Annotated in this window: 42 protein-coding genes (2 of these 42 running past the window's edge); 14 read left to right on the forward strand and 28 right to left on the reverse strand. The window is 42.4% G+C overall.

The features are described 5' to 3' along the window. From lptE to CLIN57ABFB40_RS11305, 11 genes are all read right to left on the reverse strand, one after another. Nucleotides 1-80: the start of an LptE family protein gene (gene lptE / locus CLIN57ABFB40_RS11255; protein ID WP_175630127.1), read on the reverse strand. The gene continues 448 nt to the left of window position 1, outside the view; the window shows 80 of its 528 coding nt (coding positions 1-80); its start codon is at nt 78-80; its stop codon lies beyond the left edge, outside the window. After that, on the reverse strand, nt 67-1,311 hold the full coding sequence (locus CLIN57ABFB40_RS11260) for a sigma-54 interaction domain-containing protein (RefSeq protein ID WP_175630128.1): 1,245 nt from the start codon (nt 1,309-1,311) through the stop codon (nt 67-69). The genes lptE and CLIN57ABFB40_RS11260 overlap by 14 nt, the downstream gene beginning before the upstream one ends. Before the next feature lie 9 nt (nt 1,312-1,320). Further along, on the reverse strand, nt 1,321-2,415 hold the full coding sequence (gene pdxA, locus CLIN57ABFB40_RS11265; RefSeq protein WP_175630129.1) for a 4-hydroxythreonine-4-phosphate dehydrogenase PdxA: 1,095 nt from the start codon (nt 2,413-2,415) through the stop codon (nt 1,321-1,323). 4 nt (nt 2,416-2,419) lie between these two features. Further along, nucleotides 2,420-3,460, reverse strand: coding sequence for a DUF4837 family protein (locus CLIN57ABFB40_RS11270; protein WP_175630130.1), 1,041 nt, complete (start codon nt 3,458-3,460; stop codon nt 2,420-2,422). An 18-nt stretch (nt 3,461-3,478) separates the two neighbouring features. After that, nucleotides 3,479-4,513, reverse strand: a complete 1,035-nt coding sequence (rlmN, locus tag CLIN57ABFB40_RS11275; protein WP_175630131.1) for a 23S rRNA (adenine(2503)-C(2))-methyltransferase RlmN — start codon at nt 4,511-4,513, stop codon at nt 3,479-3,481. Nucleotides 4,514-4,655: 142 nt separating this feature from the next. Next, nucleotides 4,656-6,797: a peptidylprolyl isomerase gene (locus tag CLIN57ABFB40_RS11280; protein WP_175630132.1), complete on the reverse strand. Its 2,142-nt coding sequence runs from the start codon at nt 6,795-6,797 to the stop codon at nt 4,656-4,658. Nucleotides 6,798-6,916: 119 nt separating this feature from the next. Beyond that, nucleotides 6,917-8,173: a hemolysin family protein gene (locus CLIN57ABFB40_RS11285; RefSeq protein WP_175630133.1), complete on the reverse strand. Its 1,257-nt coding sequence runs from the start codon at nt 8,171-8,173 to the stop codon at nt 6,917-6,919. A gap of 53 nt (nt 8,174-8,226) precedes the next feature. Then, nucleotides 8,227-8,841 carry an LPS export ABC transporter periplasmic protein LptC gene (lptC, locus tag CLIN57ABFB40_RS11290; RefSeq protein WP_175630134.1) on the reverse strand — a complete coding sequence of 205 codons (615 nt, stop codon included), beginning with the start codon at nt 8,839-8,841 and terminating at the stop codon, nt 8,227-8,229. A 43-nt stretch (nt 8,842-8,884) separates the two neighbouring features. After that, nucleotides 8,885-10,210 carry a hypothetical protein gene (locus CLIN57ABFB40_RS11295; RefSeq protein ID WP_175630135.1) on the reverse strand — a complete coding sequence of 442 codons (1,326 nt, stop codon included), beginning with the start codon at nt 10,208-10,210 and terminating at the stop codon, nt 8,885-8,887. Nucleotides 10,211-10,273: 63 nt separating this feature from the next. Then, nucleotides 10,274-11,575, reverse strand: a complete 1,302-nt coding sequence (locus tag CLIN57ABFB40_RS11300; protein WP_175630136.1) for an outer membrane protein transport protein — start codon at nt 11,573-11,575, stop codon at nt 10,274-10,276. Then, entirely contained in the window at nt 11,562-12,296 is a 735-nt protein-coding gene (locus CLIN57ABFB40_RS11305) for a type III pantothenate kinase (protein ID WP_175630137.1), read from the reverse strand. The genes CLIN57ABFB40_RS11300 and CLIN57ABFB40_RS11305 overlap by 14 nt, the downstream gene beginning before the upstream one ends. 163 nt (nt 12,297-12,459) lie before the next feature. On the opposite strand from CLIN57ABFB40_RS11305, the gene CLIN57ABFB40_RS11310 reads away from it, so the two are divergent. The 5 genes from CLIN57ABFB40_RS11310 (at nt 12,460) to CLIN57ABFB40_RS11330 (ending at nt 20,420) form a co-directional block, all read left to right on the forward strand. Next, nucleotides 12,460-13,647: a DUF4105 domain-containing protein gene (locus CLIN57ABFB40_RS11310; RefSeq protein ID WP_175630138.1), complete on the forward strand. Its 1,188-nt coding sequence runs from the start codon at nt 12,460-12,462 to the stop codon at nt 13,645-13,647. Then, on the forward strand, nt 13,647-15,221 hold the full coding sequence (locus CLIN57ABFB40_RS11315; RefSeq protein ID WP_175630139.1) for an alkaline phosphatase family protein: 1,575 nt from the start codon (nt 13,647-13,649) through the stop codon (nt 15,219-15,221). Before CLIN57ABFB40_RS11310 ends, CLIN57ABFB40_RS11315 begins: the two co-directional genes overlap by 1 nt. Nucleotides 15,222-15,326: 105 nt before the next feature. Continuing rightward, entirely contained in the window at nt 15,327-18,644 is a 3,318-nt protein-coding gene (gene secA, locus CLIN57ABFB40_RS11320) for a preprotein translocase subunit SecA (RefSeq protein WP_175630140.1), read from the forward strand. A gap of 161 nt (nt 18,645-18,805) precedes the next feature. After that, complete coding sequence (locus tag CLIN57ABFB40_RS11325) at nt 18,806-19,912, forward strand: DUF6340 family protein (RefSeq protein ID WP_175630141.1); 1,107 nt, start codon at nt 18,806-18,808, stop codon at nt 19,910-19,912. Between the two features lie 61 nt (nt 19,913-19,973). After that, nucleotides 19,974-20,420, forward strand: coding sequence for a hypothetical protein (locus tag CLIN57ABFB40_RS11330; protein ID WP_175630142.1), 447 nt, complete (start codon nt 19,974-19,976; stop codon nt 20,418-20,420). Between the two features lie 198 nt (nt 20,421-20,618). Here the strand turns inward: CLIN57ABFB40_RS11330 and CLIN57ABFB40_RS11335 are convergent, their stop codons facing one another. The 7 genes from CLIN57ABFB40_RS11335 to CLIN57ABFB40_RS11365 form a co-directional block, all read right to left on the reverse strand. Beyond that, nucleotides 20,619-22,739, reverse strand: coding sequence for an alpha-N-acetylglucosaminidase (locus CLIN57ABFB40_RS11335; RefSeq protein WP_175630143.1), 2,121 nt, complete (start codon nt 22,737-22,739; stop codon nt 20,619-20,621). Between the two features lie 71 nt (nt 22,740-22,810). Continuing rightward, the gene (locus tag CLIN57ABFB40_RS11340) at nt 22,811-25,132 is read right to left on the reverse strand and encodes a beta-galactosidase (RefSeq protein ID WP_175630144.1); all 2,322 of its coding nucleotides are present in this window, start codon (nt 25,130-25,132) and stop codon (nt 22,811-22,813) included. A 98-nt stretch (nt 25,133-25,230) separates the two neighbouring features. Next, a complete protein-coding gene (locus CLIN57ABFB40_RS11345) occupies nt 25,231-26,787 on the reverse strand; it encodes a DUF4874 domain-containing protein (RefSeq protein WP_175630145.1) in 1,557 nt (518 codons plus the stop codon). Between the two features lie 48 nt (nt 26,788-26,835). After that, nucleotides 26,836-28,185 (reverse strand): FISUMP domain-containing protein, encoded by a 1,350-nt coding sequence (locus tag CLIN57ABFB40_RS11350; protein WP_175630146.1) that lies wholly within the window; start codon nt 28,183-28,185, stop codon nt 26,836-26,838. Nucleotides 28,186-28,205: 20 nt separating this feature from the next. Further along, entirely contained in the window at nt 28,206-29,726 is a 1,521-nt protein-coding gene (locus CLIN57ABFB40_RS11355) for a RagB/SusD family nutrient uptake outer membrane protein (RefSeq protein WP_254871743.1), read from the reverse strand. A 27-nt stretch (nt 29,727-29,753) separates the two neighbouring features. Further along, nucleotides 29,754-33,068 carry a TonB-dependent receptor gene (locus CLIN57ABFB40_RS11360; protein WP_254871744.1) on the reverse strand — a complete coding sequence of 1,105 codons (3,315 nt, stop codon included), beginning with the start codon at nt 33,066-33,068 and terminating at the stop codon, nt 29,754-29,756. 246 nt (nt 33,069-33,314) lie between these two features. Continuing rightward, nucleotides 33,315-34,331, reverse strand: a complete 1,017-nt coding sequence (locus CLIN57ABFB40_RS11365; protein WP_175630148.1) for a FecR domain-containing protein — start codon at nt 34,329-34,331, stop codon at nt 33,315-33,317. A gap of 134 nt (nt 34,332-34,465) precedes the next feature. Between CLIN57ABFB40_RS11365 and CLIN57ABFB40_RS11370 the strand changes: the two genes are divergently transcribed. Continuing rightward, nucleotides 34,466-35,059, forward strand: a complete 594-nt coding sequence (locus tag CLIN57ABFB40_RS11370) for an RNA polymerase sigma-70 factor (RefSeq protein WP_175630149.1) — start codon at nt 34,466-34,468, stop codon at nt 35,057-35,059. Nucleotides 35,060-35,124: 65 nt separating this feature from the next. Here CLIN57ABFB40_RS11370 and CLIN57ABFB40_RS11375 read toward each other — a convergent pair whose 3' ends face one another. The 3 genes from CLIN57ABFB40_RS11375 to CLIN57ABFB40_RS11385 all read right to left on the reverse strand — a co-directional run bounded on the left by CLIN57ABFB40_RS11375 (nt 35,125) and on the right by CLIN57ABFB40_RS11385 (nt 39,517). Beyond that, on the reverse strand, nt 35,125-35,640 hold the full coding sequence (locus CLIN57ABFB40_RS11375) for a hypothetical protein (protein WP_175630150.1): 516 nt from the start codon (nt 35,638-35,640) through the stop codon (nt 35,125-35,127). 3 nt (nt 35,641-35,643) lie between these two features. Next, nucleotides 35,644-36,318, reverse strand: a complete 675-nt coding sequence (locus CLIN57ABFB40_RS11380; protein ID WP_175630151.1) for a hypothetical protein — start codon at nt 36,316-36,318, stop codon at nt 35,644-35,646. A gap of 559 nt (nt 36,319-36,877) precedes the next feature. Then, on the reverse strand, nt 36,878-39,517 hold the full coding sequence (locus CLIN57ABFB40_RS11385; RefSeq protein ID WP_175630152.1) for a valine--tRNA ligase: 2,640 nt from the start codon (nt 39,515-39,517) through the stop codon (nt 36,878-36,880). Nucleotides 39,518-39,771: 254 nt separating this feature from the next. Here CLIN57ABFB40_RS11385 and CLIN57ABFB40_RS11390 point away from each other — a divergent pair, with 254 nt between their 5' ends. The 6 genes from CLIN57ABFB40_RS11390 to CLIN57ABFB40_RS11415 all read left to right on the forward strand — a co-directional run bounded on the left by CLIN57ABFB40_RS11390 (nt 39,772) and on the right by CLIN57ABFB40_RS11415 (nt 45,846). After that, nucleotides 39,772-40,824: a DUF3810 domain-containing protein gene (locus CLIN57ABFB40_RS11390; RefSeq protein WP_175630153.1), complete on the forward strand. Its 1,053-nt coding sequence runs from the start codon at nt 39,772-39,774 to the stop codon at nt 40,822-40,824. A 78-nt stretch (nt 40,825-40,902) separates the two neighbouring features. Beyond that, the gene (locus CLIN57ABFB40_RS11395; RefSeq protein WP_175630154.1) at nt 40,903-41,805 is read left to right on the forward strand and encodes a helix-turn-helix transcriptional regulator; all 903 of its coding nucleotides are present in this window, start codon (nt 40,903-40,905) and stop codon (nt 41,803-41,805) included. Between the two features lie 392 nt (nt 41,806-42,197). Continuing rightward, nucleotides 42,198-42,755, forward strand: coding sequence for a PD-(D/E)XK nuclease family protein (locus CLIN57ABFB40_RS11400; protein WP_175630155.1), 558 nt, complete (start codon nt 42,198-42,200; stop codon nt 42,753-42,755). Between the two features lie 2 nt (nt 42,756-42,757). After that, nucleotides 42,758-43,876, forward strand: coding sequence for a hypothetical protein (locus tag CLIN57ABFB40_RS11405; RefSeq protein WP_175630156.1), 1,119 nt, complete (start codon nt 42,758-42,760; stop codon nt 43,874-43,876). 6 nt (nt 43,877-43,882) lie between these two features. After that, complete coding sequence (locus CLIN57ABFB40_RS11410) at nt 43,883-45,247, forward strand: DUF805 domain-containing protein (protein WP_175630157.1); 1,365 nt, start codon at nt 43,883-43,885, stop codon at nt 45,245-45,247. An 11-nt stretch (nt 45,248-45,258) separates the two neighbouring features. Continuing rightward, nucleotides 45,259-45,846 (forward strand): hypothetical protein, encoded by a 588-nt coding sequence (locus CLIN57ABFB40_RS11415; RefSeq protein ID WP_175630158.1) that lies wholly within the window; start codon nt 45,259-45,261, stop codon nt 45,844-45,846. 124 nt (nt 45,847-45,970) lie between these two features. On the opposite strand, the gene CLIN57ABFB40_RS11420 is transcribed toward CLIN57ABFB40_RS11415, so the two are convergent. After that, nucleotides 45,971-46,849, reverse strand: a complete 879-nt coding sequence (locus tag CLIN57ABFB40_RS11420) for an Rpn family recombination-promoting nuclease/putative transposase (protein ID WP_175630376.1) — start codon at nt 46,847-46,849, stop codon at nt 45,971-45,973. A 430-nt stretch (nt 46,850-47,279) separates the two neighbouring features. Between CLIN57ABFB40_RS11420 and mazG the strand changes: the two genes are divergently transcribed. Next, a complete protein-coding gene (gene mazG, locus CLIN57ABFB40_RS11425; RefSeq protein WP_175630159.1) occupies nt 47,280-48,068 on the forward strand; it encodes a nucleoside triphosphate pyrophosphohydrolase in 789 nt (262 codons plus the stop codon). Between the two features lie 64 nt (nt 48,069-48,132). Here the strand turns inward: mazG and CLIN57ABFB40_RS11430 are convergent, their stop codons facing one another. The 6 genes from CLIN57ABFB40_RS11430 to rpsA all read right to left on the reverse strand — a co-directional run bounded on the left by CLIN57ABFB40_RS11430 (nt 48,133) and on the right by rpsA (nt 54,073). Then, on the reverse strand, nt 48,133-48,600 hold the full coding sequence (locus CLIN57ABFB40_RS11430) for a hypothetical protein (RefSeq protein ID WP_175630160.1): 468 nt from the start codon (nt 48,598-48,600) through the stop codon (nt 48,133-48,135). A gap of 27 nt (nt 48,601-48,627) precedes the next feature. Next, entirely contained in the window at nt 48,628-49,005 is a 378-nt protein-coding gene (locus tag CLIN57ABFB40_RS11435; protein ID WP_175630161.1) for a hypothetical protein, read from the reverse strand. Between the two features lie 47 nt (nt 49,006-49,052). Continuing rightward, entirely contained in the window at nt 49,053-49,604 is a 552-nt protein-coding gene (locus CLIN57ABFB40_RS11440; protein ID WP_175630162.1) for an RNA polymerase sigma factor, read from the reverse strand. A 25-nt stretch (nt 49,605-49,629) separates the two neighbouring features. Continuing rightward, nucleotides 49,630-51,177 carry a L,D-transpeptidase family protein gene (locus CLIN57ABFB40_RS11445; protein ID WP_175630163.1) on the reverse strand — a complete coding sequence of 516 codons (1,548 nt, stop codon included), beginning with the start codon at nt 51,175-51,177 and terminating at the stop codon, nt 49,630-49,632. Continuing rightward, nucleotides 51,167-52,105 carry a ribonuclease Z gene (locus CLIN57ABFB40_RS11450; protein ID WP_175630164.1) on the reverse strand — a complete coding sequence of 313 codons (939 nt, stop codon included), beginning with the start codon at nt 52,103-52,105 and terminating at the stop codon, nt 51,167-51,169. Before CLIN57ABFB40_RS11450 ends, CLIN57ABFB40_RS11445 begins: the two co-directional genes overlap by 11 nt. A 165-nt stretch (nt 52,106-52,270) precedes the next feature. Next, a complete protein-coding gene (rpsA, locus tag CLIN57ABFB40_RS11455) occupies nt 52,271-54,073 on the reverse strand; it encodes a 30S ribosomal protein S1 (RefSeq protein ID WP_175630165.1) in 1,803 nt (600 codons plus the stop codon). Nucleotides 54,074-54,241: 168 nt separating this feature from the next. Here rpsA and CLIN57ABFB40_RS11460 point away from each other — a divergent pair, with 168 nt between their 5' ends. Then, on the forward strand, nt 54,242-57,671 hold the 5' portion of the coding sequence (locus CLIN57ABFB40_RS11460) for a DUF3320 domain-containing protein (RefSeq protein WP_254871746.1). It continues 2,474 nt past the right edge of the window; 3,430 of the gene's 5,904 nt are visible here — the first part of the coding sequence; it begins with the start codon at nt 54,242-54,244; the stop codon falls past the right edge of the window.

The raw sequence follows: 57,671 nt of genomic DNA on the forward strand, positions 1-57,671 counted from the left end.
TATGAAACAGTACATGCGATAACCACTACCGGCAAAACAACCAGCAACAAAGGGCGTATTATCTTCTTAATCCAAATCATATTCTTTTATTTTTCTATAAAGTGTACGCTCAGAAATATTCAAATCTTTAGCCGCACTCTTCCGTTTTCCGTGATGTCTCTCAAGCGCTTTGCGTATCATTTCTTTTTCTACTTCATCAAGTGACATCGGTGTTTCTTCGACATACTCCTCCGTATCCTGTATGTCATCGTCATCCCTGCAAACAGTGGGTTGAGGTGGCTGCACAGCATGAATAATGGCAGGCACGGAAGGTTGATGGGCTGCCGTCACCACCGGAGTGGTAACCATCGCTCCTACTTGGCTTACTTGTCCGGCACGTTCAGCCATCAGGTTGTGCACCATTTTCTTCAGTTCCGCCACCTCCTGACGCATATCGAACAGAACAGAATAAAGAATCTCCCGTTCACTCTCAAAGCCTTTGCTTTCACGCGTTCCCATCAATGCCGGAAGGCGTTGCATATTTTGCGTAGGAAGATAGGTCTGCAAGATAGCAGCGTTAATCTCCCTGTTCGTTTCGATAATAGAAATCTGTTCCGTGATATTCTTCAACTGGCGCACGTTGCCCGGCCACGAATAAGCCAGCAGTTCCTTTTTCGCGTCCTCCGTCAACTGAATAGCCGGCATCCGGTATTTCTCCGCAAAGTCCGCCGCAAATTTACGGAACAACAGGAGCACGTCTTCTCCACGCTCACGCAAAGGCGGTATCTGAATGGGCACGGTGTTCAACCGATAATACAAGTCTTCACGGAAACGTCCCTCTGAAATAGCCTGTACAAGATTGACATTGGTAGCCGCCACAATACGCACATCCGTCTTTTGTACCCTGGATGAACCTACTTTCAGAAACTCACCGCTCTCCAGGACACGAAGCAAACGCGCCTGGGTAGGCATCGGCAACTCCCCTACTTCATCGAGGAAAATAGTACCGCCGTCCGCTTCACCGAAATACCCTTTCCGTTCACCGATAGCACCGGTAAAAGCGCCTTTTTCATGGCCGAACAGTTCGGAATCAATCGTACCTTCGGGGATGGCCCCGCAGTTGACGGCAATATACTGCCCGTGCTTTCTCCGGCTGTATTGATGAATAATCTGTGGAAAACTCTCCTTTCCGACACCGCTTTCTCCTGTAATCAGCACAGACAAATCGGTAGGAGCTACCTGAATGGCAACATCGATGGCACGTGACAATGCTTCGGTATTACCAATAATACCGAAACGCTGTTTCACTTGTTGTATCTCCGCTCTTGTCATTACTTCTTTTTAATCTTCGTCTACTGTATCCAGTTTTAGTTTATCGCTATCATCCCGCTTCTCGTAATACTGCTTCCGCAACGGATTCGCACGGGCCACTTTCTCCCGCTGACGATTGCGGAACACGTCAATGGCAACATAGATTGCCTGACGGAAAGAATCTTCACTTGCCAGTCCCTGACCTGCAATATCATAAGCAGTGCCATGAGCCGGAGAAGTGCGTACTACCGGCAGACCTGCCGTATAGTTCACTCCATCGTCCATAGCCAATGCCTTGAACGGAGCCAGCCCCTGATCGTGGTACATAGCCAAGATACCGTCGAAATGCGTATAATTGCCCGAACCCATAAAGCCGTCGGCTGCATAAGGACCGTAGCAAAGAATTCCTTTTTCTTCCATTTCTTTCATTGCAGGAATAATCACTTCCTGTTCTTCCATCCCCAACAGCCCACCGTCGCCGGCATGAGGATTGAGAGACAGCACTGCAATGCGCGGTGCACCGATTCCGAAATCCTGTTTCAAGCAATGATGGAATATCATCAGCTTCTCCTGAATCAGTTCTTTGGTTATCGTAGTCGCAATCTCCCTGACAGGGATATGCGTCGTCACCAAAGCTACACGGAAATCATTCTTCATCAAGATCATCAATGACTTGTCGCCATTCCCCAGACGTTCTTCAATATACTCCGTATGTCCGGGGAATGAGAACTCTTCCGAATGAATCGTATGTTTATTGATAGGAGCCGTTACGATGACGTCAATCAAGCCTTCACGATAGTCTTCAATGGCACGTTCCAAAGCTCCCAATGCAGCTTTACCTGCTTCTGGGTCGGGTTTGGAAAATTCCACTTTCACTTCATCATCCGTACAGTTCAATACACTCAAACGATTGTATCCTGCTTCGGAAGCCGTATTGATGATACTGAAATTAGTCTGTATATCCAATGCTTTCCGATGATAAGCGGCCACTTTCGGTGAGCCGTAAATAATCGGAGTGCAAAGTTCCAACATGGTAGGGTCTGAAAATGTCTTTAAAATCACTTCATAGCCTACCCCGTTTATATCTCCCTGAGTAATGCCAATTCTTATTTTGCTATCTTCCATGTTTTTATTTATTAGTTTGTTCCGCCTCTTTGGTTACTCCGCCCAATGGAATCTGATTCTGCTGAACTTCATTAGGAAGTTTCAGTGTATAAAGAGATGCTTCCATTTGACGAACCAGGTTGCGTTTCATTTTATCCGGTGAATAAACAAATATTTCTGCTGTAATAATCCGTTGGTTCTTCTCGTCCAAGCGAGTGTGCGATACGTACGGACCACCCATGAAGTCGCCTTTCATGCGCCATAGTCCGCGCGCTTCGAGTGTGTAGCTGTTCTGTACGTTGATGGGACGGACATCTGTCAGCAAGCTGTCGGTCGCCATATAAACACCTTCCTTGAATCCGGGAATATTGGCCTGCATCACAGAATCGCGCTTGTGAACGAAATATTCTTTGGTAAATGTATCCTTGTCGGTATAAGGATAAGAGTACATTACGAAATTGCGGTCGGCAGTACCCGTATTGGTAGAAGCCCAGAAGAAGTCTTCACCGGTCTTGGAGTTGGTCAACTCAGCAGGCAACCAAATGTTACATCCAAACAAGCTATCTACTTTCTGTGAGATGAAATTGCTATGCTTTTCTTCAAGCAAAGTGATTTGACGATTCATTTCCGCACGGGTAAAAAAGTCTACAATCGTCTTTCTGTTCTCTTTCACAAACTTCTCGAACTCTTCTTCGTTCGGAGCCTGGATAGTCAGAATCATCTGCGGATTGGCATACACATCTTTCGCATATTTGAAAGAGGCTTTCGTATATATGTCCTGTATATCTACAATAATAATGTTACGTATCAGCTTCAACGTAGAATCATAATCTTTCGGCGAAGTGTACATAATACGGAAAGAAGGTTCCGATTGCGGCAAGCCGGGCATATCAGAATCCAGTGCATCATGCAAAGCCCTTCCGGCCGCACGATCCCAAACACCGTGATCTACTACTACCAAAAGCTCGTATGCACGTCCACTAGAAGTGTGGTTTCCTTTCAGACCACAAGAAGTAACTACAAAAGTCACTAAAGCGATGCTTAAATAAAAAAAGTACTTTTTCATGATGTTCGGTTTTATATGTTAACTTTTATTTTCCTCTTCCTGCTTCGCTGTCGACAACATGCCGCAGGCTGCAAAAATATCTTCTCCTCTTGAAGAACGGATAGTGGTGAAAAGCCCGTGTGATGTCAGATAATCACGGAAACGGGTCATCGTATCCATATCCGCGCCTTCGAGATTTACCCCCGGTATGGCATGGAAACGAATTAAGTTCACCCTGCAATCCAGTCCACGAAGAAGCTTCAACAGCTCTTTTGCATAGACTTGCGAATCATTAAGCCCCTTAAAAACAATATATTCAAATGAAAGTCGGCGCTGTTTGCTAAAATCATAGTTTTTTAACAGTTCCACCATTTCTGTGATAGAGAACGCCTTTTCCGCCGGCATCAGTTCAGAACGCTGAGTGGTCAGCGGAGAGTGCAGGCTGATGGCCAAGTGGCAATCGCTCTCTTCAATAAAACGTTGCAATCCTTTCCGTAGGCCGACCGTGGAAAGAGTGATGCGCTTCGGACTCCATGCATATCCGTAGGAAGCAGTCATTATCTCCAATGCTTTCAATACTTCATCGAGATTATCGAGCGGCTCTCCCATTCCCATCATCACTACGTTGGTCAGCTTGTCGCGTTCCGGCAATGAATGGATTTGATTGATAATTTGGTTGGCGGTCAGGTTAGCGGTATATCCCTGTTTTCCGGTCATACAGAATTTACAGTTCATCTTACAGCCTACCTGCGAAGAAACACACAGCGTTGCCCGGTCGTCATCGGGAATATAAACCGATTCGACAAAATGATTTTCGCCGACCCTGTACAAGTACTTCACCGTGCCGTCTACAGAACGCATTTCATCTACCGGAGCGGCTGCCCCTACCTCATAGTTCTGCTTGAGCAACTCCCGATGTTTCAATGACAAATTAGTCATTTCGTCAATCGAAGCCACCTTCTTTTCGTAAAGCCAGGATGCAATCTGCTTGGCGGCGAAACCGGGCATACCGAGTCTTTTCACCAGCGATTGAAGCTCCACAAGGTTCATTCCTAAAAGAGGATATTTAGACATTATTCTTTCCGTTCATGGTTTATATTTGCAAATGTAAGGAAATAAAGTCGATTTCCGTATAGCGATAATGTAAAAGTTAACAAAAAAGGTCGTTCCCGAAAGAGGAACGACCTTTTGCAGTTATCGTTTATACGATTTAATCTTAGAAGAACAAGAAGCGTGTATCTTTCACATTCGCTTTCAGATACAAGTCGTTCATCAGACGGCTGGCGAAACGAGCGTGCATATTAGCCAATGTAGCTTCTTCTGTTTTTGCATCGAAAGTTTCGTTCAGTTTGTCTTTGCCATATACTTGCAGAACAAATACTCCGGCGTTACCCTTAATAGGTGCGCTCAATTTGTTCACTTCAGATACGGAAGCATAAGCGCCTACCAGCGGTTCGCTGCTGCGCAATGCAGATACGTAAGCAGGAGCTGCGAATGTAACCATCTTCAAAGAGTCGCTTACAGCGTCGGTCATAGACTTATACTGGTCGAATGAAGTTGCGTTGGCAGCTTTCATGTCAGCCATAATCTTTTCCGCTTTCTTATCTTTAACGATTTCAGCTCTCAACAGTTCCTGTACGGCTTTCAGCGGACGGTATCCTTCCGGTTTGATGTTCACCAGACCTACTACGATCATGTGGTCGCTTTCGCCACATTCGTACAGACCGGAAACTTCACCCGGTTTAGCTTTATCAAAGACCCATCTCAATGCTTCTTTTGTGCCTCTCACACCACCAATACCGTGTTCTGAGCTGTTCAAGTCTACTCTGTCAAGCAGTCTGTATCCGGCTTCTTCAGCGCTGGCTACCATCTTCTCCACAGTAGGATTAGCAGCGATAAACTGGCTGAAATCGTTGTAAGCACGATTGTAAGTTTCCTTGCTGAACTCTACTTCACGCTTGATGACAGCTACTTTATATTTGTCTTTTACAGATTTCTTGTTAGTCACCTGAAGAATTACGTTTGCTTGTCCCATCGGTAAGTTCACCAGTTCATTCACACCTGTATTATTGATAGCAGAGATGAATTTCAGGTTGTCACCGTCGATTTGTGCACCTTCATACTGTGCGGCAGTCAACCAGTTAGTGTCACCTGTCTGACCGTATTTCTTAGCCAGGTCTGCGAAGTTAGCACCACCTTTGATAGCGTTGTAGATACTATCAGCCAATGTCTTTGTCTTCACTGCGTCTTCTGCATATACCTGAATCTGACGGAATTCGACAGAATCGGCAGCAGCAGCCTTGGCAACTATCTTGAAAGAGTTGATAGTATTGTCAGTGCCATTATAGTAAGGACCGTAAACAGTACCTACGGAAGCAGAATCCAAACGTGCCACTACATCTGACGGGAATGCTGTCTTGTTATAGAACAAGTCTACATAAGGAGCTTCGGAACCCACTGAACGAACGAAAGATGTATAATCGTCTGTCGTAGTAGCCAACTGTGCAGTTGCTTCGTCCACTTCCTTCTGGATAGCAGCTCTGTCTTCTGCACTGGCAGTCACCTGCACATCAATGTATTTGATGTCACGAGTTTCCTGATATTGCTTGAATTGCTCTTTCTTCTTGTTGTACAGTTCTTTCAGTTCCGATTCTTTCACTACGATAGTAGAGTCTACTACTGAAGAATAAGGAACGCCTGCCAACAGTACATTGTATTGATTTACTCTTGCGTCAAAAGCATCCTGTGCTTCTACCGGATTAGAAAGAAGAGCCTTAGACACCAATGCCTGATATTTTTCTGCCAGACGGCTTTGAATCAATGTCTTTTGGATGAACGACCAGTATTTATACATGTTGTTGTACTGTTCTGCATACTGTGCCGGCATCTGGGATTCACTCATTTTCGCATATTCAACGAGGAACTTGTTCAGCATATCTTTGTCGAAGTTTCCTGTTTGCGGATTCTGGAAAGGAGTCTGTCTCAGCAAAGGATGAACACCAGCTTTTAGGATATCCTGAATTTCAGCAGTAGAGATAGTCAGTCCCAACGCTTTAGCTTCTTTTTCAATCAGTTTATTGTTTACGTAGGAACGCCATACTTCATCGCGCACCTGGTTGGTTTGGTCGTCGTTCAAGGCGGTCACTCCACGCATGAGTTTCACCACTTCGGTATATTCTTCTACCAAATTCTGATACTCCTGAGCGGAAAGAGCGTCTCCGTTCACCTCACCTACGTCATGCACCTGATGCGGCTGCATTACCTTCCATGCGTCACCCGCAATGAAAGCAAACAGCGCCAAGCCGATAACAATCACCAATAGAGGTCCTTTCGACCTAATGTTTTGTAACGTTGCCATTTTGATTAATACGATTTATGTTTATTATTATTTCTTTCTTTTGTCGTTTTAGCGCACGAAGATACAAAAAATGCTAATATGCATCTATTTATTAGCCAAAAATTTCTTGAATATCGCTATTATTCCAAGACTTTCAAGCGCACAAGTTCTATTTTTGTCGCCGTAACCTTAATTATCTTGAACTGATAGCGTCCTACTTGTATGACTTCATGCAATTTCGGGAAACTCTGATATTGGTTCAGAATCAATCCCCCCACCGTCAGATATTCGTCCGACTCGGGCAAATCAAGCCCGAAAGTTTCATTGACCTTTTCTATTTCCAAACGGGCAGCCAACACATACTCGCGTTCCTCAATCTGCTTGCAGATATAAGAAGTATTGTCGTGTTCGTCTTCTATATCACCGAAAATTTCTTCTACCAAATCTTCCAGCGACACAATACCGGACGTCCCGCCGAATTCATCCACCACTACGGCAATCGTTTTCTTCTGTTGCATGAACAGCTTCATCAATTTATGAGCGGACATCGTCTCAGGAACAATCGGCACCTGCTTCACATTGTCGTGCCAGTCTTTCGGAGCACGGAACATTTCCGACGAATGGATATATCCGACCACATTGTCGATATTTCCATCATATACGACAATTTTGGATATGCCGGACTCAATAAAACGGCTCTTCAATTCGTCCAACGAAGTAGTCAGGTCAACAGCCACTACTTCCGTGCGCGGAACGATACAGTCACGGATTTTTATATTTGAGAAATCAAGCGCATTCTGAAAGATTTTCACTTCCGTGTCCAATTCCTCTTCATTCTCGGCATTGTCGATGCTACTCTGCACAAAGTAATCCAAGTCGACCTTTCCAAAAGCTATATCGGACGCATCCTTGTTCATTTTCATACCAAAAAGCCGAAGAAACAAACAGGACACACCGGATGCAAATTTAGAAACAGGATACAGAACGACATAACAAACAATCAGCGGAACTGCAAAAACATTCAATACCAGATTGGGATTGATCTTGAAGAGCGTTTTCGGCAGGAACTCTCCGGTCACCAATATAATCAAGGTAGAAATGACGGTCTGCGCCAACACCATCAGAAAGTGATTCTCTATGAATCCCGACAACAGGTTATCGCCGATTATCTGCGCCATCAGGATACCGTAGATAACCAGCGCGATATTGTTCCCCACCAACATGGTAGAGATAAATTCATTCGGATTCTTGAAAAAGATAGAAAGGATACGGGACGTTATTCCGCCCTTGCGTTCCATTTCAAAACGCAGTTTATCTACTGAGACAAAAGCGATCTCCATTCCCGAGAAGAAAGCGGAGAAGACCATAGTGATTATAAGAGAGATATAAATATTCATAAGTTTTGATTTACGATTAGACGATTCACGAGGTACAATTGATATTACTTCGCCTATTTCGCAGCATCTTTATTCACAGAATCCGGCAGTGCTTTTGTTTCCGGTTGGGGCGGACCAGCCGCTTCATCGTCCACATAGAAAATGCCTTCTATATTATGAATGGTATAAACAGTCATTTGCTGATTGGAGTCGAAGCCATGTCCGGTAATAATTCTATCCGGTTGTTGGATACGTATGAACTTGTCGGAATATACTTTTTGGGTGGCTTCGTTCCAGTAAAGCAGTTCCGTATTAAAACGTTCGCCTTTCCGATTTTGTATATCTACATTCCCTATCAGCTTCCAAAGCCTTTCTTTGTTATAATAATAGGCAGTATCCGCTTTGATACTGGCTTCTACATGAAAGATAGAATCGAATTGTTCCAGATATACTCCTTTTTCAAATGCCCAATAAGAAGGTTTCTTGCGGTCATAGACCTCCCATTCTTCCGTATTCACCCTATAACGTGTCACTCCGGAATCGGATATAAGAGTTGTAACCCCCAATGTTTTCATCATCGGAAGAGAATCGCGCTCGGTGATAGCCTCACCCACCGCTTTCGTCTTACCGCCGTATGAAGGAAATAAAAGAAGCATAACAATTGTCCCAAGGACAATTGTTATGCTCATGCTTTTATGCAACAAACGTTTACTTCGTTTTCGCAACATACATTTATCTAATCGTTGTAGTCTCTCCGATCCAACCGCCGATAGTGATGCGGTCGCCTTGCTTGTAACCTAACATGAAAAGGTCTTTAGCTTGTGGAGTATGACTTGAATATCTGCCAATTAATTTGTTTGCTTCTTCAGCCACACTTGGGTCTACTTGTTTTGCACGTTGCAATTTGTCGATTACTGCAAAATAGGTACACTTGTTCAAAGCGTTTTCGTCGCTCCAGTTAGGACTCATTGCATAAAGATTGGCAATCAGGATGTAAGGAGCACCATAGTTTTCGTTGAAACCGATAGCTTTTTGGCAGTAAGCTCTAGCTTGAGACAATTTCTTGGCAGTAGCCAAAACAGCAGCAGCAGCATATGCTTTTTCAGCCTTCGCTACATTGTCTGTTTCCAGATTCACAGCTTCGTCAAAGAACTTCACAGCACCGTCGATATCACCCTTCTTGAATGCCTGGTAAGCACATCCGGTTGCAGCTTCTGCAGTCGGTTCTATCTTATATGAATAATAAGCTGCCTGTTGGTAAGCTTCGCTTTCAGTACATTTCATCATTTTCATGATGTCGATTACTTTCTTCAAGTATTCCAAATCTTTCTGGTTTGCTTCCACTTTCGGGCCATAGATACCTTGCAATGATTCGCAATCAGCAGTACCACTGTTTACAAACAAAGCAACCAGGTTGTCTTTGATTCCTTGCAAGTTTTTCTTCTTTGCTTCGCTGGTTTCAGTAGCAATAGCACTATCGGCATATTCGGAAGCAGCCAGATAATCCTGGATGAATTGTTCCTTATGAGTAGGATCTGCTTTCAGTTTATCCAATGACATTTGCAGGAAATAGAACAAAGTAGCAGCAGCCGATTCGGCTTTCGCTGCATTAACAGACTGGCTCAACCATTGATAAGCCTGATTTACGTCAATTTTCGGAGCAAAAGCAATATAATCTACAGCTTTGATACCCAATGCTTCGTCAGCAGAAGATACTTTGGTACCTTTAGCCAAAAAGTCAGGTGTGTATTTAATACGCAAATCATGCGTATTCATCAATTCATTAAAATATTTCTGGTATTCCGGATTATTCTTGTCCTTGATTTGTCCCATCAAGCCTTTCAGAATTTTATATCCGTCAGTAAAGGTATAGAAACGAAGCGTCGGACAGTTTTCCAACACAGCTTTCCAAGGAGTATACGCATCTTTAAAATTACCTGCACGCACAGCTTCATGCGAAATACTACTGTTTGAATTACAGTTAGACGCATCCTGTGCTATTGCAGTGGTTGCCCCTGCTGAAAGGACCAACATAGCCACAAGCGTTTTAATCTTCATTGTATTTAAATTTTAGTTGTTATTATAAAGTCGTCTATTCTCTCTCACGTTGTTTCAACTTAATTATTCTACCCTGCGTTTGAAGAACCAACGTTCGTTGAACGTCAATCCGATACTCACACGGAAGATATTCTCGTTCACAAAAGTTGCTTCCTGCCCACTGACACGGACAAACTGTCCGCTAATACTAAGGATAGAACGTGAACGAGGTACAGGCAAACCGAAACCGGCAGTTACGCCATATTCGCGGGAAGCCTTTTTGCCATCGATCTTATAATACGGAGTCGTATAATAAGCTCCCAAACGGTATTTGATATGGGACAGGTAAGAACGTCCTATCAAATTAGGAATGTATTCCGCTCCCACTGATATTTTATGACGGTCGCAATAGGCATAAGTTTCGTCAAAATCATCACGCATAGCATCATCTGTAGTAGCTACACCAAATTTAGCCTTAGACCATTGCTGCAAACTATAATCCATACCAACAGTGAGACGCTTATCGTAGTTGTATGTAAATCCTACTCCGAAAATATTCGGAAGTTCCAACGTAGCATCCAAATTGTCACTGCTGGTCGCACTAGCCTGTCTAGTAACCGTATAATCGTTATTTAGTTTATGCTTAAGAGAATATACCGCTCCAATAGTTACTGAATGTTTCTTACTCAAATCTTGTGTATATTGCGCCCCAAAGTCCAGTTTATAGTCTGAAATCGACACAGCAGTCTGTCTTATAAACGAATTAGCCGAAGCCGTGTTCGGATAAAGCATCGTTAAAGAACGGGTTATGTCTCCCCAAAAATAAGATACATTAACCCCAAGAGAGAGATTCTTTAACACCTTCACGCCCGCACCCACATACAATTGATGCAATCCACCATCTCCGGTAAAAGCACTTGTATAATCAGGTGTGGCATCATTCGCACCAGGTTGTGTTTCCGGTGTGGCTGGATGATCTTTTGAAACACTATACCCTACATTAGAGAACGGCAATAATCCGATACTCATAGCTACTCTAGGATGTAAACGGAATTGCATCGCTAAATAGTCAAAACTAGAGTTCTTAGCGTTTAGTTTATCGACACCATCACTAATATTCATATTTTGTAGACTGACACCCCCTTCAAAAATGAAAGTCAACGAGTCAATGGCTGTGTACGAAGCAGGATTCAATGGATTGATCTGTGCTCCATCCCGGAGTCCAAAAGCAATTCCGCCCATCGCCTTGCTATTCCCGAAACTTTGATCGGACAAGTCGCCATAACCATATCGTGTATAAGGAGAGTTTGTATTATTTTGAGCAATTGCCACTCCTGTAACCATCGTGAGCAAAAGCGCACATAATGTGTGTTTAAATCCTACCATTATTATAGTTTAAAATTCTATTTAATCCTTTCAACACTAAAAATCTATCTGCAAAGATGACACTTTTTGCGCTGCTATCAAAAGAAAAATCATCTCCGCCCGTTAAAAAAACCAAAAGTTCAGGATATTTATGCTTCATAGACTCAATATAACCTGAAATTTCGTATTCCATACCTTTCAAGACTCCGGCGCGTATAGCGGTTTCGGTATTCCGTCCCATCGGAAGTTTACTCCCATTGGTATCTACCATAGGCAAACGTCCGGTAAACTGATGAAGCGCCTTGAAGCGCATCTGCATGCCGGGAGAAATATTACCACCATGATACTGCCCCTTCGAGTCAATAAATTCGTAAGTAATGCAAGTCCCTGCGTCGATGACTAATATATCGTTGTGGGGAAATTGCTCATTAGCACCTATCACGGCAGCCATACGGTCGTATCCCAATGTTTCGGGAGTTTCGTACAAGTTGACCACCGGCAAAGGTGTTTTATGATTAAGCCACAGCAAAGGAAACGGCAAAGCAGCCAAATCAACAAGTATCCGTTCATTCAAATCAATAACAGTGGCCACAATCCCCTGCTCTATCGGGTATTTAGAGCAAAGAGTTCGCAAACAATCCAATGATTGATTGGATTCAGTCAACACTTCCACCATCTCCCCATTATTATTGAAGAGAGCGACTTTCGCCATTGTATTCCCTATGTCGATAATTAAGTTCAATGCATTCATCTTTAAGCGGGCGCAAAGGTAAAGTAAAAAAAGAGAAATTGAAGCATATAGAAGGAATTATCTTATTTTTTTCATTTCAGATAAAACAGACGTTCTGTTTCCCGAATCCAACAAATCTTCGTATATTCGCTGCCAAAATAAAACGAACCTACTGATGAAACGGTCTTTTTTACATATAGTTTTTTCTTTTTGCCTGTTGCTCCTGCCCTTCGAACAAACAACTGCCAACAGCAATGACTCCATCCGCCTCAGCCTGCTGACCTGTGCCCCCGGAGAAGAGATATATTCCCTATTCGGACACACAGCTATCCGCTACGAAAATCCTTCACAAGGCATCGATGTTGTGTTCAATTACGGATTATTCAGTTTCAACACCCCCAATTTCATTCTCCGTTTTTCACTTGGAGAGACAGACTACCAGCTGGGGGCGACTGATTATTCCCATTTTGCAGGAGAATACGCCTTTTTCGGACGCAGCGTATGGCAACAGACTTTAAACCTGACTAATAAAGAGAAAGTCGAATTAATCCGCTTACTGCAAGAAAACTACCGCCCCGAAAACCGAGTGTACCGTTATAATTTCTTTTACGATAATTGTGCAACCCGCCCCCGCGACAAGATAGAGGAAAGCATCGCAGGGAAAGTGATTTATCCGGGAGAGCCACAGGACGGTTCTCATTCTTTCCGTGACATTGTACATCAATATTGCAAAGGACATCCGTGGGCACGCTTCGGCATTGATTTATGTATCGGAAGTGAAGCAGACCAGCCTATCACACAACGACAGATGATGTTTGCACCTTTTTATCTGATGGACGCTTTCGCCGGCGCACAGATTAAGAACGATTCCATCCAACGTCCGCTTGCCGAAGCCACCGAACTGGTGGTAGACGCAGCTCCCGAACCGGATGAAAGTGCTTGGATACCCACCCCGCTACAATGCGCGTTACTATTATTCATACTAACAGCCGGCGCTACCATCTACGGTATCCGGCGGAGAACTGGATTATGGGGAATCGACCTGTTTCTCTTTGGTGCAGCAGGTATCGTGGGATGCGTCCTTGCTTTTCTTGCCCTCTTCTCCGAACATCCGGCTGTCAGCTCCAATTTCTTGTTACTGGTGTTCCATCCAGGGCAACTTCTTTTCCTTCCATACATCATTTATTGTGACCGAAAAAAGAAGAGATGTTGGTATCTGACCCTAAATCTGGTCGTTTTAACACTTTTTATAGTGCTTTTTCCACTAATTCCGCAAAGATTTGACTTTGCTGTTGTACCTTTGGCACTCTGTTTGCTGATACGTTCAGCGAGCAACTTAATAGTGACATCTAAAAAGAAATAATGAAAGGACTACTAACTTCCCTTATCACCGTACTTACCTTCACAGGGCTACAAGCTCAGTCGCTTCCTACTGCCCCTAAACTCGTAGTAGGACTGACGATTGACCAACTACGTACGGACTACCTGGAAGCATTTTCGTCACTCTACGGCGAAAAAGGCTTCAAGCGTTTATGGAAAGAGGGAAGAGTATTCTATAATGCCCAATATACTTTCAGCGGTGTAGACCGTTCTTCGGCCATAGCCGCCATTTACAGCGGCACGACTCCTTCCATAAACGGAATCATTTCCAAACGATGGATGGATGCGTCTACCCTGCGCCCTGTCAACAGCACGGACGATACGGCATTCATGGGCTATTATACAGACCAAACGTGCTCACCTGCCAAATTACTGACTTCCACCATTGCCGACGAGCTCAAAATTGCGACTCAAGGCAAAGGACTTGTATATGCCATTGCCCCCAAATGTGACGCAGCGATTTTTGCTGCCGGACATGCCGGGAACGGTGCTTTTTGGATTAATCCAAATACGGGAAAATGGAGCGGAACCACTTATTATGGAGAATTTCCCTGGTGGGCAAGCCAGTACAATGACCGCCAAGCTGTCGATTTCCGTATTGCAAACATGACTTGGGAACCTGTTTTTCCACGTGGAATGTACACTTTCCTGCCAGATTGGCGGGATATGGTTTTCAAATATAAATTTGACGATGACCGTAACAATAAGTACCGACGTTTCATCACAAGCCCTTTTGTGAACGATGAAGTAAACGCTCTTGCCGAAGAAGCACTGAACAAAAGTTCAATCGGCATGGATGACATTACTGACTTATTGGCACTAACCTACTATGCTGGCAACTATGCACATAAATCCGTACAGGAATGTGCCATGGAAATGCAGGATACGTATGTACGCCTCGACCGCAGCATTGCTAACCTGCTCGAATTGCTCGACAAGAAAGTAGGTCTGCAAAATGTACTTCTTTTCGTCACTTCCACCGGATATACGGATAGTGAATCAGCCGATTCGGGACTTTATAAGATTCCCGGCGGAGAGTTCTATCTCAACCGTTGCGCAGCTTTGTTAAATATGTACCTGATGGCTACATATGGTGAAGGCAAGTACGTGGAAACGTATCATAACCAGCAGATTTACCTCAACCATAAGTTGCTGGAACAAAAGCAACTGAACCTGACGGAAGTACAAGAGAAGTCCGCCGAATTCCTCATGCAATTCAGCGGGGTGAACGAAGCGTATTCCGCCAACAGACTTTTACTGGGTTCATGGACACCGGAAATTTACAAGATACGTAACGGATACCATCGCAAACGTTCGGGCGACCTGGTGATTGACGTCCTTCCCGGGTGGACTATGGTGGACGAAAACACCAGTGAAAGCAAAGTAGTACGCCATTCATTTATACCTTCACCGCTGATTTTCATCGGTCACTCGGTGAAACCGGCTATCATACAGACTCCTGTAACAATCGAACATATCGCGCCTACACTGGCACATTTCATGCGCATTCGGGCTCCCAATGCCTGTTCCGCTGCACCCATTACCGACTTACGGTAAAAGTTTACTCATAAAAACAGGGTGTAAAACATTAATAAATCAGCATTTTAATGTAACTTTGCGCAAGAAATTTTAAATAGATAAATAATAAACATACTTATACAAATGGGATTTAATGAATTTTTAAGCTCGATTTTCGGAAACAAATCCACGCGAGACATGAAAGAAATCAAGCCCTGGGTAGAGAAAATCAAAGCTGCTTACCCGGAGATTGAGAAACTGGACAACGATGCCCTCCGTGCCAAAACGGAAGAACTCAAAAAATATATCCATGAATCGGCTACCGCCGAACGTGCGAAAGTGGAAGAGTTGAAGGCAAGCATCGAGACACTGGAACTGGAAGACCGCGAAGAAGTCTTCGCACAAATCGATAAGATAGAAAAAGAAATTCTGGAAAAATATGAAAAAGCATTGGACGAAGTACTGCCCGTTGCTTTCTCTATCGTAAAGGCTACTGCCAAACGTTTCACAGAAAATAAAGAAATCGCTGTTACCGCTACGGATTTTGACCGTCACCTGGCTGCAACGAAAGACTTTGTACGCATCGAAGGCGACAAGGCCATCTATCAGAACCACTGGATAGCCGGTGGTAACGACACGGTATGGAGCATGGTTCACTACGATGTACAACTCTTTGGTGGTGTCGTTCTGCATAAAGGTAAGATTGCGGAAATGGCAACCGGTGAAGGTAAAACATTGGTGGCTACCCTCCCGGTATTCCTCAACGCTCTGACCGGAAACGGTGTACACGTGGTTACCGTGAATGATTACCTCGCCAAACGTGACTCCGAATGGATGGGACCTCTTTATATGTTCCACGGATTGAGCGTAGATTGTATCGACCGTCATCAACCGAACTCCGACGCACGCCGTCAGGCATACCTGGCAGACATCACATTCGGTACGAACAACGAATTTGGTTTCGACTACCTGCGCGACAACATGGCTATCAGCCCGAAAGACCTTGTACAACGTCAGCACAACTATGCCATCGTCGATGAGGTCGACTCGGTATTGATTGACGACGCCCGTACTCCGTTGATTATCTCCGGTCCTGTACCGAAAGGTGACGACCAATTGTTCGAGCAACTCCGTCCATTAGTAGAACGTCTGGTAGAAGCACAGAAAGTATTGGCTACCAAATATCTCTCCGAAGCTAAGAAACTGATCGCATCCAACGATAAGAAAGAGGTGGAAGAAGGATTCCTCGCTTTATACCGCAGCCACAAGGCATTGCCGAAAAACAAGGCTTTGATTAAGTTCCTTAGTGAACAGGGTATCAAGGCGGGTATGCTCAAGACGGAAGAAATCTACATGGAACAGAACAACAAGCGTATGCCTGAAGTTACTGATCCGCTGTATTTCGTGATCGACGAAAAACTGAATAGTGTAGACCTGACAGATAAGGGTGTAGATCTGATTACCGGTAACTCTGAAGACCCGACATTGTTCGTTCTTCCGGACATCGCCGGACAACTTTCGGAACTGGAAAACCAACATCTGACCAACGAACAACTGCTTGAAAAGAAAGATGAGCTTCTGACAAACTATGCCATCAAATCGGAACGTGTACACACCATCAACCAGCTGTTGAAGGCTTACACCATGTTCGAGAAAGATGATGAATATGTAGTGATCGACGGACAGGTGAAGATTGTAGACGAACAGACAGGCCGTATCATGGAAGGTCGTCGCTACTCTGACGGATTGCACCAGGCTATCGAAGCCAAGGAACGTGTGAAAGTGGAAGCTGCTACGCAGACCTTCGCAACAATTACTTTGCAGAACTACTTCCGTATGTATCACAAACTGTCCGGTATGACCGGTACTGCTGAAACGGAAGCAGGCGAACTTTGGGACATCTACAAATTGGACGTAGTCGTGATCCCGACCAACCGTCCGATTGCAAGAAAGGATATGAACGACCGCGTTTACAAGACGAAACGCGAAAAGTATAAAGCTGTTATCGAGGAAATCGAAAAATTGGTTCAGGCAGGACGTCCGGTATTGGTGGGTACTACCTCGGTAGAAATCTCCGAAATGTTGAGCAAAATGCTTACCATGCGTAAGATTGAGCACAAGGTATTGAACGCCAAACTGCACCAGAAAGAAGCAGACATCGTTGCTACCGCCGGTTTAAGCGGAACAGTAACCATTGCTACCAACATGGCAGGTCGTGGTACCGACATCAAGTTAAGTCCGGAAGTGAAGGCTGCGGGCGGTTTGGCAATCATCGGTACGGAACGTCACGAATCCCGTCGTGTAGACCGTCAGTTGCGTGGTCGTGCAGGACGTCAGGGTGACCCGGGTTCTTCTGTATTCTTTGTGTCACTGGAAGATGATTTGATGCGTCTGTTCTCATCCGACCGTATCGCTAGCGTAATGGACAAACTCGGTTTCCAGGAAGGCGAAATGATCGAACATAAGATGATTTCCAATTCTATCGAACGTGCCCAAAAGAAGGTGGAAGAAAACAACTTCGGTATTCGTAAACGTCTGTTGGAATATGACGACGTGATGAACAAGCAGCGTACAGTGGTTTACACCAAACGCCGCCACGCTTTGATGGGTGAACGTATCGGTATGGACATCGTGAACATGATTTGGGACCGTTGTGCCAATGCTATCGAAAACAATGATTATGAAGGCTGCCAAATGGAACTGCTTCAGACATTGGCAATGGAAACTCCGTTCACTGAAGAAGAATTCCGTAACGAGAAGAAAGAAAAGTTGGCCGAAAAGACTTTCAACATTGCGATGGATAACTTCAAACGCAAAACTGAACGTCTGGCACAGATCGCTAATCCGGTTATCAAACAGGTATATGAAAATCAGGGACACATGTATGAAAACATCCTGATTCCTATTACAGACGGTAAACGGATGTACAATATCTCTTGTAACCTGAAAGCAGCTTACGAATCAGAATCTAAAGAAGTGGTGAAATCGTTCGAGAAATCAATCCTGCTCCACGTTATCGACGAAGCATGGAAAGAAAACCTCCGCGAACTGGACGAACTGAAACATTCCGTACAGAACGCAAGCTACGAACAGAAAGACCCGCTGTTGATTTACAAACTGGAATCTGTGACTTTGTTCGACAACATGGTGAACAAGATCAACAACCAGACTATATCTATCTTGATGCGCGGACAAATTCCTGTACAGGAAGCTCCGGACGAACAGGCTGCCCGTCGTGTGGAAGTACGTCAGGCTGCTCCTGAACAACGTCAGGATATGAGCAAGTATCGCGAAAACAAGCAGGACTTGAGTGATCCTAACCAACAGGCTGCTGCCAGCCAGGATACTCGTGAACAGCAGAGACGTGAACCCATCCGTGCAGAAAAGACGGTAGGACGTAACGATCCTTGTCCATGCGGAAGCGGTAAGAAGTACAAAAACTGCCACGGTAAGAATGCTTGAAGAAATTGAGAATTGAAAATTAAAAATTGAGAAACAAGAGTTTTCCATTTCTTAATTCTCTATATATAAAAGAAAGTCTCAAACGGTTAAAAACTGTTTGAGACTTTCTTTTATTCTTTCAAAATAGTACTTTTGTTCTAATTACTAAATAGAACAAAACTATGGCAAAATCTTATTCACTGGCTTTCGTTTCTTTGTTCCTGTTGGCATTGAGTAGTTGTCAAAGCCTGGAGCAGATTTCCATTGATTATCTGCAAGCTGCCGACCTGAGTTTCCCGCCTCAACTTCGGAAAGTGGCAGTCGTAAATAATACCGGCAATACGCCGGATAACAAGCTGATCACACAATCTGAAAAAATCAAAGATAACTCGCCGATCGTAAGCCGCGCAACGGCTTATGCGAATGGAGATACTAAAATTGCGACAGAGTCACTAGCTGAAGAGATTGCACACCAGAACTACTTTGATGAAGTGGTGATTTGTGATTCCGCTTTACGGGCTAATGACAAGTTGGCTCGTGAAAATACGCTAAGCCAAGAAGAAGTCCGTAAGTTGGCTTCGGATTTAGGAGTGGATTTAATCATTGCCCTAGAAAATCTGCAACTCAAAGCGACAAAGACTGTCCGTTACCTGGACGAGTTCAATTGTTTCCAAGGGGCTGTAGATGTCAAGGCGTACCCTACTGTCAGAATTTACCTGCCCGAACGGAGCAGGCCGATGAATACGCTTCACCCTAACGACAGCATCTTTTGGGAAGAATTCGGAGCTTCGGCAATAGAAGCTGCCACACATATGATTCCCGATAAGGAAATGTTGCAGGAAGCCGCCGAGTTTGCAGGAACGATTCCGGTGAAGTATATTGTTCCGATGTGGAAAAAAGGAACACGGTATCTATATACCGGCGGTTCGGTACCGATGCGGGACGCAGCCGTTTATGTACGCGAAAATTCGTGGGATGAAGCATACGAACTTTGGCGCCAGGCTTTCGAAGGTACGAAAAGTGAAAAGAAGAAAATGCGGGCTGCACTTAATATCGCAGTTTACTATGAAATGAAAGACAGTCTGACCCAAGCGCAGGAATGGGCTGAAAAAGCACAGCAATTAGCCAAGAAGATTGAGAAAAAAAATGTATCGGAAAATATGCATGCCACCATTGACGATGTGCCGAATTATTATCTCACTAGCCTGTATTTGGCAGAGTTAAAGGAAAGAAATAGCCAATTACCTAAGTTAAAGATGCAAATGAGTCGATTTAATGACGATTTTTAAGAAAATCGTGTATCAAATCTTATTTTTTTTATACCTTTGAACTAACAAAAAGAAGGAACCCATGAAATTGAGCCAACAATCACAATCTATTATCGAAGCGGCAATCCAAAAGGCAGTCGCTAAATATACATGTAACTGTGAACAAACTATTGTTACTGACATCCATCTTCAACCGGACCAAGCTTCGGGACAGCTTAATGTTTACAATGATGATGATGAAGAATTGGCAAACATCATGATAGAAGAATGGACTACATATGACAGTGATGATTTTCTGGAAAACATAGAGCCTTCCCTGCGCAATATCCTCTGCAGGATGAAAGATGCGGGTGACTTCGACAAGGTAACGATTCTGAAACCTTACTCGTTCGTATTGGTGGATGAAGATAAGGAAACGGTGGCTGAATTGTTGCTGGTAGACGATGATACGATACTGGTGAACGACGAGCTACTGAAAGGATTGGATAAAGAGTTGGATGATTTTCTGAAAGAGTTGCTGGAAAAATAATTTTCTAAAACCTTCGAAAGAAAGAATATCAGATTTCCATATAAAAAATAATCGGAAGCAAACAGGATTTTACTCCTACCTTTGCTTCCGATTATTTTTTATATGGAACCTATTAATCCTATATAGACAGTTGAGTACCGTGAATTCGATATAAGTTTAAATGTAACTCACTCATATTGATAAGTTTTCACAGTTCTATTATTTTCCAATCTTCTCCGCCCAAGCTCTCTCCATTCCATAGAAATTAATCGCCTCACCGGCAGATTTACCGTCCAGTTCCTGCTGTTTCTGCTCAAAGAAAACTTTCCAACGCGGATAATACAAATCTTTCAAAAGACCACTCCACTCACGATGAGAATAATCATGCAAACCACCCTGATTGGAAGCGATGCTGTCTCCCCACACTGTGATTAATGCGGATGCATTCCATTCGTAGAGTTTCTTTTCTGCATCGGTAGTACCTAAAGAACATGCGGCAGCCAACCAAGAAGATACGGAGAACTCTTTCCGAGTAGACAATAAGCTGTCTTGCGACAAGATGAGCTCAAGGAATTGCTGTGTCTGCTTCCGGAAATTTTCTTTATCTTTCCGGTCATAGTTCCGAGATATTTCTTCGAGTAACATATTTCCTTTGTCAGCATTACTCTGACGTACAATATCCACCAGGTCATATTCAAAGTTGTTGTTTCCTTTATACCGATCGGCAACAGCAAGCAGCAGGTTAGCCGCTTTTGCCGTTGAGTCCGGAGAATAGAACAGCTTGGAATATCCCCATGTAGATGTCCTGTCCAGATGAAATCCCGGACGAGCACACAACAAGGACTCAATCGTTCCTTCACCCTGGTGGTTTTTAGGAGCATTGTAAACGGTATGCTCCAATGCACGCCAGGCTTCTGCCACTTCCGGCGGGATGTCTCCGCCATAACGCGCCTTCAAATAGCCTTGCAGCCATTCATCGGAAGAGAACCGCTCTTCACGCCAGGGAAGTTCATAAAGCAGTTCGAACATCACCGGGTTGTTCTCAATCCCTTCGGGGGTTGCCCCTACTCCACGCAACGTTTTTCCATTGGCATGTGCACACGCGTCATAGTATCCGCTTATCAATTGATCCATCCGGCCGTGCAAGCCTACATTTCCACCAAAGTTCAGCAGCATACAATAGAGCCAGTCATGTTTGCCGAAGCCTTTCTCGCGAACCCATTCAGAATTCGGATCACCCCATTGCGGACGTTTCTCGCTATATAAGTCCAACACCATCAAGTCTCCCTGATTGAGAGAAGAAATCATTTCTTCCCGGGGATTTATCTGCCATGCCTGAATCACCCAGACAGCTCCCGGATTCGCTTTCTTCATGGCTTTCATAATAGAAGTTCCGGTTTTTGCCAAGTCTACTCCTTCCGTGTTGCCACCTTCATGGAATGGATCCATACTATAATATCGGGCTTTTCCATATAGTTTCTCCAGTTCTTCATAATACATGGCAGCGAAAGAATCGAAGTGTTCGTCTTCTGTGGAGAGGAAAGCCGGACGAGGGAATCCGCACCAAGTGCTGGGATCGGCAATCTGATAACCCAGTTTCTCGCCTATATTACGGGGAACCATTCCCGAATATCCGGGAAATACAGGTTCAATCCCCAATTCCCGCATACGGGATATTATCTTCTTTTGAAGCACTTCCTGCTGCTGATACCAACTATCGGGATTCGGTCCGCCCCATCCTTCCAGGTTATTCATCTGCCACCATGCCATAAAAGCCGGGCCGGAAATAAACTCATTGATTTCTTCCGTTGTATATCCGACACGCTTCAACAGATTGTACCAGACGACTTCCATCCCGGTAATGCTCAAAGGCATATTAATGCCGTGCATTGCCATCCAATCTATCTCCTTCTCCCAACGCTCCCAATCCCAAAACGCCATTGAGTAAGAATAGGTGCAATAGTTCAGGTAATACCTGCTTTTCATGGATGTCTCCTGACGGATTTTCTCTTGGGGAAGCGGCAATACCTCCGGCAATTTCTGAGACGGATTGTTCCAGGAAAGGTGAATGCCCGCCACATACTTCAAATACCAGTTTAATCCCGTTGCCAATGACAAATCGGAATTGCCAGTTATCAGGACTTTGCCGTTTTCTGAAGATATTTCAAAGTAATCTTTCGACGGATTATCCGCGTCAACAATAAGCCGGAAAAGAATCCGGTCGTCCGAAGTACCTTCCGTCACACGTGCGGCCAGAGAAGTGACCGGTGGTTGTTCTGACTGACAGCTATATAGCCATATAGTCCCAAGTAATAAAATTAACAAAAAGCGCGTATACATAGTAGTTTATTTTTAGATTCTTCAAATATAGTAAATAAGATTTGAATTCTTTTCAATCACTCACGCTTTAATCATTGAAACAAGAAGAATTGTGGACGAGCATATATATTTACGTCTTTCACCTTTCCCGATAAGAATGAGCCTTTGCGAACTTTAAAACGGATAGCAGAGACTTTATATATTTCCTTCATATCAACAATAATCCGGTGAGGATGATGTGGGTCGGCATCCGCATCTGTATGCCAGAAAGAAGAAATATCTCCGTCGAACAGATTCTCCGCTACACCCATATTCTTATCAGTCTGCTCGCTGCTCACATAAACGGTTTCCCATTTTTTCTTATCAATCGGCTGTCCTTTATCATCTATCAGTTCTACTTCTGAAATGCAAGCCTGATGGTCTTCCGTGTAAGAAGAAAGAGTCTCGATACAGAAATGGCGAAGAGTCGTCGCTACAGGGAAATCGAAGGCTTGCCATTCATTGATTTCCTGCAAAGTGGCTTTCAATGCTACATCGCCTTCTTCCAAAACCGGAGTGCCCACTATCGCACGGCGCTGTCCACTTTGGTAGTTCTTGTCTATACCCAAGCTATCCAGGACAGGCTGTTCCAGCCCCCGCAAAGTACGATTGCCCGTATCTTCCATCTCAAAGACTACAATCTCATTCTCCCCTTCTTTCAACCATGGGGCAGGCAGATAGAGTGTTTGCTGAGGACCTATATTCCAGAAACGTCCGAGTGACTTGCCATTTACCCAAACGGATCCTTTGCCCCATTGGCTCATATCGACAAAACAGTCACCTTTCTTCGGAACCGTAAATGTTCCTTTATGGAAAGCTGGAACTCCTTTGATGGTTTCACCGAAATTCATTTCCGCAACTTTCTCCTTATACAAAGGTAACGGAGTAACAGACCATCCGGTCAATTTTTCATCGCCCCACAAGACTTGGCTGGTGATGCCCTTCCTATTGAACAGTATATCGGGACCGTAATTCACACGCCCGGTGTTTTCAACCAGAATCTCTAGCGTAGCGGGTGCTTTCTGTACATTCAACGTCACGCTATTCTGATTGTAACGGCGATCCAAGCTAGCTACTTGTTTTCCATCTATCAGAATAACAGCATAGTCACGCAAATCCTGTATGATAAGTTTCCGCTTTCCTGCTTTTTGAATGGTTGTCTGATAATGAATATATCCGAAATCCATTCCTACGTCTTCCATTGACAGTACCTCTTCCGTTCGTATAGTCTGATGAAAAGCGGCAGTCAAAGGGGCACTTTCCTTTAATTCGACTGTAGCGAAAGTGGTGGTCGGATTATCGGCAGGCACTTCCGGCAATACAGTCCCCTCGGGCAGATATTTCTGAATCACTTCTCTGAATGCATGATATTTGGGATAGCAATTTCCCCATTCGCCCAAAGGCGCGTCATAATCGTAACTTGTCGGCTGAGGTTGATAGCCACCACTGGTATTGGCTCCATTCGTGTACCAGAAATTGGTTCCGCCATGAAACATATACATACTGACAGACACTCCGTGGCTCAACATCCAGTCCAATTGTTCGGCAGGACGCTCATAAGCGACAGACGAATGACGCTTGCCCCACTCATCAAACCAAGCCGGGTAGAACTCCGCCACAAAATAAGGGCCGCCCGGATGGTATTTATCCACTACTTTGAAAATATCTTCACCGAACACACCGTTCAGTGTAGGCAATGCGCCGTCAATATGACCGGCTTCTACTTGTCCGCCACCGTCGCAGGTGAACAACGGAACATTGAATCCGGCCTCTTTTATCATATCACGAATAGCGGTAAGATATTCTTTATCTGCTGCATACGAACCGTATTCATTTTCTACCTGCACCATGATAATATTACCGCCATTGTTGATAGTCAGAGGGGACAGTTGCTTCCCAAGTTCCTTGATATAGCGTTCACAATAGGAAAGGAAACGCGGGTCCTTGCTACGATAGGTCATGTCTTTTTCTTTCAGAAGCCACGAAGGGTATCCGCCGAAATCCCATTCCGCACATACATACGGTCCGGGGCGAAGAATGACATATAGTCCTTCTTCCTGTGCAGTACGAACAAATTCGGCAATATCCGCCTGCCCGCTGAAGTCAAATTCACCCGGTTGGCGTTCGTGGAAATTCCAGAATACGTAAGCGGAGACAGTGTTCAGCCCCATTGCACGCGCCCTATGCAGACGGTCACGCCAATACTCGTGTGGAATACGGGGATAGTGCATTTCTCCACAAATCAGTTGCACCTCTTTCCCGTTGATATTAAAAGTGCCATTTTCTATTTTAACCTGTTCCTTGGGGGAGGAACAGGCTGAAATTAGCAAAACAGCTATTACACAAAAAGTGAAAAAATTATATTTGCTATTCATCAATACTATTAATTAATATCCCGATGATAATGATAAAGAAATATCATTATCATTATCGTCGGGACTATTTATATTTCAAACAATATTATTCTAAATCATCAAAACTCAACTTCTCCTATTACATTGACCACGTATTTATTTTCATTGTCTATCCAATGAGTTGTCTTAGTGTTCAACGCCCATTTTACCCCATATGCACTGTTATATTTCAATGATTCACTGCCATCAGGCATCCATATTCCAACCTGGTATTTCCCTGAAAGTCCAACATTTACTCTTCCTTCCATCTTATGAATCAAAGCCTCATGATTTCGTGTCCCCGGTTCAAACGGTTGCCAGTTTTTAGGATTAACATTCTCCAATTTAATTTCTTTCTCCACTCGTTCAGATTCGCTTATGAACACCAGATAGACAGGTCTTGGATTCAATACTGTAGAAAAGCCTGTATTAGTAAGTTGCAAATTATAAATCAAGTTCTGTCCTTCTACACTTAAGGTTGATTCTTCCAGAAGATTCAGACGATAGCCCAGATGGTCGCGCACGAAATCATAAAAAGAACGAACCACTGTATTCCCTTCTTCATCCTTGAAATAATTATCGGCATATAATATCTGATTACGATCCAACCACTGCGGGTATACCTTCTGATTCTTCCAGGACAAAATATTCAAGTCAAAATTCTGACTAATATCAAATGCAGAATAATGATGGTCTCTCAATGCTACAACCACTTTTTCTATCGGCATAATAGTATTGAACTCCCAATCAGTAGCACCAGAATAAGGGATTTCACCACTTACATAATATTGGTGCGATTCATTTGTCAGTTCAACATAGGCCGGATCGCCATACACAAAATCATTATCCGGAGAAAGCCGGTGTTCACCTACTGTAAAATAATCATTCGCAAAACCAATACGATTCCTGTCAGCTTCATTTTCCAGTGTCAATGCTGTTTTATACCGCGGATGGCGCATTTCTATACAATAAGGATATGCTTTCAGAAGTGCATTGACAACTCTGTTTTTAGCCGCTTGATTATTGTCCATCGGTGAACTGTGCCATTCACCCCAAGTACCGACAAATCCGGCCTGCATTACAGCAATCAGTCCCAAATTCTTATTCAGAATAGGAGTCAGTTGTTCCAAATGGCGCTCTACCCATTCGGGAGACTCTTCACCAGATGTAGTACCTTCCCCATCCGTCTTATAAGCAAAACGCAAAATGGCTTTATACCCTCCTTCTTTCAGTTTATCAAACATTCTCTGCAAATCATCCAATGCTGATTGTGGAATATCAGATTTCACATACTCTGTCAGATAAATATACATCTGAGTCAACGTCACCCCATCGTTCTGCGCACGATGTATATCTATTTTAGGACCTACAAAACCATCCGGAAAATAAACATCCGCCCAGGGTTCCTTTAGATTATGCAAGAGATAATCGACTTCCACATGTAAACCGCGATCTGGATTGTTCAATGAGGCAATCGGAACAATATCTCCCAAAGTTTCGTCCGGCTGTTCCGGTTCATCGTTTGTATTATCAACTACTTCCCACAAGGTCGCATCAATAGTAGTTGTTTCTGTACACCCGCAAAAAGAAGGTGAAAGTATTAACAAACCAAATAATAAACAAATATATTTATACATAGATTTCTTTTTTTATCAATTATACAATACTACTTCACTTACTGTTTCTCACTTTTCTATATAAACGAATCTTGCCGGACAGGGAGTCCCCCAAGTTTTCCATAATGTCCATCCCCCATCATGCACGAAGTTATGGTGAGGATCTGCTTCTTCCATTAAACCTGCAGCGTAATAATAACAGTACACATTCATTGCATTACTCAATTCGCCGGTTTCTACATTATAATTTCCCGCCGAAACCAAACCTAATCCCCAAGCATTTGCCAAAGGAGTGTCTTTTCCGTCAAATTTCTCATAATATACCGGATCTTTCAAAACAGCCATTGAACCTCCAATGTTCCTCGAATCGTCAAAAAGCATTTGCCATTCATCAAACGTAGGAAGTCTCCACCCCTCAGGTGCAATATTATCTTGAATCCAATAGGTGTAATAACAGCCGTAAGCCTTCACATGTCCCGCAGTAATTACCGCCGTTTCTGAAGCTTGGAATACATTCGTATTTTCAATAGGAGCACCGTCTGGATAATTTTTGGCACGTAGATTCTCAGCCAACCATACTTGGGAAGAACCATTAGCATAAGTTATCCGGGTTACTTTATACTGTATCCGTTCATCTCCGCGAACATCTTCAAACATCATCATACTACCCAAATCAATAGCCGCAGAAGCACGTGAAACATAATCACTCTCACTCTTTACCTTCACATTCCAGAAAAGCCGTGTAAAATCAAATTTCTTAGCTCCAAGCTCCGTCAATACTTGTTGCAACTGCTGATGAGTCAGATAGCCCTCCGTATCCGGAATAGCCGATGCTACACTACCGGAAAAGTCCGCCTTGGTACTGAAACATAATTCCATTTCCGCATCCGGTTTGATTCCTTCCTTGTCCCAGACAAACTTAAGCCGTGCTTCTGTCTCAGGCCAGTTCAACTGTATTTTTGACATATCAGCCGGTTCTTGCAATTTTGTCCTTACTCTGACAGCATTAAAATGACGGATCTCCTTTGAAGCTATTCCAAGCTGCGCAGAAGGTTTCACAGACCAATAGATGTTCTTTTCTCCACCACCGGCTATTCCAAAATTTGCAAAAAACTCATCAATCTGATTGAGCCCCATGGTATAAGAATTTGCGTTTCCCACCTTAATATATACAGGATCACGCAGAAGTTTGTCTTTACTAAGCACCAATGTCAATTCTTCCGAACCGTCCTCCTGTTCCCATGAGAATGTATATTCAGACACCTTTCCATCATTCAAGTCAAATGCCGCACCATCTAAGGGAGCCAGCAAAGATATATTACTAACCGGAACTACCACTTCTATTTCATCCTTATTCTCACATGATAAGAGAACAAAGACCAGTAATCCACACACTATATAATAAAATCTGTTCATCATATTCTTTGTTTCTAATTCTATTAATAACCCGGATTTTGTGTAATAATACCCATTCCTTCATTGATAATCTTCGTCGGAATAGGGAAACGTTCATATTTATACCTGCCGTCGACAAAGGTTTCTATTTTGGCAGTAGACTGCCCTGCCCACTCCGCTTTTTTCACTGCATAAGGAATAAATTTACGATGACGAATCAGATCTTGACGACGTACGCCTTCCAAATAAAATTCATGTCCACGCTCTATCAGAACTTTATCAAGAAACGTTTCAACATCTCCGGCATCCGACATGGTATAATTACCTAGACCAACCCGTTTGCGCACCATGTTAAGATAGTCCAATGCCTCCTGCGTTACCTTGTTTCCATTTCTGACAATCGCTTCTGCCAATAAAGTAATCACATCGGCATAGCGGTAGATAGGCTGGTCTATCTCACACATATTACCTACAACACCTTCTATCGCATATTTCTGAGGAACTGCCCCATACCAAAGTACACTTCCCGCATTTCCTTCAATTCTGTCCTTTTGCTTATTATGCAATATGCCATCCGTGCCTGTATATTCTCCGATAAGTCTTTCTAGACGCTTGTCCCCAGGCTCATAACTATCATAAAACGGCCATGATATTTTATATCCGCCCCATTTCGTTATAGTATTGCCCAAAGCAGTGGGAAAATCGCCCGGAAGTGTATGCGCAAACCACTGACTATGTATCACTCCTTCCTTGTTGATGGCCGAATAAATGACTTCATTATTTATTTCCCCTGCCAACGAGAACAAAGAATGATAATCGGGCACTAGTCCATAAGAGAACGGAGCCTTAGTCAACTCCTGGCCGATTGCTTCTGCATCCGCCCATCTCTCAGTCATCATATAGAGTTTCATCAAAAGAGTTTTTGCCAACCCTTTCGTAAATCTTCCATAATTATTCGCGTCATACTGGACAGGCAACACTTTTGCAGCTTCCAACAAATTGGTCTCGATAAATTCCTGCATCTGTTCTTCCGATAAACGCGGAAGAATTTTCTCATTCAACGGCTCTTTCAAAATTTCCAACGTAGGAATAGGAATAGGCCCGTACATATCGTACAGCATAAATGCCAAAAAGCCCATTCCGCATTTCATTTCTGCAATATAGTTATTCAAAGCATCCTGATTCATCGGTACATCTTTGATGCGATCTATTGTCAGCATCATCGAAGCCAGATACTTGGAATTGTCATATACTCTACGGAAATCCCCATCAATATGCCAGTCGTCGGCTTCGAATGAATTGTAAACAGTAGTCCACCCCCAGGTACACTCTACATGATCGGTCACCATATCCGATTGCAAGGTATAACCGGCGTCAATCGTAAAAATACCATAACTGGTAAACACACGATAATTGGCATCTACCAACGCTTGCACATCAGACTCGTTCTGTGGAAACAAGGTTGGATTTATCTCACTATATATCTCAGTTTCCAGTTCACATCCCATCCAAAATATGGGGAAAAAAGCAGAAAGTATTATCTTCAATAAATGATGTTTCTTCATAACCTTCTTTTTTGATAATTCTGTTTATTAAAAAGTTATATTTACACCGAAATTATAAGAAATGATATTCGGATAAGCAAACTCTCCGTTATCGGTTTCCGGATCCACACCTGTCCAGTTCGTTATTACAAATGGATTAGTCACGTCTGCATACACCCTGCATCTTTGCATCCATTTAATCTTATTTACCGGAATATTATAACCAAGATTTATATTTCCGCAACGAATATAATAAACAGACTTCACGAAATAATCTCCGAAATTCTGTCCACCAAACAGGTATGTCGGATAGTCAGAGGCCGTATTATTATGGTTGAAAGACTTGTATGACAGAACAGATACATTCTCACCGCTCGTCCGTATCCATTTCTCCTTATAGCTTTCTGCACGTTTACGTCCGGTTTCTCCATAAAAGTAAAAACTCAAATCCCAGTTTTTATAGCGGAATGCATTGTTAAATCCGAACGTTAACTTAGGAGCACCATTACCAATATAATGCATATCTTCCTTTCCTATCTTATTATCGTTATTATCATCTTGCAGAATAATCATACCAGGCAAAAGGTCAGCCTGCGCTGCCGGAGCTTTGTCACCCGGACGCATAATACCAAGAGCATGGTAGTAATATTGGGCACGCAACGGATCGTCCGCTTTCTCATAGGGTTCAGGTTTCCAATAAGGACTACGCTTCGACCAACGGTCTTCATAATGAGATAATGTCAAAGTAGAATTCCAATTAAAATTCTTTGTCTGTATGTTGGCCGTATTCAATGTAACCTCCACTCCCTGACTTTTTGTTTCGCCAATATTGGCTTTAATAGATCCAATCTCATGATAAGATAACAATGGACGGTCATTCAATAAATCAGAGATACGACGGTTGAAGTATTCAACAGTCAACCGGATACGCTCGTTAAAAATTCCGATATCCAGACCAACATTCAATTCAGAGGTAGTCTCCCATGTTATATCAGGATTGGCTAGTGTAGTAGCGTATACTCCTACATGTTCTTTAGAAGTCTCACCAAATACCACATTCCGGTCTCCCGTATTATAAAAGTTCTGTATATGATAACCAACATTCGAGTTTCCTGTCTGTCCGTAAGAAGCTCTCAACTTCAAGTTCGACAACCATTCACGGGTAGACTTCATGAAAGCTTCTTCATTAATTCGCCATGCGGCGGATATGGATGGAAAGAATCCCCAACGATTTTTCGGAGCAAAATTAGAATCACCATCTGTTCGGATGGTACCTTCCACCATATAACGGTCTTTATAGTTGTAATGCAAACGGGCAAAAAATGAAGCCATAGCATTGCTCCATGCAGAAGAACCTACAATCGGTTTTTCGAATCCGCCTGCAGACAATTTATGATATGAGAAACCATCAATAAGAAAGTTCTTGTTCCCGGCATTCACCCCTTCTCCCGTAAACTTCTGATAAGAGTATCCCAACAGCGCCTGAATCTTGTGTGAGCCGAATGTATTGTTATACGATGCTGTCAAATCCAATAGATAATCTGCCGCATCTTGCTGAGCAATATTGGCAAAACCTTGTTGTGTCTGTCCTTCCAGCGTCGTTTTAGGAATATAACTCGAACGTTTCTGGAATTTGAGATCGGCACCGACCTGTGCCTTCAATTCCAGCCCTTTCAATGGTTTAACTTTTACAAAAGCACTTCCCAACATTCTGTTCTTCGTTGTCTTATCCTGAATATCCAACAATGATACCGCATTAGGAACAAAAGGACGTTCCGGGTCAATATAAAATTCGCCATTCTCATCATATACCGGATTAACAGGATTGGCCTGTATAGCCGCAGTCAGCACTCCTGAGTTTTCCTGCGTACCCGCTCCCAAAGGAACATTATCATACTTATTTTGCGCGAACGTAACATTCACTCCATAAGCAAGATATTTATTTACTTCCTGATCTAAATTGAACCTGAAAGAGAATCGTTGGGCACCATTATTTTTCACAACTCCTTCTTGTTTCATATAATTGGCTGACAATAAGTATTTCACCGACTCGCTTCCACCATTCATTGAAAGGTTATGCTGCTGCATAAATCCATTCCGAGTAACCAAATCCAACCAATCCGTATTATCAGCCCGTAATATTTCGTCATTCGTATATTTAGGTTTAAAAGACTCCCTTTCATTAGAGTTCTGGATATAAGGGGCATAAATATCTAAGCCGTACAATTTAAGATATTCCTCGTACAACTGCCTGTTACGCATCTCCATAAAACTGCGCGCATCCAACATCTCATAATTATTCTGAATCGTCTGGAAAGATACATCACCCGAATAGTTGATTTGTAATTTCTGAGCTTTACCTCTCTTTGTGGTTATAATAATAACTCCATGTCCAGCACGTGCGCCATAAATAGCCGTAGAGGCCGCATCTTTCAATACGGTTATAGATTCTATATCATCCGGATTCAAAGAATCGAGAATATTATCCACCGAACCCGCTTCATATTTATTATTGCCCGAAGCCAAGTAATTGTCCGATTTCACAGGAAATCCATCTATAACAATCAACGGGTCATTTCCGGCACTGATTGAACCTTCTCCACGAATCTTCAAATCTACAGCTCCGCCTGGTTGAGCTGATTGCTTAAAAGCACGAAGACCTGCCGCCTTTCCTGCCAAAGCATTGGCGACCGAAGCCTGAGTTCCGGTTTCAATATTTCCCATAACTATCTCCGAAACAGAACCGGTCAGCGTTTTTTTGCTCTGGGTTCCATAGCCCACTACTACAACCTCGTCCAACTGCTTTGCATCTTCTTTCAGTACGACCTTCAACATTTTTCCAGGCTGCACAATAGCTGTTTGTGATAAATAACCAATATAAGAAATCTCCAGTTGAGCTTTTGATGATGAAACGGAGAGTTTGAAATTACCGTCTACATCCGTAATCGTTCCGTTTCCCTGCACTCCTTTTTCCAATACACTGGCTCCAATTATCGGCTCACCGTGAGCGTCCAGCACTGTACCCGATACCGTTACTTTCTTGTCCTGCTGCAGTGACTGCACCTCAACAGACAATATAATTTTCTTATCCAACACGGAATATTTCACATTCGTACCAGCAAAGACTTCTTGTAATACATTAAAAATATTACTTTTATCAGCCGAGACGGACACACGGCGATTCAAATCTACATGCTTGTTGTTGAAAAAAAAATCAAAATCCGATTGCTCCTCAATCTCTTTCAGAATATCCTCTACACGCTGATTGCGGGCATCAATACTAATCATTGCTTTCTGTGCATAACTATCGGCTGCATAGCCCAACCCGATAGAGCATACCAAGAATAAAATCAGAAGTCTCATAAATAATGGGATTTTTTTTGAGGTTAGCCAAAGCGACTTTACCACCCATAAAAATTGGATGCTAAAATAATTTTGCATAAATTTGTGATGACTTAAAGTTAATAAAAAGTTTATCTAAGCTTGTCGCCAAACAAGCTCAAAAAGATTTACCGATTTCCATACGGGAAGATACGCCAATATCATCCCGTATGTTTTTTGTTTAAGGGGCTCTGTCTTTCATTGCATTTCTGTATTAAGGTTATTCAATCAATATATTTCAATCTTACTCTTTTCATCTGTTATATCCGGAGAATCAAGATAACGCCAACGGATTTGAGAAGAAAGCTGGAAGTATTCAAGAATGCGTTCCAGGCGTTGGTTGGTGAATGTTCCTGTAAAGGAGTCTCCTTTCAGACGATTGTTTTTAATGATAAACTCTACATTATACCGTTTTTCCAACATTCGCAAGCCTTCTTCCAAAGGAGTGTTTCTGAATATAATCTTACCTTCCTTCCAAGCTGTCTCCGATTCACCGGAAGTGGCATAAAGTTGTACCTTACTGTCTTTCGAGTCATAAATCAGTTTTTGGCCGGGAGCCATCAGTACTTTCTTAGAAGCATTATCGCACTTGTAGATAAAACCGATTTTCCCTTCTACCAAGGTAGCTGAAACTCTATTTTCTTTTTCGTAGGCTTCTACATTGAAGTGAGTTCCCAGTACTTCTATTTGAGACTGATGGGAAGTGGAAACGATGAATTTCTTCTCCGGATTCTTGGCAACTTCGAAATAAGCTTCTCCCTGTAAGTTTACGTTTCGCGTATCTCCGTCGAAGCGTGACGGGTAACTTAGTGTTGATTCTGAATTCAGGAAAACGAGTGTACCGTCGGGTAATGTTAATGAAGTAGTCATTCCGGAATTAGTCTTTATCTCCATCATTTGTGCCACCTCTTGCTCATCATTTCCCCAATGCTGCACCATCAAAGTGACGAGAAGTGGAATGAACAGAACTGCTGCCGCACGTTGTGCCCATTCCCACCACATCGTTTTCTTCTTACCTGTCATCCTGCTTTTTACCCTTGACAAAGCTTTCTCTGTGTCTACTTTCTTCATAACATGAAGTGTATCCGTAGCCAAATAAAGTGCATGAACTTGTTTTGCCATCCGTCGGTTCTCTTCCGATTCATCCATCCAAGCTTCGACTTGCAGGCGTTCTTCCTCCGTTGTCAGTCCTTCACAATAACGGGGAAGCAGTTCTTCTATCTTATTTTTACCTGTATTATCCATATGCTATTTTATTGCCTTTTATTATAAGACAAGAGAGAACCAGAAGACTCCTAAACTAAAAACCATTTTTTTTCAGAAAATCTTTGTTTTCTCATAAAAAAGCTATATTTGCAGTTGAAATACAGGACTAATACATGAAAGGAACCTATCAATCAGACAATGATTTTCTATTATCAGCCGTTCAACGCGGAGATCAGAAAGCGTTTGATACACTGTTTCGGAGATATTATCCGATGCTGTGCGCGTATGGTCAACGGTTTGTCGAGTTGGAAGATGCGGAAGAAATTGTAGAGGATTCCCTTTTATGGATTTGGGAAAACCGGGAAACACTGGTTATCGAGTCCTCTCTTAATTCCTATCTCTTCAAGATGGTGTATCGCAGGGCTTTGAACAAGATTGCACATATCGACGCCACCCAACGGGCGGATACCCGCTTTTATGAAGAAATGCAAGAGATGCTGCAAGACACGGACTATTATCAGATAGAAGAACTTACGAAGCGGATTGAAGATGCGGTCGCAGCACTACCCGAAAGTTACCGAGAAGCTTTTGTTATGCATCGCTTCCGGGATATGAGCTACAAAGAAATTGCGGAAACACTGGGGGTATCTCCCAAAACAATAGATTACCGTATTCAGCAGGCGTTAAAACAACTGCGTACGGATTTAAAGGACTATCTGCCGTTGCTACTGCTTGTCTCAGAAAGTATTCACAGACTAGTCAGATAGATAGTCCGTAAATGTATTTAAGTGTGTCATAACCCACCACAGAGTTTTGACACACTCCTTAAAACCTATTTTGTACCTGATTGTAAACCAACCTTCATCGTCCGAAAATATTCATCATCCTCCATTTTCCAGTTCGTTTGAACAATCACCTTATTCTCCTTATCAAGAATGCAGAAAGCGGATGCTCCCATCTCTTCCGAATCTACTCCTAAATATGTCTTCAAATACTTAGCTGCAGCCTTAATCGGATTATAAAAACTGATTAGTTTTCTTTTTCTTAATTGGTTAATCAGATAAACGTTCATTCCCATTTTCTCAAAAGAATCATTTTGAGCAATCTCTCCACCGTCTTGTGCACAGATAAAAAAGGCTTCCATGTTTTTATTGTTTCTGGCTTCCTTTACAACCTCTGAATACCGATGCTCAACTCCAGTGCAATAATTACAAAAAATGCATATAAGTTTATATTCCTTATCGGAGTGTTTGATTTTTTGCGTCAGCATCTCTTCACTGACTATCTCTACTTGACCATATATATTGGTAGCATACAATAGAACTACCAGAATGTAGACAAATTTCATAAGCTATTCAATTTCATTTACTAATTCAACATTATCAACTAATTCAATCTGATAACCACCATATTCACCAAGAGTTGAATCATATAGAACATTCTCTGTAGAAACTGCATAAACATCTGCAGAAAAAAGTTCTGTTTGACATTCATCATAAAGGACCTCACTATTAGAAGAAATAGCCATAATTTCATTTATTTCAGCCATAGTTTCTTCATCTTTAATCCAATATATATCGTCATCAATTTTTAACGATGATACTTCTTCTGCAAATCCTTCCGGCAAAGGATGAGCTAACAATAAATTGGCTTTATAACTATTAGAGCTTTCATCCAACACAACCTCAAACACATATTCGTCAGAAGCCGTTGTTTGCTCCAATGCAATCATAGAAGTACTTTTAGGAAGTAATTTGAAATCACATAATCCGAAGCCACTATTACATCCTCTGCTTTTACGTGCAATTCTTGCACGTAATAATCCTTTTGTCTTTGCATTTGGAGGCATCGTTGGATTAGTCCTTGTTTTGACTACAGATAACAAGTCATAAAACTCCACATGTGATACAAAATCATCTTCCGAAAATTCCGTCTCATTTTGAACAAACGAACTCTCTTCTAAAGAACAAGATGCCAATATACCTATACCTAATAAGAATGCAACTAAAATTAATTTTGTTTTCATAAGCATTATATTTAGAATTTGTTCTTAAAATAAACAAATTCTAAATATATTCACATTTATATTACACATTATTAACACAAATCAAATAAAAAACCATTAATACAACAATTATTCAGCTATTATCCTCACACAAACTGTAACAGATACAGACACAACTTAAAGTACTTGCCTTACAACTTACCGCTACCTGTCTCTTCAAGTATTAACGAATAACTTTCATTGCATTAAGAGTAAACTTCCTTTTCATTCATTGTAAACTTCATCTTGACCTAACGCAAACTATAAACGCAACTTCTGATTATATAATTGCAAGCTTTGTTTTTATAAACGCAAATTGCATTTATAAAAACAAAGCTTGCAATTATAGTTTGAAATAAAGCAAAAACAACTTTAGATGCAGACATCAACAACTTTTCTATTAATAGAACGGAAGTTTTCTATTAACAAATGACGGCACTTCTATTAATACCTTGCGAAACGGCAACAGGAAACCTCAGATACAAAAAAATGCACCCCGAAGGGTGCATTCACTATTTGCTCTTATGTACAATCAACTCACTTACGCTTTCTTCAAAGCGGCAATGCTTTCTTTCAAAGACTTGATGATACTCTCAGCATCCGCCTGTTTCTTGCGCTCCATTTCGATAACGGCTGCCGGAGCATTATTAACAAACTTCTCGTTGCTGAGTTTCTTCAATACGCCTTGCAAGAAACCTTCTTTGTGTTTCAATTCGGCTTCCATACGGGCGATTTCCGCTTCTACATCAATCATATTGCCCAAAGGTACGGCAAACTCAGTTGTACCGACCATGAAAGAAGCGGCTCCTTCCGCCTTATTTTCAACCACCTCGATAGAAGAGAGATTACACATCTTCCGAATAACCGCATTGAATTCCGCAACCGGGTTCTCACCCAATATTTGCAACTCAAGCGCTTCTTTCTGTGCTATATTCTTCTGGAGACGGATGCTGCGGATATTACTGATGATATCTTTCACTACTTCAAACTGTGCAACATCGTTGGTATCAACAGATGTATCCATATTTAAAGCACTCACCATCAGACTTTCTCCCTCTTCTGCATTGCGTTCCGTCATCTGTTGCCATAACTCTTCGGTGATAAACGGCATAAACGGATGGAGAAGATGCAGCAAGTTATCCAAATAACAGAGGGTAGCGTTATAGGTGGCACGGTCGATACCTTGTCCGTAAGCAGGCTTAATCATTTCCAGATACCAGGAAGAGAATTCATCCCAGAATAATTTATATACAGCCATCAATGCTTCACTCAAGCGGTACTTCTTGAACAAGTCTGCCACTTCTGCCGCTACTTCGTTCTGTTTGGACTCGAACCAGTGGGTAGCCAGTTTTGCCGCTTCTGTAGCTTGAAGGCTATCGTCAACTGTCCAGCCTTTAATCAGACGGAAAGCATTCCATATCTTGTTGCAGAAGTTACGTCCCTGCTCGCAAAGCGCATCGTCAAAAAGGATGTCGTTTCCGGCAGGTGCCGAAAGCATCATACCCATACGTACACCGTCGGCACCGTACTTTTCAATCAGTTCCAACGGGTCGGGAGAGTTGCCAAGCGACTTGGACATCTTACGTCCCTGTTTGTCACGAACGATACCTGTGAAGTAAACGTTCTTGAACGGCATCTGTCCTTCGTATTCATAACCTGCCATAATCATGCGGGCTACCCAGAAGAAGATAATATCCGGTCCTGTCACCAAGTCACTTGTCGGATAATAGTATTTGATTTCTTCGTTGCCCGGGTTGTTGATTCCGTCGAACAGAGAAATTGGCCACAGCCAGGAAGAGAACCAGGTATCCAGACAGTCTTCATCCTGACGCAGATCGTCCATTGTCAGAGCTGCGTTACCTGTCTTTTCTTTGGCTTTTGCCAATGCTTCTTCGGGAGTAACGGCCACTACATAGCCACCTTCGGGCAGGAAGTAAGCAGGAATACGGTGCCCCCACCACAACTGGCGGCTGATACACCAATCTTTGATGTTCTCCATCCAGTGACGATAAGTATTCTTATATTTTGCCGGGTAGAACTTCAGTTCGTCGTTCATTACAGGCGGCAGTGCCATATCTGCAAGATGCTGCATCTTGAGGAACCACTGCATGGACAGTTTCGGTTCAATCACGACATTGGTACGTTCGGAATATCCTACCTTATTTGTATAAGCTTCTGTCTTTTCCAACAAGCCGGCGGCTTCCAAGTCTTTTTCGATTTGCTTACGGACATCGAAACGATCCATTCCGATATACATGCCGGCAGCTTCGCTCAATGTACCGTTATCGTTGAAGATGTCGATGCTAGGCAGATTGTATTTTTCACCCAACATATAGTCGTTTACATCGTGAGCCGGAGTCACTTTCAGGCAACCGGTACCAAATTCGATGTCTACATAGTCGTCTTCAATCACCGGGATGGCACGGTTCACCAACGGAACGATTACTTTCTTTCCTTTCAGCCATGCATTCTTCGGGTCGTTCGGGTTGATACACATTGCCGTATCTCCCATGATTGTTTCGGGACGGGTAGTTGCCACTACCGCATAACGGCCTTCTGCATCACCTTCTACTTTGTAACGGAGATAATACAGTTTGCCATGCTCTTCCTTGTAGATAACTTCCTCGTCAGAAAGGGCGGTCAGTGCTTTCGGATCCCAGTTTACCATGCGGACACCACGATAGATTAATCCTTTGTTAAACAGGTCTACAAAAACTTTAAGTACGCTCTCGCTACGTTTCTCGTCCATAGTGAAGGCTGTACGATCCCAGTCGCAGGACGCACCGAGTTTGCGGAGCTGTTTCAGGATGATGCCGCCATGTTCGTCTGTCCAGTCCCAAGCATGTTTCAGGAACTCGTCACGAGTCAAATCGGTTTTCTTGATGCCCTGGGCTGCGAGTTTGTTTACGACTTTCGCTTCAGTGGCGATAGATGCATGGTCAGTCCCCGGCACCCAGCAGGCATTCTTGCCTTCCATACGGGCGCGGCGAACCAAAATATCCTGGATGGTATTATTAAGCATGTGTCCCATGTGCAACACACCAGTGACGTTAGGGGGCGGAATGACGATGGTGTAAGGTTCACGACCATCGGGTTTCGAACTGAATAAATGATTGTCCAGCCAATACTGGTACCACTTTCCCTCCACGTCAGCGGGATTGTACTTACTTGCTAATTCCATATTGTTTTATGTATATGATAGATTGTATATTCAAAAATAACGGGTGCAAAATTAATAATTTAAATTCAAATCTTACCACCCTCAGGCTTGATTCTTCTGTTACGGCTATCTTTTATATGGTTTATAGTAAAAGCAACCTTTCATATCAGGTAATATAAGAAAAATGGAGTTAACAGTTTTTGGATAAAATAGAGAGGTATTTTTTCGCATAATGTCTATTAAATACATATTTTTGTTGACCAAAATCTGAATGAATGATGAAACGGTGGTTGAAAAATAGACATATAGTATTGGGAGTATTACTGCTTTTAGTATGGATGACGCAGTTGATTCCTGCCTTGGCAACCGTATATTCTCAAACAATCTACCCCTTTATTTCCTATGGTTTATCAGCTATTTCCAATCTATTCCCTTTTGCGATAGGAGATTTATTTATCTTCCTCAGTATCGTAGGGGTTATCGTTTATCCTATTTACGGCCATTTTCGTAAGAAACTGCCTTGGAAAAGAGTCTTGCTACAAGACGGAGAATACCTGTTATGGATTTACGTGTGGTTCTATCTTGCCTGGGGGCTAAATTATTCTCAAAAGAACTTTTATCAGCGAACTGAGATTCCTTATACAGCCTATACGCCGGAGAATTTTAAAGAGTTTGTGAATGATTATATCACGCAACTCAATCGTTCCTATACTCCGGTGAATAGTATCAATCAGGATTGGGTATGTGAAGAAACCGTACGGCTATACAATCAGCTAAGCGACAGCCTTCGTGTGCACCGTCCGCCACACGAATCTCCTAAAGTAAAGACGATGCTGTTTACCCCGTTTATTTCAATGGTGGGCGTGACCGGCAGCATGGGGCCTTTCTTCTGTGAGTTTACTTTGAACGGAGATTTGCTTCCCGCTAACTATCCGGCCACTTATGCTCACGAACTGGCGCATCTGCTGGGTATTACAAGCGAAGCGGAAGCCAATTTCTATGCTTATCAGGTTTGTACCCGTTCCCAAGCTATAGGTATTCGTTTCTCCGGTTATTTCTCAGTGCTTGGCCATGTACTGAGGAATGCGCAAAGACTGCTTTCCGAAGAAGAATATACGCGGCTTTTCAATCGTATCCGCCCGGAAATCATCCAACTGGCAAAAGATAATCAAACGTATTGGTCAGCAAAATACAGCCCGGTAGTAGGAGCGGTACAGGATTGGATATATGATCTTTATCTGAAAGGGAATAAGATAGAAAGCGGTCGGCAGAACTATTCGGAAGTGGTGGGGCTGCTGATTTCTTATCGGAAGTGGAAAAACAAATAAATTTAGATTGTGCCTTATTTTGGCACATCGCTTCATGATATTTGCAGCACTAATATAAAACGGAAAACTAATTTCTTTATGGCAAAAGATCTTTTTAATAGATATCTCTGGCTAGTAGATACAATCTATCGGGCTGGAACAATCACATTAGATGAAATTAACCGTAAATGGCTGCGATGTGAAATGAGTAACGGAGAGGAAATTCCAAATAGAACTTTTCACAATCACCGGAAAGCCATTGAAGAACTATTCGACATAAATATAGAATGCGATAGACACAACGGATGCAATTATTATATAGAAAACACCGAAGAACTCAAAAAGGAAGGACTCAGAAAATGGCTGTTAAATATATTTGCAGTCAATACAGTCCTTAACGAAAGCCATAAATTAAGAGATAAAATACTACCGGAAGAATATCCTTCAGGAGAACAGTATTTGGTACCAATCATTGAAGCTATTGATAATCATATAACATTGGAAATAACGTATCAAGGTCATTGGCAGGATAAATCATATACATTTCAAATTGAACCTTATTGTATAAAGGCCTTCAAACAACGTTGGTATGTGGCAGCAAGAAGTCCGTATTATGACAAAATATTGATTTACTCCCTCGACCGGATACTCGAAATGGAACAAACAGACTTACCGTTCGAGTATCCTCAAACTTTTAATCCTAAAGCCTACTTCGATAATAGTTTCGGGGTTATTGTTGATGAAGAATATGACATAGAAAAAATCAGCATAAAAGTATATGGAAATCAATGCAAATACTTCCGTTCTCTCCCGCTGCATCATTCTCAAAAAGAAAGTGAAACACACAGTAACTATTCCATTTTTACTTATAGATTGCGCCCTACTTATGATTTCTGCCAAGCCATCTTATCACATGGAGATTTTGTAGAAGTCTTGGAGCCTCAATGGTTCAGAATTCAGATTGGAACAACTATTCAAAAAATGCATCAACTATATGAATAAGTATCATCATAGTTGTATCGAAATAAGTATTCATTAGTAAATATTAAAGCAGTCCGGTCATATTTTCTGATAAGATTCTTTCAATTCTAAAAAATGTTTCTTAGTTTTGCGATGTACAACCATTAAAACAAGTAGTAAGAAACAGAGAACGAAGATTTTCAGACATATTGATTGAACGTTAAGACGTATTATCCCATTCGCTTAAATCTCGCAAATTTAAAATGAATCTCAGGGATAGTAGGTTAAAGTAGCGTTCACACCCGAATAGGGCGTGGACTGCTTTTACCTTATTTGAGATTCAGGCAATGCGAGAGCCTAAGCGAATAAATAAGGATAAAAGTTAGTTTACGCTCTTTTTTTATACCCATACATTCATTTTAAACTATATAAATATGGAAAAAGTATCATTATTAATGAAAGATTCCTCTGAAGGAGATTCCCAGAAAGAAACCATGATAGACTTTATTCTTTCATGGACTTTACGTAGATCTATGCAGCAATACAGTGGAGAGAAACCTGTCCTTTATCAATATTGTAGAAAGATTCTCGGCAAACTGATTGGCATCGCAATGACAGACGACGTGCAAGTCATCTCTGTCGAGACTTGGAAACAATGGAAATACATCGACCTTTGGGCAAACATACGGATTACATGTAATGGAAAAGAAGAATTTCATGCTGTTTTGATTGAGAACAAAGCATATACACCGACTCACCATAATCAATTAGCAAGATACAAGGTCATTTTCGACCAAGTATGTGAAGAGTATATGCCTGATGCCAAAAGGCATTATATACTAATCACCGCCTTGGATGAGATGCCGGCTATGCTTACAAAGGAATGTAAAGAGAACGGATATACTCCATTCTGCTTGGGAGATTTAAATGATTATGAACAGCAAGATTCGGAAAGCGATTTGTTTAACGAGTTTTGGTTAAGATACTGGTAACTATGGGAAAATTTCTATTAATATGCCTATTCCTCTGTACAGGAATATGTAAAACAAGCGCACAAATAGTAGACTTGTCAAAATTCGTCAAGGCAAAGAAAAACAAGACAGAAGTATTCTCTCAAAAATTACAAAATACGAGAGATTCACTTCTAAGAATCTGCAAAACACATAAATTAGAAGATTTCGAATATAAATTTCCAACTATTTACTTAGGTGAATCAATGGAAAGTTTAAAAGCCAAATCAAAAGAATTCGAAAAAATCAAAGTAGAAATAGAAATTGCTATTAGCAAGAAAGAGTTAGAGCAAAAAAGTGCAGACTCCATCCAAAAGGTCAATGATGCCGCAAGAATAGTACAAGAAAGAATAGCTGACTCTTTATATTTAATTCGGGCCGCCCAAACATGGGAATGGTTGCATGATAAGAAAGGAAAATGGGAAACAATAGACCGTTCATATCCAAAAGAAGAGCATTACCAGGTAAATTCGCTATTCCCTCAATATCAAGTAATAGACCAAAATGCCTACCTGAATGGAAAATTAGTGGGAGTATGCCATCCAGCTAAAAACAATAAAGACCATGGCGAACAAAAACGTCATTTTTGCATAGACGTGATGACTTTTTTATGCCAACAGGATTTTCTGAATAACAAATATGAGATACAAAAAGAATCACCTAAAACCCAGGAATACATAAAACAGAAATTAGGACTTAAAAAACAGCAGGAGCCGACTGACAGTCCTGTATATAAAGAAATGATAGCTAATGCAAGCAAACTCCGTATAGCACAAGAAAGACTACGCAAAGGAGAAATTGATTTGAACACCTACAATAGAATTAAAACAAAATTGGGTGCCAAATTCACCGGAACGGTATATCAAGAAATGGCGGATAGTAACAGTCCGGAAATAAATGCAGGGAAAAGATATCTGGAACAATTACGTACTGATAACGACCCATTAATCGGGGAATATACCATTCAAAGAATAGATGGAACCAACTTCACCTATCAATTCCGTAATAATGAAGGAAAAGAAACGTTTAGCGTGAAAGTTTCATTCTTTGTCAATGAGAAAAAAGATGTTTTATATACAATTTCTTCACTTCAAAAAAAATAAGATACTATGGAAAGAGAAACGAAAAAATGCCCTTATTGCGGAGAAGAGATTTTGGCTGTAGCCAAAAAATGTAAATACTGCGGTGAATGGTTGGAAGAAAAGCAAACGGTAGCTAAGAAAATGGTTGCCTGCCCTATTTGCGCCGAACAAATAGAAGAAGACAGTGTATCTTGTCCTTATTGCCACGAGCCGTTAACGCCTAAAGCAATACCTTCGTCACATCGCGCCACGATAGCGAAAGAACAGCCGAAAGCCACAAACCGCGAGAACCTAGAGACCCCGCCGAGCTCTTTCTTATCCCACTATTTCACCCGTGTCGTATGCAAGCAATATGCCGACTTTATCGGAACGGCCACAAGAAAGCAGTATTGGCTTTACATCCTGTTCTACAGCGTCATAGCTATTGCCGCATCAAGCATAGACATCTTATTGGGAATTGACTTCCAACTATTTGGCGAAAGCCTCGGCTATGGTTGGCTATTCACAATCGTCTCACTGGCTCTCACCATTCCTTCACTTGCCATCGGTATACGTCGCTTGCACGACATTGGAAAAAGCGGATGGTGGTTTCTGATTGTCCTCATCCCCTTAGTCGGTATCTTTTGGCTACTCTTCCTGCTGTGCAAGAAAGGAAATGCAGCTAACGCCTCCACTCCTCTGACCACTACCGACAAAATTGTGCTCAATGTGTCGATAATAGTTGTAGCCATTCTGCTTGTACTCACCTATTTCAAATCTGCCAATCATCTCCAAATGCCTCAACTTCAACACAGCAATTGGACTCTTGACGGAGACACCGCAGGAGTGGATACATTGGACAATATAGGTTACCCAGAAAGTAGGAAAAGCATCAATGGCGAAAATGATGCGGAAATAAAAGAACGAATTATACACGATTTCTCTTGCTATTATGCCATTTATACCTTCTGCTACAACATGAAACAAGCTATAACCAACGGATACAGAGGCATTGGTCTTGAAGGTATCGACGGAGACCCGATAGTAAACGACGATTTACTCTTAATCTCCAATGAAGAATATCGATGGTTATTACAACAATTCGATTTCTCAAACTTTTCCCGTCTATTACGAGCATACGCAAGCGGTAACAGGAGCTTCAGAAGTGATTTTACCGAAAGTGACTTGGGACATATAGCGATAGAATGTCTCAAAGAACGCAAAGTTGTTTGCAACAGCCAATGGTTTGAGATATTCGACAATTATCTGCCCTATGACGAAGTGCAAATAGAAGAGTTTCATAATTTGGGAAATAAAAAATATCAGGTTGTATTCGATGGTTTTCACAACATATCTCCCAATTTCGTATATAACGTCAGCTATGCCAACGGACTTACCATTACAACGAATTAAATTTTACCATCATGAAACATAACAACTTACTTACATCATTCACTCTATTATCTCTTTTGTGTATCTTCTGCACTTCATGCAGCGATATGGAAATGGCAAAGAAAGCATGCGGCACATGGGAAAGCATCCGCATAGTTGAAGAAAACGGATGCAAAGAGAAAACCTATTATGAGTTTGGTCCTGTGAAAGGAGATACTTCCGGAGGAGACTTAAAAGAGACAACCTACTTCACTGAACGTGGAGAAGTTGAGGACGGACAAGAATATAAAGCGCAATACAAAAGTGTTATTAAAGGTACATGGGAAATACTGGCCGGTGACATCTATTTCACTTACGACCTGTCGACTCTAAAAGTCACTTTTGAGGATATTAGTTACCCGGGCGCAGATAGATTATCCGAATCTCTTGCACAAAGTTTTATTAAAAACTATGGGCAATCACTCATTCAAGAATCAATAGAAGAATTGAAAGAACATCTCTATAATTGGTATTCAGAAAACGAAAACAACGAAGACTGTTACCAGAATGTGAATATTAAAGGAGACAATATGTCGTTCGATGCATCAGATGGAGTTATCAAACTGATAAGAATAAAATAAAGCTTGAAAAAGTGCAGGAATTATGGTTTCCTGCACTTTTGTTTTACAATTGGTGAATATTTACATATAAATAAATGCCAATCATGGACAGATTATACGAAAAATAACATATTCAAGATTTACACTATAGAATTTCTATTTCCTCTTTAGATAAGCCGGTTGCTCCGACAATTAACTCTATTGAAGTTCCTGATGATTTTAAGTAACGGGCTACTTCTATGGCTTTCTTTTTCTCTCCTTCTTCTCTTCCTTTTTCCATTCCTTCTTCCCTACCTTTCTTTTCTGCCGTAGAAATAACACTATACCAGTCACGGAAATTTTTCAAACTGTCCCAGTACTCACTCAGTTCGGTCTTGGTAAACTTTGCTATTTCCGCAGTTTCAAAAAGGCGGTCAAAAACTCTATTCTGCAATGCTCTAGGACGTTCAAGCAGAGAGGCAAGATTACGCAGAACAAACAACCACTTATCAAACATGCTCTCCAACTCATCCTCACTCTTATTGAATTTGGGCATCTCAAGATAGACAAAGGTAAGCTTGTCATAGAAAACCTTGTGTGTATAAAGGTCTACAAGCTTCACCTCATGATGGAAATACTCCTCATCCGAATTGTCAAAGGAAAAATTCAGGATACCTACTACATAGACAGCTTTCAACTCATAATCCCATTCCCCACGTTTAGCCTGCTCACGAATAGGGAAAGTGGAATAAAAGACACTGCGGTCCTTGAAGAACTGCTGCTCGCCACGCTGCATCTCAACCAGGAACTTCTCACCCTTCTCATTTTCACAATATACATCAAATACGGCCCGACGGTCATATTCCTGCGTCCCAAGATGTTCCGCATTAAGATAAGTGACATCCTTGATTACCTCCTCCTTGAATAAGAGTGCATTTAAAAAACTAATCAACAATTCCTTATTCATTGCCGTACCAAAAAGCAACTTGAATCCGAAATCGGTATATGGATTCACATATTTATCCTGTATTCCTTCCATTCCCATGTCTTTTTCCATTTTTATAGTTTGAAATTCCAATCCCGCCCCTTCGTATAACCAATATATGGTTCTCCCTTTGAAATGCCTTAATACCTTTCCAAAGCGTTATGTACAAAAGTAGCAATAATCAGATAAAATCAAGCAGAAAAATATTATTTTAACAGAGGGATGAAAATAACCGGGTAAAGATTATCCCTTACTACATCCCCCGTCATTCATCATCCATACAGCTGTCTGTGGTTATACAGACTATTTCTCAAGCTGTCCGAATCCTCCTCATTCCCCAATATATCATGCAACGCGAGTTCAATTGCACAACAAAAGTGCAGAAAACTATATTTTACTGCACTTTTGTTGTGCAATTGGTTTATCTTTGCATATAAATAGATGCTAACCATGGACAGATTATACGAAAACTTTAATAAAAAATAGATTTATGTCACATACCAGACAAGAACAGATGGAAGCTTTCGGACGCTTCCTGGATATCCTCGACGAACTGCGTGTCAAATGTCCTTGGGATCGCAAACAGACGAATGAGAGCCTGCGTCCCAATACCATAGAAGAGACTTATGAACTTTGCGACGCATTGATGAGAGATGATAAAAAAGACATTTGCAAAGAATTGGGAGACGTATTGCTGCATGTTGCTTTCTACGCCAAGATAGGTTCGGAAACAGGAGATTTCGACATTAAAGATGTTTGCGACAAGCTGTGCGACAAACTGATTTTCCGCCATCCTCACGTATTTGGAGAAGTGAAAGCCGAAACGGCAGGAGAGGTATCCGAGAACTGGGAACAGTTGAAATTAAAAGAAAAAGATGGTAATAAGAGTGTATTGAGCGGTGTTCCTGCTGCCCTGCCCTCACTTATCAAAGCGTACCGCATACAGGACAAAGCCCGCAACGTAGGCTTCGATTGGGAAGAACGTGAACAGGTATGGGATAAAGTGAAGGAAGAAATCGGAGAATTTCAGGATGAGGTAGCCAACATGGATAAGGATAAAGCGGAAGCCGAATTCGGAGATGTCATGTTCAGCCTTATCAATGCGGCACGCCTTTACAAGATTAACCCCGATAATGCACTGGAACGTACCAACCAGAAGTTTATCCGCCGCTTCAATTATCTGGAAGAACATACCATCAAAGAGGGAAAGAATCTGAAAGATATGACTCTTGAAGAGATGGATGCCATTTGGAATGAAGCAAAGAAAAAGGGACTGTAAGTCCCCTGACTATTTTAAAAAAAACAGAGCGTCTAACTCGTATGAATAGACACTCTGTTTTTCTTTATTTCTTCTTCGAATCATTTCCTTTATCTTTACCGCGATTCATCCCTTTTATCATCTCCCGATGGAAACGCATTTCCGCCCGTTGCACAAGAAATATCTTCTTGCTGGAAAGAATCTTCTTGAACTTACCCAAGTAGGTTTTATCAAGTTGGTCGGCAGCGATACGGTTATTGGCAACTTTCTCGTTGATTTCTTCGTATTGGGCTTCCGTAGTCTTGTCATCCTTCCCTTTACGCATCAAGTTCCATGATTCGTCATTCAGTTTTTTCTTTTTATCCTGAAGTTCAAAATAAACAGGGAAGAACTTGGCAGCTTCGTCTTTTGTCAGATTTGCCTGTTCAATAATATATGCTTTTTGTTTTGCTCTGAACTCTTCACGGGATAAATGCTGGTCACATCCATCAGCAGCCCAAAGAACAGGCATAAAGCCACATAACAAAACGACTAATGCGATTACTTTTCTCATTTTCTGTATTCAATCGGTTTTAATAAATCATTCTACACTTGCGTCACTCAAATAAACATATAAAGAATAATCATCCAGCATGGCACGATCCAGTGCTACATCAATCATTTCATCAGAGATTACTTCAGTATCTACTTCTGTCACTGCCACCTCGTCTGCTGCAACAGATTTATGATCTGTCGACGCTACCCGGATAATCAAGGCCGCTCCTACAAACATGGCTGCCATATAAAGCAACGGTTTCAGTCTTGTCCATGTGCTGACAGGCTCTTCCTTAAAAACGACTTTCTCTTTTTCAGGAAGCTTGTTCATCACTTCCGAAGTCAGGTTTTCAAAGTAGCCATCGGGAACTTTAAAGGAATTTTCCTTACCAAGTTTCTTCAATAGGGTATCTTCTTCTTTCATACGTTTTTCTCCTCTCTTCTCCTTAGACGTTGCACGTTCTAAAAGGTTTAATCAATTTCGTCTAAAAACTTCTCTATTTTCTTCACCGCATGATGATAAGATGCTTTCAATGCGCCGACCGACGTGCCGAATACTTCCGACATCTCTTCGTATTTCATTTCCTGATAATACTTCAGGTTGAATACCATGCGTTGTTTTTCCGGCAGGGTCATCAATGCTTTCTGCAAACACAACTGCACCTGATCGCCCGAAAAGTACGGGTCACTTTCCAGTTTCTGCACTCCCATTGCTTCCGGGTCGTCGATAGCTACGGTAGTCATGGCGCGTTGTTTATTCAAGAAAGTAAGACATTCGTTCAGTGCAATGCGGTAGAGCCAAGTAGACATCTTCGCTTCGGCACGGAAATAATCGATATTTGTCCATGCCTTAATGAACGTGTTTTGCAGGAGATCGTTCGCATCCTCATGCGACAGTACCATCCGGCGGATTTGCCAATACAATTGCTCGCTATACTGCGCCACAATCATCTCGAATCCTTGCCGCTGGGTACTCTCCTCTTGAAGAAGTTTCAGAACTTCGCGTTCGTTATAAGGGGTCATAATCTCTCGTTATCTGTATGTTTATTTATGGTTTCAAATTCCGGTCGTCCATTGCCTTCAATAAAGACGAATCATATTTATAAATGTCCTCACAATAACTCAATTTATTATCGACAGACAGGTAAACAGTCTGATAATCTATAAATAAAGGTATATATTTCTCTAAACTATAATGTTTCAGTTCACGGTAAGCCGCGCTGACAGGCAGCTTCTTCCCTTCCTCACTCACCGGCTTGATGTCCATAGCGATGCGGATACGGTCTTCAAGCAATGAGTCCTGCTTGTTCAATAGAAAGAATGAAAAATCGAGTGCTTTCTGAAGACGTACACAGCCATGACTTACCGCCCGGTTCTTACGTGTGAAAGCCCAACGGGAAGGAGTGTCATGCAGATAGACAGAGTGAGGATTGGGGAAACGGAAGATAATACGTCCCAATGAGTTTCCTGTCTTATTATCCTGCTTTACAGTATAAGGCACGCCTCTTCCTGCATACTTAGCCCATTTGATACTATGAGGGTCTACTTGCAAACCGGTCTTATTATCATATACCTTCATGCGGTTACGCGTAAAATAGGTCGTATCCCTGCGATAGGTAGGGATAATCTCTTTACGGATAATACTTTGAGGAACATTCCAATATGGATTCAGCTCCATATAATAGATTCTGCTCGACAGCAAGGGCGTCTTATTCTTCACGCTTCCCACACAGATACGCATTTCCAAGATTGAATCCGTCTCTTCATTGACAGCTTGTAACATAAATGCCGCTACATTGGCTACTACATATTTCTTTCCTTTCTCCAAGGCATATTGCCAGCGTGCACGTTCCATATTTACCAATAGGCGGTCGCGGTAATAATCCGTAGTATCCGTCTTCCCCCAAGCATTCACACGTTCCAGTTCTTCCTGCATTTTCAGATAAAGCCGAGAAGAAGGTTGTGCTTGATGAAAGGCCATATTTGCATTCATCCGCAGAGAATCCAGAGCAGCCATTGCAAAGTCCTTATCATAGTTTTTCAAAGGTATCCGGTTGATTGAATCGTTCCATCTATCCCCTAAAGGCAAAAAACCGAATTTCAACTTGCACACATAGGAAAGATAAGCAGCCGTCAACTGATATTCGACATCTGCCAACAGACGGTTCATCGTCTTTCCATCCCGCAATTGCAGCGTACGTATCTGCTGCAACTCTTTACGAATGCTGTCCGTCGGGTAAAGACGCGGATTGATGCCATGTTGTGAGATATTCTCCAACCAATACAACATAGAGTCTGCCACTTGTACGGCAGGTTTATCCGACACCAGCGAATCATTCAGCCAAAAAAAATCATTATTCTTCTGATAGTGAGCAACCAAAGCCGAATCCCATGGAGTCGCCTGCTTATTCTCATTCAGATAAGAAAGGATAATCAGATGGATACTGTCCGAACTAATCTGATAAGCGGGGTTAAGCAATTCCTGAAGACTTGCTAAAGAATCCGGTATCGGAGACAGAGGTTTCTCCTTTTTGCATGCAGCCAGACAAACAGCACATACGATTATCACTCTCCAAAGCAGTCGTTTACTTTTCATATTCTGTTCCTCCATCAACGTCGATACATAAGTTCTCTTTCGCCAAAATTGTTTGCGGGAAAATGGCGGACGCCTCATTGAGCAAAATGGATTCATCCTCATAACGGGCAGAAAAATGTCCAATCACCAACTGTCCCACATTGGCATCCAAAGCAAGTTGCGCGGCTTGCGCGGCTGTTGTATGATAAGTTTCTTTAGCCCGTATCTGCTCTCCCTGCGCAAAAGTCGCTTCATGGAAAAGCAAGTCTACATTCTTGATTTGTTCCGCAATCACCGGGCGATAAATTGTATCGGAACAATACGCATATTTCCGTGCCGGAGCCGAAGGGCGGGTCAAGCGTGAGTTAGGAATTACCTCTCCTTCGGGAGTAACAAAGTCCGCTCCGTTTTTGATACGGTTCAACTCATAGACAGGGACTTTATAAAAGTCTACCATATCTCTGATAATATGATTGGGGCGTTGTTTTTCTTCAAAAAGGAAGCCGCAACAAGGAATACGGTGCTTCAAAGGAATCGTAGTTACAGTCACCGAACGGTCATCATAAATAAGGGTCGGTTCCTTCGTCTCAAATTCATGGAAGAACACCTTGTAAGACAGCGTCTTGCAAAAGAAGGCAAGCATCGGAGCAAACAACTCTTCAAGTCCTTTCGGGGAATGGATATGCAAATCGGCTGTCCTGCCCAACAGACCGAATGTTGAAATCAGTCCCAACAAGCCAAAACAATGGTCGCCATGCAAATGGGAGATAAAGATATGGTTCAATCGGGAAAATTTCAGCCGGGAACGACGTAATTGCATTTGTGCACCTTCCCCACAATCAATCATAAATAGTTTTTCGCGCAGGTTGACCACTTGGGAAGTCGCAAAATGTCGTGTGGTAGGCAAAGCAGAGCCGCACCCTAATATATGTAACTCAAATTTTTCCATGATGTGCAAAGATATAGTATTTCAGATTCAATCTTGCAAAGGATGAAACTTTTTTTTCTATTCACCACAGAGGACACGGAGGACACAAAGGATAAGAAGGGTATGGTGAATAGAAAAAGGCGCCCCCGTTTGGGAGCGCCTTCATTAGAAAATATTCTGTTCAGATTATTTCTTTCCTTCCAACTGTTCTTTCAATGCAGCCAGAGCGTCGATATCGCCCAGCGTAGTTGAAGCAGCCTGGTTTTGAATCATCGGAGAATCTTCTCTCTTGCCATTGCCTGATGATTTCTTAGCACCGGAAGCAGCTTTCTTTTCTGCTCTTTCTTCTGCTTTAGCAACATCTTCGAAGATACGGCTGTGAGACAGGATGATTCTCTTAGCGTCTTTGTTGAACTCGATTACTTTGAATTCAAGTTTTTCATCCAACTGAGCTTGTGCACCATCTTCTTTTACAAGGTGTTTCGGAGTTGCGAAACCTTCTACACCGTAAGGAAGAGCTACAACAGCACCCTTATCCAACATTTCGATGATAGTACCTTCGTGTACAGAACCTACTGTAAATAAAGTTTCGAATACATCCCAAGGATTTTCTTCGAGTTGTTTGTGACCAAGGCTCAAGCGACGGTTTTCTTTGTCGATTTCCAATACCTGAACTTCGATGTCAGCACCAATCTGAGTAAATTCTGACGGATGTTTCACTTTCTTAGTCCAAGAAAGGTCAGAGATGTGGATCAAGCCGTCTACACCTTCTTCGATTTCTACGAATACACCGAAGTTAGTGAAGTTACGTACTTTTGCAGTATGTTTAGAACCTACAGGATACTTCTCTTCGATAGTTTCCCATGGATCTTGTTTCAGTTGTTTGATACCCAAAGACATCTTACGTTCTTCGCGGTCGAGTGTAAGAACAACAGCTTCTACTTCGTCGCCTACCTTCATGAAGTCTTGAGCAGAACGCAGGTGTTGGCTCCAAGACATTTCTGAAACGTGGATCAAACCTTCTACGCCGGCAGCGATTTCGATGAATGCACCGTAGTCAGCCATAACGACAACTTTACCGTTCACCTTGTCACCAACCTTCAAGTCAGTGTCAAGAGCATCCCATGGGTGCGGAGTCAGTTGTTTCAGACCCAGAGCGATACGTTTCTTTTCGTCATCGAAGTCAAGGATAACAACGTTAAGTTTCTGATCCAGTTCAACAACTTCTTTCGGATCGCTAACGCGTCCCCAAGAAAGGTCAGTGATGTGAATCAAACCGTCTACGCCGCCAAGGTCGATGAATACACCGTAAGATGTGATATTTTTAACAGTTCCTTCAAGAACTTGTCCTTTTTCGAGTTTACCGATGATTTCTTTCTTCTGTTGTTCCAGTTCAGCTTCGATAAGAGCTTTGTGAGATACAACAACGTTTTTGAATTCCTGGTTGATTTTAACAACTTTGAATTCCATAGTTTTGCCAACGAATACATCATAGTCGCGGATCGGTTTAACGTCGATCTGAGAACCCGGCAAGAATGCTTCGATTCCGAATACGTCAACGATCATACCACCCTTAGTGCGGCACTTGATGTAACCCTTGATAATTTCTTCATTTTCCAGAGCAGCGTTCACGCGATCCCAAGAACGAGTAGCGCGGGCTTTTCTGTGTGACAGAACGAGCTGTCCTTTTTTGTCTTCCTGGTTTTCGATATACACTTCTACTGTATCACCTACTTTCAGGTCAGGATTGTAACGGAATTCATTCAAAGGGATGATACCGTCTGATTTGTAACCGATGTTCACAACTACTTCACGCTTGTTCATTGCGATTACGGTTCCGTCAACAACCTCACGGTCGTTAACTTTGTTAAGCGTACCGTCGTAAGCTTTTTCTAATTCTTCGTGGCTTACGCTTGTTACCGCTTCGCCATTTTCATAAGCATCCCAGTTGAAATCTTCAATAGGAGCTACGTTCTTTAAGTTTTCCATTAATAAATAAATTGTTTAATACTTTAATTAAATAAGACATTATATTTTCTATAAATCGGGCGCAAAGGTAGGAATATTTTCTTGATTGACAAAAGAATGGCTGAATAAAAGATGGTCATATCCGTATTTTTTGTAATATTGCAAGCTTTAATTTATACAGTTTTTGCCATGGACGAGAGATTGGACAAAGTCAAGGTACAATTCGGCTATTTGCCGCTCATTAATTTTGCGATACAACAAAACAGTGTACCGGTCATTCATCAACTTTCCATTGAGAACATAACCTCTGCCCCGCTAAAAGACATACAAGTACAAATCACAGCGGAACCGGCTTTCGGCAATACTGTCCCAACAGCTATCGAACAGATTCCGGCTAACAGTACGGTATCTCTGCAATCGCTCAATCTCACGTTATCGGCCAACTATTTCACGCAACTGACCGAACGTTTATCCGGCAACCTGAAATTAGAAATCACTTCCGAGGAAACGCTGATATTTACCCGGACTTATCCTATCGACATTTTGGCTTATGACCAATGGAGCGGACTCAATGTGCTCCCCGAAATGCTGGCCGCCTTTATTACTCCCAACCACACGGCTATCTTACCTATTATAAAAAGGGCGGCTGCCATCTTAGGACAGTGGACGGACAGCCCGTCTCTTGACGAATATCAGAGCCGCAACCCGGACAGGGTAAGAAAACAAATGGCGGCTATTTATACCGCCATCTCAGAACAGCAGATTATATACAGCACCGTTCCCGCAAGTTTTGAGGAGTACGGGCAGCATGTCCGGCTGGCAGATTCCGTGATGGCCCAGAAGTTGGGAACTTGCCTGGATATGTCCTTGCTCTATGCTTCGTGCCTGGAAGCTATCGGGCTGAACGCGCTTGTCATCATTACCCAAGGGCATGCTTTCGCAGGAGCCTGGCTAGTGCCGGAGACTTTTCCCGACCCTACGATAGATGATGTTTCTTTATTAACCAAAAGGACGGCGGAAGGAATCTACGATATCACTTTAGTAGAAACGACCTGTATGAACATGGGGCATCAGTCCGACTTCGACGATGCCGTGAAGAAAGCGGACGGCAAACTGAAAGAGGGTACTCATTTCATACTTGCGGTAGATGTAAAAAGAACGAGACATTCGGGAATCCGCCCTATCCCCCAACGCATATTGCACGGACAGACTTGGGAAATAGACGAAAACTCACTGACTATTCAGAAGAATACGGTTCATATTACCCCGCAAAGTATCAATCCTTATGATTTATCAGGCAGCGATATCCAGACAGCCATAACCAAACAGTTAATATGGGAAAGGCGGCTCCTCGATTTAAGCCTGCGCAATAACCTGCTGAATATCCGTATTACTAAAAATACGCTCCAACTTATCCCGGCAAATCTTGCCAGTCTGGAAGATGCTTTGGCAGACGGGGAAGAGTTCCGTATCCTGCACCGCCCTGCCGACTGGGAAAGTCCGGCTATGGAGTTCGGCATCTATTCCTCTGTTTCCGAGTCCAATCCGATTGTCGATTTTGTCAATTCGGAGCTTTCGCAGAAAAGATTACGTTTTTACTTATCCGAGAATGATTTAGGCAAGGCATTGACGCATCTCTACCGTTCTTCGCGGACATCTATTGAAGAGAACGGAGCTAATACGCTTTATCTTGCGTTGGGATTGCTGAAATGGTATGAGACTCCTTCCAGCGAACGCCCGCGTTATGCGCCGATACTGCTGCTGCCGGTCGAAATCATCCGCAAATCGGCAGCTAGAGGATATGTCATCCGTTCCCGCGAAGAGGAAACTATGATGAATATTACATTATTGGAGATGCTCCGCCAAAACTTCAGCATCAGCGTGCCCGGATTAGACCCGTTGCCTACCGACGGAAGCGGTGTGAACGTAAAGCTAATCTACTCCATCATCCGGAACTGCATCAAGAACCAACGCAAATGGGATGTTGAAGAACAAGCCATTTTGGGCATATTCTCTTTCAATAAGTTCATCATGTGGAATGATATTCACAACAACGCCCACAAACTGGTTCAGAACAAGATTGTATCCAGCCTCATCAACGGAAAGATAGAATGGGAAGCTGCTACGGAAGAGGTAGACGCAAGCTACATGGACAAGCAACTGTCTCCTGCCGATATCGTATTGCCTATCATCGCCGATTCTTCCCAATTGGAAGCCATATACGAAGCGGTGCACGACCAAACTTTTATCCTGCACGGCCCACCGGGAACAGGAAAATCACAAACAATCACCAATATTATCGCCAACGCGCTTTATAAAGGAAAGCGAGTGCTGTTCGTCGCAGAAAAGATGGCTGCCCTCTCCGTTGTTCAAAACAGATTGGCTGCCATCGGTCTTGCTCCGTTCTGTCTGGAAATCCACTCCAACAAAACGAAGAAATCTGCGGTTATCTCACAATTGAAAAAGACGACTGAAATTATCAGGCAGACGCCACCCGAAGAATTCAAGAAAGAAGCGGAACGCTTACTTGGTTTACGGGCAGAGTTGAATAAATACATCGAAGCCTTACATAAAGAGTATCCGTTCGGCATTTCATTATATGATGCCATTATCCGTTTTCAATCATCAGATGCCAAGCCTTGTTTCGATATTCCCCTATTCTATTTGGATACATTGGATAAAGAAACATTTACCCAATGGGAAGAAGCCATTGAAGTTTTGGTACGAACAGCCAATGCGTGCGGACACCCTAACCGGCATCCGTTGAAGGGTATCTCTATTTCAGAATATTCTTCTGCCGGAAAAGACGAAGCTTTCCTGACACTCACTTACTTTATCAACTTGCTAAAAGCTATCCAACAGCAACTAACCGCATTCTCCATTCTTCTGACGGATACGGAAATGCATCCCACACGCACTGACTTTCAAACGATTGCGAACATTATCCGAAACATACTTGATATTCCCGAACTTACTCCCGGATTATTGACTCTTCCATCACTGAACGAGACTCTTGATGAATATCGCGAAGTAGTGAACCATGGGCGTAAACGTGACGAACTAAGAAAGACGATTGAAACCGGATTCACTAAAGAAATCCTGCAAGCAAACGCCAAAATAATGTTAGCCGAGTGGAACCGGGTATCTGCCCTGTGGTTTATTCCCAGATATTTCGGACAAAGAAAAATAAAGAAGGCACTCCATGTATATGCGCTGAAAGCCATCGAGCCGGATACCATCAAACCGTTGCTCCACCAGATTGTCCAATATCAGGAAGAAGCAGAAGCCGTCCAGAAATACGCAAGCCAACTGCCTGCCCTATTCGGACGATTCGGCAAGAATGAAGATTGGAATACAATTGAACAGATTATCAATGACATGGTTTCTCTTCATTCGCATTTGTTGAGTTATTCGAAAGATATCGCCAAAGTCTCACAAATCAAACGCAACCTGTCTGTACAACTAGCTGAAGGGATACAAACATTCAGAGATATTCATGGTCATTCTCTCAATGAAATCTATCGGTATTCGAATGAGCTTATGAATATAGAGCACAAACTTTCCGGCACTCTAGGCATTTCAACAGTAGAGCTTTATATAAATTCTATTGATTGGATAA

The sequence above is a fragment of the Bacteroides acidifaciens genome (genome assembly GCF_903181435.1).
Classification (GTDB): domain Bacteria; phylum Bacteroidota; class Bacteroidia; order Bacteroidales; family Bacteroidaceae; genus Bacteroides.

Bases quoted from the DNA above. Each gene is read 5' to 3' on its own strand.
- CLIN57ABFB40_RS11260 (WP_175630128.1), bottom strand. From the start codon at position 1,311: ATGACAAGAGCGGAGATACAACAAGTGAAACAGCGTTTCGGTATTATT.
- pdxA (WP_175630129.1), bottom strand. From the start codon at position 2,415: ATGGAAGATAGCAAAATAAGAATTGGCATTACTCAGGGAGATATAAAC.
- CLIN57ABFB40_RS11270 (WP_175630130.1), bottom strand. From the start codon at position 3,460: ATGAAAAAGTACTTTTTTTATTTAAGCATCGCTTTAGTGACTTTTGTA.
- rlmN (WP_175630131.1), bottom strand. From the start codon at position 4,513: ATGTCTAAATATCCTCTTTTAGGAATGAACCTTGTGGAGCTTCAATCG.
- CLIN57ABFB40_RS11280 (WP_175630132.1), bottom strand. From the start codon at position 6,797: ATGGCAACGTTACAAAACATTAGGTCGAAAGGACCTCTATTGGTGATT.
- CLIN57ABFB40_RS11285 (WP_175630133.1), bottom strand. From the start codon at position 8,173: ATGAATATTTATATCTCTCTTATAATCACTATGGTCTTCTCCGCTTTC.
- lptC (WP_175630134.1), bottom strand. From the start codon at position 8,841: ATGAGCATAACAATTGTCCTTGGGACAATTGTTATGCTTCTTTTATTT.
- CLIN57ABFB40_RS11295 (WP_175630135.1), bottom strand. From the start codon at position 10,210: ATGAAGATTAAAACGCTTGTGGCTATGTTGGTCCTTTCAGCAGGGGCA.
- CLIN57ABFB40_RS11300 (WP_175630136.1), bottom strand. From the start codon at position 11,575: ATGGTAGGATTTAAACACACATTATGTGCGCTTTTGCTCACGATGGTT.
- CLIN57ABFB40_RS11310 (WP_175630138.1), top strand. From the start codon at position 12,460: ATGAAACGGTCTTTTTTACATATAGTTTTTTCTTTTTGCCTGTTGCTC.
- CLIN57ABFB40_RS11315 (WP_175630139.1), top strand. From the start codon at position 13,647: ATGAAAGGACTACTAACTTCCCTTATCACCGTACTTACCTTCACAGGG.
- secA (WP_175630140.1), top strand. From the start codon at position 15,327: ATGGGATTTAATGAATTTTTAAGCTCGATTTTCGGAAACAAATCCACG.
- CLIN57ABFB40_RS11325 (WP_175630141.1), top strand. From the start codon at position 18,806: ATGGCAAAATCTTATTCACTGGCTTTCGTTTCTTTGTTCCTGTTGGCA.
- CLIN57ABFB40_RS11330 (WP_175630142.1), top strand. From the start codon at position 19,974: ATGAAATTGAGCCAACAATCACAATCTATTATCGAAGCGGCAATCCAA.
- CLIN57ABFB40_RS11335 (WP_175630143.1), bottom strand. From the start codon at position 22,739: ATGTATACGCGCTTTTTGTTAATTTTATTACTTGGGACTATATGGCTA.
- CLIN57ABFB40_RS11340 (WP_175630144.1), bottom strand. From the start codon at position 25,132: ATGAATAGCAAATATAATTTTTTCACTTTTTGTGTAATAGCTGTTTTG.
- CLIN57ABFB40_RS11345 (WP_175630145.1), bottom strand. From the start codon at position 26,787: ATGTATAAATATATTTGTTTATTATTTGGTTTGTTAATACTTTCACCT.
- CLIN57ABFB40_RS11350 (WP_175630146.1), bottom strand. From the start codon at position 28,185: ATGATGAACAGATTTTATTATATAGTGTGTGGATTACTGGTCTTTGTT.
- CLIN57ABFB40_RS11355 (WP_254871743.1), bottom strand. From the start codon at position 29,726: ATGAAGAAACATCATTTATTGAAGATAATACTTTCTGCTTTTTTCCCC.
- CLIN57ABFB40_RS11360 (WP_254871744.1), bottom strand. From the start codon at position 33,068: ATGAGACTTCTGATTTTATTCTTGGTATGCTCTATCGGGTTGGGCTAT.
- CLIN57ABFB40_RS11365 (WP_175630148.1), bottom strand. From the start codon at position 34,331: ATGGATAATACAGGTAAAAATAAGATAGAAGAACTGCTTCCCCGTTAT.
- CLIN57ABFB40_RS11370 (WP_175630149.1), top strand. From the start codon at position 34,466: ATGAAAGGAACCTATCAATCAGACAATGATTTTCTATTATCAGCCGTT.
- CLIN57ABFB40_RS11375 (WP_175630150.1), bottom strand. From the start codon at position 35,640: ATGAAATTTGTCTACATTCTGGTAGTTCTATTGTATGCTACCAATATA.
- CLIN57ABFB40_RS11380 (WP_175630151.1), bottom strand. From the start codon at position 36,318: ATGAAAACAAAATTAATTTTAGTTGCATTCTTATTAGGTATAGGTATA.
- CLIN57ABFB40_RS11385 (WP_175630152.1), bottom strand. From the start codon at position 39,517: ATGGAATTAGCAAGTAAGTACAATCCCGCTGACGTGGAGGGAAAGTGG.
- CLIN57ABFB40_RS11390 (WP_175630153.1), top strand. From the start codon at position 39,772: ATGATGAAACGGTGGTTGAAAAATAGACATATAGTATTGGGAGTATTA.
- CLIN57ABFB40_RS11395 (WP_175630154.1), top strand. From the start codon at position 40,903: ATGGCAAAAGATCTTTTTAATAGATATCTCTGGCTAGTAGATACAATC.
- CLIN57ABFB40_RS11400 (WP_175630155.1), top strand. From the start codon at position 42,198: ATGGAAAAAGTATCATTATTAATGAAAGATTCCTCTGAAGGAGATTCC.
- CLIN57ABFB40_RS11405 (WP_175630156.1), top strand. From the start codon at position 42,758: ATGGGAAAATTTCTATTAATATGCCTATTCCTCTGTACAGGAATATGT.
- CLIN57ABFB40_RS11410 (WP_175630157.1), top strand. From the start codon at position 43,883: ATGGAAAGAGAAACGAAAAAATGCCCTTATTGCGGAGAAGAGATTTTG.
- CLIN57ABFB40_RS11415 (WP_175630158.1), top strand. From the start codon at position 45,259: ATGAAACATAACAACTTACTTACATCATTCACTCTATTATCTCTTTTG.
- CLIN57ABFB40_RS11420 (WP_175630376.1), bottom strand. From the start codon at position 46,849: ATGGGAATGGAAGGAATACAGGATAAATATGTGAATCCATATACCGAT.
- mazG (WP_175630159.1), top strand. From the start codon at position 47,280: ATGTCACATACCAGACAAGAACAGATGGAAGCTTTCGGACGCTTCCTG.
- CLIN57ABFB40_RS11430 (WP_175630160.1), bottom strand. From the start codon at position 48,600: ATGAGAAAAGTAATCGCATTAGTCGTTTTGTTATGTGGCTTTATGCCT.
- CLIN57ABFB40_RS11435 (WP_175630161.1), bottom strand. From the start codon at position 49,005: ATGAAAGAAGAAGATACCCTATTGAAGAAACTTGGTAAGGAAAATTCC.
- CLIN57ABFB40_RS11440 (WP_175630162.1), bottom strand. From the start codon at position 49,604: ATGACCCCTTATAACGAACGCGAAGTTCTGAAACTTCTTCAAGAGGAG.
- CLIN57ABFB40_RS11445 (WP_175630163.1), bottom strand. From the start codon at position 51,177: ATGAAAAGTAAACGACTGCTTTGGAGAGTGATAATCGTATGTGCTGTT.
- CLIN57ABFB40_RS11450 (WP_175630164.1), bottom strand. From the start codon at position 52,105: ATGGAAAAATTTGAGTTACATATATTAGGGTGCGGCTCTGCTTTGCCT.
- rpsA (WP_175630165.1), bottom strand. From the start codon at position 54,073: ATGGAAAACTTAAAGAACGTAGCTCCTATTGAAGATTTCAACTGGGAT.